We start from the raw sequence: 53,187 nt of genomic DNA, 5'->3' as shown, positions 1-53,187 counted from the left end.
AGGACCAGCTCGGTGGCGGCGAGTTTGCTGACGCCGTACAGTCCGCCGGGTCTCGGGACGGCGTCCTCCCCCCCCCCCCCCCCCTCCCGCCTCCCCCCCCCCCCCCCCCCCCCCCCCCCCCCCCCCCCCCCCCGGGGCCGGGTACGAGGGACCCCGCCCGCAGGACCAGAACCTGCTGGCCTGGACCGGCGACCCGGGCGACGCGGGCCACGTCACCGCCCAGTCGGCGGCCGGCGTCGGCGGACGCGTCACCCTGGTCCGGGTCGTCCTGCGGCAGGAGACCACCTGGTCGAACATCTGGCTGGGGCTGGCCGGCCTCGACCCCAACGCCCAGCTCTCCAACTGCTACTTGGGCGTGTACGACGCCGCCGGGACCCTGCGCGGGGCCACCCCGGACATCTCCCCCCAGCTGATGACCGACCCCGTCGCCAAGCCGCTCGCCCTCGCCAAGCCGTTCACCGCAGCCCCCGGGACATACTTCATCGCCCTCCTGCTCAACGGCAACTGGGCCACCAACGCCCTCACCCTGAAGTCCACCGGCGCCGGCATCTCGGTCAACGCGGGCCTCACGCCCCCCAACCTGCGCTACAGCACCATCCTGACCGGCCAGAACTCCCTGCCGGCCACCGTGAACCTCGCCGAGCAGTCCACCAGCACCATCAACACCGGCTGGGCCAGCCAGTGGTACGGGATCTCCTGAGCCCGCGCACCCGCCGCCCGGCCGGGGCCGGGCGGCGGGCCGGGTTCAGGCCGCCACGGCCTCGGCGCGCGCCTCGCGGGCGGGCGGGGCGAGGCGGCCAGTGCGGTCGAGGGCGTACAGGGCGGCCGTGCACCCGAGGCCCAGTACGAACAGCGCCAGCCAGGGCAGCGCCGACATCCCGGCGGAGCGGGCCGCGTCCAGCGCCGCCCCCGTGAGCAGGTTCCCGACGGCGATGCCGACCCCGCACACCGTGTTGTACAGCCCGTAGTGCGTGGCGACCAGGCGGTCCCCGCAGAGGCGGACGATGGTGTCCATCTCGAACGGGTACGCGATCATCGTCCCGGCGGCCAGCAGCAGCGCCGCCAGCACCGGCGGCACCGCCGCCAGCAGCCGCGTCCCCAGCTGTGACTGGGGTACGGGCAGCGCCGTGGCGGCCAGCAGGGGCAGGAAGGCCGCCCCCATGGCCAGCAGCCCCCAGGCCAGCGCCCGGCCCGGCTCCAGACGGGCCTTGCACCAAGCGGTGACGCGGGTCTGGAAGAGGATCGTGCTCAGCCCGGACACCGCGAAGAGCAGCGCCACCGCGGCCGTGCCGAAGCCGCCCTCGCCGCCGACGCGCCGGACCTCCAGCGGCAGCGCCATGTAGACCTGGAAGGTCATCACGTAGGAGCCGATCATCGCCACGGAGAACAGCAGGAACGGCCGGTTGGCGAGGATCCCGCGCCACTGGACGAGCACCCCCTCCCGGGGGCCCTCGGCGCGTTCGGCGGCGTCGTTGCCCCGGCGGGCGGGCAGGGCCCGGACCTGCACGATGCTCAGCACCGCGAAGATCCCGGCCGCCACCAGGCAGGTGACGCGGAAGTCGACGCCCGTCAGCACCATGCCCACCAGCGGGCCCAGCAGGATGCCGGCCTGGTAGAAGACGTTGAACAGGGCGAAGGCCTCCACCCGGCGCTCGCCCGCGTCGGCCGCGAGGTAGGCCCGGGTGGCCGGGTTGAACAGGGCCCCGGCCAGCCCGGTGGCCGCCGAGGCGGCGATCAGCGCCGGCACGGAGTCGACCAGCCCGAGGGTCGCGAACCCGGCGATGCGCAGCGCGAGCCCGGTGATGATCATCGGCTTGTAGCCCAGGCGGTCGGCGAGGGTGCCGCCGATCAGGAACATGCCCTGCTGGCTGAAGTTGCGCACGCCGAGGATCAGTCCGACCGTCCAGCCGGCCAGCCCGAGCGGGCCGGCCAGGTGCGTGGCGAGGTAGGGCATGAGCATGTAGAAGCCGAGGTTGATGGTGAACTGGTTCACCATCAGCAGCTGGACGCTGCGCTCGTAGGTACGGACCTGCGCGAGGGTGCCCTTCATCAGGCGGGAACCTCCGACGCGTGCAGGGTCAGCGGGTCCACCACGCTCGCGCAGCGGGTCCAGCGGGTGACCTCCTTCTCGTCCAGGCGGCCGATCGTCTCGGGCTCCGCGGCCGGAGGGGAGTCCAGCAGCCCGTGCGCGGCGCAGTAGTCGTCGTCGTACACGGTGCCGAGGTAGCGCTGCGGCCCGTCGGGGAAGACCGCGGCGATCCGGGTGTCCTCGGGCAGGGTGCGGGCCAGCCAGCCGGCCACCAGGGCGACCGCGCCGACGCTCCAGCCGCCGGCGGCGTAGTGGGACGCGGCGAGCTGGCGGCAGGTCCACACGGCCTCGCCCGGGGCGACCCAGTGCACCTCGGAGAACTGCTCGTAGGCGACGTTGCGCGGGTAGATGCTCGAACCGAGGCCGCGCATCAGGCGGGTCCGCGCGGGCTGGCCGAAGATGGTGGAGCCGACGGTGTCCACGCCCACCAGCTTCAGCTCGGGGTAGAGCTGGCGCAGGACGCGGGAGACGCCCGCCGAGTGCCCTCCGGTGCCGACGCTGCACACCAGGACGTCGATGTGGTGCAGCTCGGTGGCCAGTTCGAGGGCCAGCGGGGTGTAGGCGGTGGTGTTGTCCGGGTTGTTGTACTGGTCCGGGCACCAGGAACCGGGGTGCTGGGCCAGCAGCTGGGTGACGCGGTCGCGGCGGGCCTGCTGCCAGCCGCCGGTGGGGTGCGGTTCGGAGACGACGTTGACCTGTGCCCCGTACGCCGTCAGCAGGCGGGTCATCGACGATTCCAGGCCGGGGTCGGTGACCAGCGTGACGGGGTGCCCGTGGACCATGCCGGCCAGGGCGAGGCCGAGGCCGAGGGTGCCGCTGGTGGACTCGATGATCCGGGCGCCCGGCTTCAGCTCGCCGCGGGCGCGGGCCCGTTCGACCATGTGCAGGCCGGGACGGTCCTTGATGCCGCCGGGGTTGAAGCCCTCGAGCTTCGCCCAGAAGCCGCGTCCCGCCGGGGCCAGGGGCTCCGACACGCGCAGCAGGGGGGTGTTGCCGACCAGCCCGGAGAGGCCGGAGCGGGCGGGGGGAGTGACGTCGGTGGCCGAAGAATGCATTGTTCCGCTCTCATTCGATGGTGCTTCGGTGGTCGCGCTCGTGGGAAATGCCGAGCCTGGGCAGGGCAGGGTCCGCCCGTTGGGCATACGTCAGCCGTTGCGAACGGGCTTACGGGAGCGGACTAGAGCCGCCATCGACAGACGATGGTCAGAGTGGAACGTCCTGAGCGGGCGACGGCCGGTCCGGCGGAGCCCGCACCCGCCGCCCGGGCCGCCGTCGGGGCGGCGCCCGCACCCGCCGAGGGCCGTGCGGGAGCGGCGGACAGGGGGGTCGGCCCCTGGCTGCTGGGGGCCGGGTCGGAGGTGGCGCAGCTGGAACCGTGGCCGGGATGCGGGTGTGCGTGGCCCAGGGGCTCTGCAGGGCCTGTCGGCCCGGGCTCCAGCGCGGCTCCGGCGGCTGACGAGCCGTAGGAGACGCCGGTGTGCCCGTGCGAGGAGCAGGCGAGGGCCGCGAGGAGCAGCGCGCTGAGCATGCCGACGACCAGCATGCGATACCAGGGCGAACCGGGGCGAAAGGGGTGTGGTCGGGGAGGGTGGGGGCAGGTGGGCAAGGTGTTCCTCCGTGCGGCGGGCACCCCTCGGCCCGTGCGGGCGGGGGTGGCGGGGATCGCGGGACGGGCCCGGAAGGATCCCGGGCCTACACCTGGAGGACGGTGGAGGTTCCCGGTTGCGCGGAGGCGGCGGTTGCGGCCGGGTTGCAGGCCGGGCCGGAGTGACCGGCGGCGTCCCGGTGGACCGCGGGGACGGGCCGGGCGGCGGTGGCCGCCGGGGGAGTCGCGGTCGCGTCCGCCGGGGAGGCCGCCCGAGGAGGCACGGGGGCGCAGTCGTGGACCGGGTGGGAGGGGGCGTGGTGGTCGGCGGGGGTCGCCGAGGCCGGGGTCGCGGTGCCGGAAGCCGCCGTCCGGGCGGCTGATGCCGTGGTGGTGGCGTGGGCGGCGCCGTGCGAGCCGGCGCCGTGTGCGCAGAGCAGGCCGAGCAGCAGCAGGGTCAGCCCGAGCAGGTGCAGCAGACCCGCGGAGGGGCGGATCCGCGGCGTACGGGGGGACCTGGCTGTGACCACGCCGTGATCTTAGCTTGTCGCCCGCGTGATGTGCGGTCCCGAACCGGACAATCACCGACCGCTTCTTGGCCGGTGCCCGGTATGCCGTGCGGGGACGGGCGGGGGCCGTGCGGGTCAGCCCGCCAGCTCCCGCGCGTCCAGCGGAAGGTGCCACGCGTTGCGGCGGCGCACGGTGTGCAGCTGGGCCTCCAGCGGGTTCGGCGGCACGGCGAGCACGGGGCACGGCGCGTGCGCCATGCAGTGGCGGGCCACCGAGGGCCGCAGGATGCCGAGCAGCCGGCCCCGGCGGCCCGCGCCGACCACCAGCAGGTCGTCCGCGTCCCGGGCGGCGTCGACCAGGACGGCCCGCGGGGTGCCCCGTACGATCTGCCCCGTCAGGGGGACGCCGGGGCCGCCGGGCCCGAAGGCGGCGTCGAGGGCCTCGCGCAGCCGCCCGGCCGCCGCCTCCCGGTGCTCGGGGTAGCGGGCGCAGGCACAGGCGCCGCCGGCGGCCGGACCCCCGCCCGGCGTCTGCCAGGCCAGCACCGCCCACAGTTCGGCCCCGCGCAACCGGGCCTCGTCGGCGGCCCGGTGCAGGGCCGTCAGACTTCCGGGCCCGCCGCTCACGCCCGCAACCACCCGTCGTCTTCCCACCGCCGGCCCCTCCCGCGTCGCCAACCGTCCGGCTTCCATTGAACGCCCGTCGGAGCCGCCCGTACGTCAGCGGTGCGTATGGACCCCGTCGGCCGGCGTCAAGTTCCCGTCAGGAGACGGCTGTCGCCGGGAGCACGGCCCGCAGGCGGGCGCCCCGGTCGGAGGGCTCGGCGGTGAGGGTGCCGCCGTGATGGGCGGTCAGGTCGCGGGCGATCGCCAGGCCCAGGCCGGCCCCGCCGTGGTCGCGGCTGCGGGCGTCGTCGAGCCGGGTGAAACGCTCGAAGATCCGCTCCCGGTCGGCGGGCGGGATGCCGGGGCCGTCGTCGAGCACCTCCAGTACGGCCGTCCGCGCCCCGGCGCCGCCGGCGGTGGTGCGCAGGACGATCTCGACCCGCCGGTCGGCGAACCGCTGGGCGTTGTCGAGCAGGTTGGTGACCACCCGGGTCAGCCACAGCTCGCTGCCCTCCACCTCCACGCCGGCCTCCAGCTCCGTGCGTACGGGCACCCGGTCGCCCAGCCGTGCCGCCACCGCGGACCGCACCACGGCACCCAGGTCCAGCCGGGCCGCCGCGACGGGCCGGGCGGCGTCGATCCGGGCCAGCAGGAGCAGGTCCGAGGCCAGGTGCTGGAGCCGCTCGGTGTCCTCCAGCGCCCCGCCGATCAGCTCCGGCCACAGCTCCGGGTCCCGGACGGCCAGGGCCACCTCAAGCTGGGTCCGCAGCACGGTGAGCGGGCTGCGCAGTTCGTGCGAGGCGTCGGCGATGAACTGGCGCTGGCGGTGCCCGGAGGACTCCAGCCGGTCCAGCGTGGCGTTCATCGTCTCGGCCAGGCGGGCCACCTCGTCGCGGGTGGGGGGTACCGGGACCCGGCGGTGCAGGTCCCGGTCGGTGATCTCGGCGACCTCCGCGCGGATCGCCTCGACGGGCCGCAGGGCGCGGCCGGTCACCCGCCACGTGACCAGGGCCACCGTGGCGAGGAGCAGCGGCCCGCCGGCCGCGAGCGCGGCGGTGGTGGTGTCGTCGGCCGCGTCCACGTCGCGCAGGGAGGTGCCGACGTACACGGTGACCAGGCCCTGCGGGGTGTCCGTGGTGACCTGTACGACCCTCAGCCGGTGTTCGCCGCCGAGCGGCCGGACCCGCCAGGTGTGGAAGGCGGTTCCGGGCCCCGACGGCCCCCCGGGGCCGAGCGCGGGCGCGCCGGCCAGGTTCGGGGTCGCTCGCAGCACCCGGCCGCGGGCGTTGACCACCTGGACGAAGTCGGCGCCGGGCAGCGGCGCGCGCATCCGGTCCAGGCCGCCGGCGGCGGCGAGCCGGGCGATGGTCACGGCCTGCCGCTCGGCGTCGCGCTCGGCGTTGCGCAGCAGGTTGGCCTTCAGCAGCCCGAGCAGGGCGAACGAGGCCAGGGCGAGGGCCGCCGCGACGACGACGACGGCGCCGGCCGTGGCCCGCCCGCGGACGGTGGCGGGCCCGATCCGCCGCAGCAGGCGGCGCACGGGTCCGCGTACGCGGCCGATCAGGCGGCGCACCGCGCCGGGCTCCGCCGGGGTCTCGGCCCGCGTCCCGGCCGGCGTCCGCGCCCGGGTCTCAGCCACCGTCGGCCGCCAGCCGGTATCCGGCACCGCGCACGGTCTCCAGGGCGGACCGGCCGAACGGCGCGTCGATCTTCCGGCGCACCGCGCTGACGTGCACCTCGACCACGTTCGGATCGCCGTCGAAGGCGCTGTCCCACACCTGTTCCAGAATCTCCCGCTTGGGCACCACCTCGCCGGCGCGCCGGGCCAGGCACTCCAGCACCGCGAACTCCCGGGCGGTCAGCCGTATCTGCGTGCCGCCCCGGGAGCACAGGTGCCGCGCCGGGTCGACCAGCAGGTCGCCGAACTCCATGGTCCGCGGGCCCCGGCGGCCCGTACGCCGGCCCAGGGCGCGGAGCCGGGCGACGAGGACGAGGTAGGAGAAGGGCTTGGAGAGGAAGTCGTCGGCGCCGGTGTCCAGGGCCTCGGCCTCGTCGTACTCGCCGTCCTTCGCCGTGAGCATCAGGATCCCGGACTCGTTGCCCGCGGCGCGCAGCCGGGCGCAGACCCGGTAGCCGTTGAGGCCGGGCAGCATGATGTCGAGCACGATCAGGTCGTAGTCGTGCTCGCAGGCCATCCACAGGCCCTGCGGCCCGTCGTGGGCCACGTCCACCGAGAAGCCCTCCGACCGGAGCCCCCGCTGGAGGGCGAGCGCCAGCCGTCGTTCGTCCTCCACCACCAGTACGCGCATGCCGCCCAGGGTCTCAGGTCGGCTGCGGGCTTTGCTGAAGGGGTCTTCAGGCGGCTTCAGGTGGGCTTCAGCATTGCCCCGGCATGCTCGGCAACGAGCCGGGTGTGGTGCCCGGTTGTGCCTGAGGAGTCCCGGTATGTCTGAGTCTTTCCCGCAGCCCGAACAGCCCGAACAGCCCGAAGCGCAGGCGAAGCCCGCGCGCAAGGGGCTGGGCGGCGTGGTCCCCCGGGGCACGGGCGCGCGCTGGGCGGTGGCCGTCGGCGCGGCCGCGGTGATCGTGGGCGGCGGGGCGACGGCAGTGGCCGTGGCCGGCCACCACCACGGCCACGCGGACCGCGCCCGCCACCTCGTCCGGCCGGAACCGGGCCGCGCGCACGCCCCCGAGGGCGGGCACAAGGCCGAGCCGAAGGTACGGGACGGCGCCGGCCCCGCACGCGGCGGCTTCGCCCGGCACGCCCCGGCGCCCGCGCCGCTGCCCGCCCTGCCCATCGGCCAGGCGGCGGAGAAGGCGGCCGCGGCGGTGGAGGGCGGCAAGGTCGAGGCCCTGCGCGCGGTCGCCCAGCAGGGCGGCGGCAGCGCCTGGCGCGCGGTGGTCCTCGGCCCGGACGGCGTCCGCCACGCGGTGACGGTATCCGGCTCCGACGGCACCGTCACCGCGAACACCCCGCTGAACGGCCGCCCGGGAGCGTCCGCGCAGTAGCGCCGCCCCGCCGGGAGGGCGGGCCCGCGGCGCCCGGTGCGTGCTCTCGGCGTGCCGGGTGCCGTCCGGGCGGCGGGCCCGGCGCCGGGCGCCGGGCACGGGATCCCGTGCGCCCCCCGGGCACCGCGTGCGCTCCCGGTCCGCGGGTGCCGGGCGGGGGCGGGCGGGGGTTTGCTGGTCGGATGGCTGACGGCCCCTGCGAGGTACTGCTCATCGGCGGCCGGTCCGGCGTCGGGAAGACCACGGTCGGCCGGGAGGTCTCGGTGCGGCTGCGCGCCGCCCGGGTCGCGCACTGCCTGGTCGGGGGCGACGACCTGGACCACGCGCACCCCGCCCCGCCCGGCGGCCCCGACCGCTCCCGGCTGACCGAGGCCGGCCTGGCCGCGCTCCGGCGCGACTACACCGCGCCCGGCCAGCGTCGCAGGCTGATCCACACCAACACCGTCTCCGTCCTGGAGCCCGGCCTGATCACCCGCGCGATGGGCGGCACGCCCCGCGACATCGGGGTCCTCCTCACCGCCGCCGACGCCACCGCCCGGCGGCGCCTGGCCGTCCGCGAGACCGGCAGCGGGCTGGAGGCCCACGTGGCCCGGGACGAGCTGATGTCCCGGCGTCCGGAGGCCGCCGCGCCGCCCTGGGTGGTGCGCGTCCCCACCGACGGCCGCTCAGTCACGGCATCGCCCTCGACGTCGTCGCCGTGACCGGCTGGGCCGGAGAGGATGGGGCATGACCGTCTTCCGATGCGCCGACTGCGGTACGGCCGTCACCGCCGACGTCGACGAGGTGCCCCTCCCGGAGGAGGGCCCGCTGCCCTACGAGGCCGACGGCGAGTGCCCGCCGCGGATCCCGCCGGGCCGTTTCTCGTACGACCCGCAGCCGTCCGCCTTCTCCTCGGTGCCCCACCCCACGCTGAAGTCGCACCTCGCCCGGGGAGGCCCGGCCGGCAGCATCGTCATCGGCCCCGGCGACGCCCGGGGCATGACCCCCACCACCGATGCGGGGACCCGCGGCGGCTGCTGCGGCCCCGACGGCACGGGCGGGGCCAACATGCTGTGCGCCGGCTGCTCGGCCGCGATCGCGATCGAGAGCGCCGACTGCTGGACCCCCCGGCAGATCGTCCTCGACCCGCGCCGGGTTGCCGCGGACCGGGCGGCGCCGTGATGTCCGCTCCGCCGAGTGCGCGCAGAATGAAGGGGAGCGGCGAGCCCCCCGCCCCCGCGCGGGCGGGTACGGGGACTCGGCGCGCCCCGGGCAGAGGAGGCTTCCGGTGGCGTCGGAGCACGCGGGGGGCTCGGGGGCTGCCGGTCCGATCCGGTCGGAGCCGGGGTCCCTGCTGGAACACGTGCCGGTGGCCGTCTTCGGCATGGACGGGGACGGCCGGATCCGCTTCTGGGGGCCCGGTGCACAGGGACTCTTCGGGCACGAGGCCGCCGAGGTGCTGTCCCGGCCCGCCGCCGCCCTCTTCCCGGAACCCCCCGAAGGCACCCCCGGCTCCGCCGCGCGGCTGACGGAACGGGCCCGGACCCTCGGGTACTGGCGGGTCCGGCTGCCGGCCCTGCACCGGGACGGCTCGGTCTTCGACTGCGGGTTCCGGGTCTTCCCGGTGGCCGGCAGCGCCGACGACCCGGTGATCATGGGGCTGGCCAGCAGGGGGGACGAGCTCGACCGGGTGAAGACCAACCTCGCCTTCCTCGACGCCCTCTTCGAGAGCTGCCCCATCGGCCTGGTCATGCTCGACCAGGACCTGCGCTACGTCCACCTCAACCAGGCCCTGGCCGACATGGACGGCCTTCCGGTCGCCGCCCACCTCGGCCGCGCCACCGACGAGATCATGCTCACCTCCGACGACGGCGAGTTCCAGCGCATGCTGCGCGCCGTCGCCGACGAGGGCCGCCCCCTCGTCGGCGCCCTGGTGGGGCTGCGCACTCCCGGCCGCCCCGACCGCGACCAGGTGCGGTCGGTCAGCCTGTTCCCGCTCAGCCGGGCCGGGGAGACCCGCCCCGGGGTGGGCGGCCTGCTGGTGGACGTCACCGACCGGGAGCTGGCCCTGCTGGAGGCCACCGCGGCCCGCCGGCGCCTGGCCCTGCTGGACCGGGCCGCGGCCCGCGTCGGCACCACGCTGGACGTGGACACCACCGCCCGGGAACTGGTCGAGGTGGCCGTACCGGACTTCTGCGACGGCTGCGTGGTCGAGCTGGTGGAGTGGATGCACCCCGCCGAGGCCTTCGACCCGCGGCTGCCCCTGTTCACCCGCCGCATCGCGTCCGGCACCGTGCTGCCGCCGCCCGCGCCCGAGCTGGTGGCCGGTCTGGACCGGTTGTCGTACCCGCCGGGCTCCGGCATCCACCGCATGTTCGCCGCCGGACGGCCGCTCTGCGTCCGGGTCGACGAGGAGTTCGCGGCCGGGGCCACCGACCGGCCCGGCCGCGCCCGGCTGCTCCTGGAGAGCGGCCTGGCCCGCATCGTCATCGCCCCGCTCATCGCCCGGGGCACCGTGCAGGGCATCGCCATGTTCGGGCGCTCGTCCGCCCGTCCCGACTTCACCGAACAGGACCTGAGCCTCGCCGGGGAACTCGCCTCCCGCGCCGCCCTGTGCCTGGACAACGCCCGCCTCTACAGCCGGGTCCAGGACATCGCCCTCACCCTCCAGCGGGCCCTGCTGCCGAGCGCCCTGGCCCGCAGCGAACACGTGACCATCGCCCACCGCTACCTGCCGGGCAGCCGGGCCACCGAGGTCGGCGGAGACTGGTACGACGTGATCGACCTGCCAGGGGGCCGGGTCGCCCTCGTCGTCGGCGACGTCATGGGCCACGGGGTGCCCGCCGCCGCCTCGATGGGCAGGCTGCGCATCACCGCCAAGGCGCTGGCCCGCCACGGCCCGGAGCCCGAGCTGCTCCTCGGCGAACTCGACGCGTGTGCCCGGGAGTCCGGCATCGAGCTGGCCACCTGCGTCTACGTGGAGTACGACCCGCACACCGGCCGGGCCCGCATCGCGAACGCCGGCCACCCCCCGCCCCTCGTGCGCCGCCCCGACGGCACCGTCGAGACCCTCGGCGGCGGCCTCGGAGTCCCGCTCGGGGTCGGCGGGGTCCCCTTTCGCTCGGCCGGCGCCCACCTGCCCGACGGGGCCGTCCTCGCCCTCTACACCGACGGGCTCGTCGAGGCGCGCGGCCAGGACATCGAAGCGGGCCTGGACGCCCTGCGGGACCGGCTCGCGTCGGTCGAAGGCCCGTTGGAGGAGGAGGTGGACCGCGTCCTGTCGGCCCTGGTCCCCGACGCGGCCACCGACGACACGGTCCTGCTCCTGGCCCGGATCCGGCACGCGGGGTGACGGGGGCGGGGACGGGATGGGACGGGGGCCGGTGCGGGGCTCAGTCCATGCGCAGGGCCGCCGCGAAGTCCATCTTGTCCTCCAGCCGGGCCAGGTCCCGCCCGGTCAGCGACTCGATCCGGTTGATCCGGTACCGCAGCGAGTTCACGTGCAGGTGCAGGGCCTCCCCGCAGCGGGCCCAGGAGCCGTCGTGCTCCAGGAACGACCGGAGCGTCGGGACCAGTTCGGATTGGTGGCGCCGGTCGTACGCGTGCAGCGGCGCCAGCAGCCGGCGGCTGAAGGCCCGCCTGACCTCCGCGGGGAGCAGCGGCAGCAGTGACATGACGTGCGCCGCCATGTCCCCGGTCCCGCACACGGCGACCGCCTCCGCGTCGGGGCCGGCGGCCACCCGGCGGGCGTTGCGGGCCTCCGCCAGGGTGTGCCGCAGGTCGTCCGGCTCCGCCACCGGGTCGCCGATCCCGAGGCTCAGCCGCTCCCCGCCGCGCAGCCCGCGCGGCAGCGCGCCGCACGCGGCCCCCCGGACCGCCTCCGGGGCCAGCTCCGCGCCCCCGGCGACCCGTACGAAGGCCACGGCCCCGCGCCCGTCGAGCGCGGCGGCGACCCCGATCCGCCGGGCGGCGCCGGGCCCCAGGCACGCCGGGTGCAGCAGCACCTCCTCCAGCAGGTCCCGCACCGGCGACGGCCCGTCGCCGCCCGGTACGCCGTCCAGCCGGGCCGCGACGGCCTGCCAGCGGGTCCCGCCGCCGGCCGCCTCCGCCGCGAGCCGCCCGGCGGCGTCCCGGACCTGCTCCCGCGCCTCCGCCCCCGCCCCGCCGGAGTCCAGCAGCCCGAGCAGCCTCCCGGCGGCCCGCCGGCGCGCGGTGCGGTCGGCGTCACGGCCGCCGCGCTCCACGGCGATCAGCCCGGCCAGCCGTTCCACCAGGCCGATGCGCTCGTCGTGCCAGTCCCCGCTGTCGGCCTCCACGGCGACGGCCCAGTCGGTCAGCGCGGGCCCGGCGCCCGGCGCGGACCGCACCGGGAACAGCGAGTAGGGCATCCCGTGGGCCGTCGTACGGTGCGGAGCGCGCCGGCCGGAGCGCTCGGCGGCCAGGAACCGCCCGGCCAGGGCCGTCGCCGTCCGCTCCGGCAGCGGTGGCCGGGCGCCCGCGATCAGCCGTCCGGTGGGGGACAGCACATGGGCGCGCAGGTCCAGTTCGGACAGCAGCAGTTCGAGCAGCGCCCCCGACCCGGCGCCGCTGCCCGGCCGGGACGCCATCAGCCGCCGGTGCCGGTCCACCAGCGCGGCGAGGTTCCCGACCCGGGCCCCGCTGCGGCCGCGCGCCACGAACTCGGCGACGGGGCCGAAGGGGACGTCCACGCCCACCGCGAACAGCGGCAGCCCGTGCCGGTCGCAGGCCCGCACCAGCTCGTCCGGTACGTTCCCGAACTCCGCCTCGCCCGCCCCGAGCGCGACGGCGCCCGCCTCCGTGATGATCCGTACGAAGGCGTCGGCGCGCCCGAGGTCCGGCCGCAGCCACACCAGCCCCGACAGCACCAGGTCCCCCGGGGAGACGAACCGCCCCGGATCCGGCAGGTCGATGGTCACGGCGGCGAGCACGGGCCGCCGCAGCCCCTCCTCGCCGCCGCCGAGGTACCGGAAGGGCGCCGGGCCGCCGGAGAGGATCACATCACGCAACTGCATGGCCACAGCCTGCCATGCGCGATCGGAGCCCCAACTGCCGCCCGGAGCAACCAAATGCGCCCTACAGCTACTCCAGCAGCCGGGCCGCCGTCTCGCGCATCTCCACCTTGCGGATCTTGCCGGTGACCGTCATCGGGAACTCGTCCACGACGTGGACGTAGCGCGGGATCTTGAAGTGGGCCAGGCGGCCCGAGCAGTACGCGCGGACCGCTTCCGCCGTCAGCGGCTCGGCCCCCGCGCGCATCCGCACCCAGGCCATCAGCTCCTCCCCGTACTTGGCGTCCGGGACGCCGATCACCTGGACGTCCAGGACGTCGGGGTGGCCGTGCAGGAACTCCTCGATCTCGCGCGGGTAGAGGTTCTCGCCGCCCCGGATCACCATGTCCTTGATCCGGCCCGTGATGCTCAGGTAGCCGTCCGCGTCCATGACCGCCAGGTCGCCGGTGTGCATCCAGCCCTCCCGGTCCACGGCCTCGGCGGTCTTCTCCGGCTCGCCCCAGTAGCCGAGCATCACCGAGTAGCCCCGGGTGCACAGCTCGCCCGGGGTGCCGCGCGGGACGGTGGCGCCGGTCTCCGGGGCGACGACCTTGACCTCCAGGTGCGGCCCGACCCGGCCCACGGTGGAGACCCGGCGCTCCACGGAGTCGTCCACCCGGGTCTGCGTGGACACCGGGGAGGTCTCCGTCATGCCGTAGCAGATGGAGACCTCGGTCATCCCCATCCGCTCGATCACCTCGTTCATCACCTCCACCGGGCAGGGCGAGCCCGCCATGATCCCGGTCCGCAGGCTCGACAGGTCGTACCCGTCGAAGCCGGGAGCGGCCAGTTCGGCGATGAACATGGTCGGCACCCCGTACAGGGAGGTGCACGCCTCCGCCTCCACCGCCGCCAGGGTGGCCGCCGGGTCGAAGGCCGGTGCCGGGATCACCATCGCCGCGCCGTGGCTGGTGCACGCGAGGGCGCCCATGACCATGCCGAAGCAGTGGTAGAAGGGCACCGGTACGCACACCCGGTCCCGTTCGGTGTAGCCGCACAGCTCCCCGACGAAGAAGCCGTTGTTGAGGATGTTGCGGTGGGAGAGGGTGGCCCCCTTGGGGAAGCCGGTGGTCCCCGAGGTGTACTGGATGTTGACCGGGTCCCCCGGGTCCAGGGCCGCGGCCGCCCGCGCCAGGTCCGCCGGATCGCCCTGGGCGCCGCGCTCCAGCAGCGCGTCCCACAGCGGGCCGCCCAGCAGCACGGTGAACTCCAGGTCCGCGCAGCGCGGCCGGACCTCCTCGATCATCCCCGCGTAGTCCGAGCCCTTGAACTCCTCCGCCGCGACCAGCAGCCGGATCCCGGACTGGTTCAGCACGTACTCCAGCTCGTGCGAGCGGTACGCAGGGTTGACGGTGACCAGGACCGCCCCGATCTTCGCGGTGGCGTACTGGACCAGGGTCCACTCGGCGCGGTTGGGGGCCCAGATGCCGACCCGGTCGCCCTCGGCGATGCCGAGGTCCAGCAGGCCGAGGGCGAGGACGTCCACGTCGGCCGCCAGCTCCGTGTACGTCCACCGCCGCCCGGCGGCCACGTCGACGAGGGCGTCCCGGTCCGGGAAGCGGCGCACGGTGCGGTCGAGGTTGTCCCCGATCGTCTCGTCCAGCAGCGGGACCCCGGAGTTTCCTGACGCGTGACTGGGCGCGACCGACACGTGTACCTCCACGACTCTGTGGCCCGGCGGGGCCGGCGTGCGGCCATGATCCTCTTCAGCCCGCCGCCGGGCCACCCCCTGGAGCACCTCATTCTTTCGAGCAGGTGTTCGAGGGCGGGGGTAGGCTGGCCCCATGCACGCACTCCAGGGCTCCCTCTTCGACCAGACCGACGAGATCCGGCTCGGACCGCTCTCACCGGTACGGAGGACCGTGCTCGGAGCCGGCGCCTGGGCCGACCACCTCCCCGGGTGGCTCACCGGGGCCGACGCCCTCTTCGAACGGCTCGCCGCCGAGGTGCCCTGGCGCGCCGAACGTCGGCAGATGTACGACCGGGAGGTGGAGGTGCCCCGGCTGCTGGCCCACTACCGCGAGGGCGAGCCGCTCCCGCACCCCGTGCTCACCGAGGCCCGCGACGCCCTCGGCCGGCACTACGCCGCCGAACTCGGCGAGCCCTTCGCGACCGCCGGGCTCTGTCTCTACCGCGACGGCCGCGACAGCGTCGCCTGGCACGGCGACCGCACCGGCCGCTCCGCCACCGAGGACACCATGGTCGCGATCCTCTCCGTGGGAGACCCCCGCGACCTCGTCCTGCGCCCCCGCGACGGCGGCCCCACCCTGCTGCGGCTGCCGCTGGGCCACGGCGACCTCGTGGTCATGGGCGGCTCCTGCCAGCGCACCATGGAACACGCCGTCCCCAAGACGGCGCGGGCCGTCGGCCCCCGGATCAGCGTCCAGTTCCGCACCCGCGGCGTAATGTGAGGCCATGCGCAGCGGGAGCCGTCTGAGGGCCTGGTGCTCCGCCCTCCCGCCCGCCGCGGGCGGAGCCGTCATGGCCTCCGGGATCCTTTCCATCGGCCTGGAGCTCACCGGCCGCACCCGGCTCTCCCTCGCCGCGCTGGTCGTCGCGGGCGCGCTGTGGCTCGTACTGGCCGGCGACTTCGCCGCCCGGCTCATCGGCGACCGGGGCCGCTTCCGGGCCGAGGCGGACACCCCGGCCGCCCTCACCGCCGTCGCCGCGACCACCGTGCTCGGCGCCCGCCTCGCCCAGCTCGGCCGGCAGCGCGAGGCCGCCGCCCTGCTGGCGCTGGCCGCCGTGCTGTGGCCCGGGCTCCTCGTCTCCGTCATACGCCACTGGCGCCGCCGCATGCCCGGCGCCGCCTTCCTCGTCTGCGTCGCCACCCAGGGCCTCGCCGTCCTCGCGGCCGCCCTGGCCGCCGCCCGGGGCCTCCACTGGCTCGCCTGGGCCGCCCTGGCCTGCTTCTGCCTGGGCCTGCTGCTGTACGGCCTCGCCCTGACCCGGTTCGACTTCCACGAGGTCGTCAGCGGGGCGGGCGACCACTGGGTCGCGGGCGGGGCCCTGTCCATCACGGCCCTCGCCGGAGCGAAACTCACCGCCCTGCCCCTGTGGACCGGGCCGGGACACACGGCCCTGCGCACCGCCACCCTGACGGCCCTCGGCATCTCCCTGGCCTGGTACGCGGTCCTCCTCGCCGCCGAACTCCGCAGCCCCCGCCCCCGCTACGACATCCGCCGCTGGTCCACCGTCTTCCCCCTCGGCATGACCGCCACCGCGTGCCTCACCGCCGCCCCCGCGGCCGGCGTCCCGTGGCTGCGCCCCCTCGGCGAGGTCCTGCTGTGGATCGCGGCCGCCGCCTGGGTCCTCACCTTCCTCGCCTTCACCTTCAGCTGCTGCCGGCCCGCCCGGCGGCGTTTCCCCCCGGGGAGGGGCGGGGCGGCTCGATAGGTCCCGCCATGGCCCGCACGTTCCAGGCGACCGTCGCCACCGAGGAGGACACCACCGCCCACCGCGGCACGCTCGTCCGACCGCCCGCGCACTAGGCTGCGCACGTGAACGTCATCCTCTACGGCGGAACCGGCATGATCGGGCGCGGCGTGCTGCGCGAGTGCCTGCGCGACGACTCCGTGACGAGCGTCCTGTCCGTCGGCCGCACCCCGCTCGGCGTCAGCCACCCCAAACTCCGCGAGCACGTCCGGCCCGACCCCGCCGACCTGTCGGAGCTCGCCGGCGAGCTGTCCGGGTACGACGCCTGCTTCTTCTGCCTCGGCGTCTCCTCCGTCGGCATGAAGGAGGAGGCCTACCGCGCCGTCACCTACGACCTGACGCTCGCCGTCGCCCGCCCGCTGGCCTCCGCCAACCCGGCGCTCGCCTTCGCCTTCGTCTCCGGCGTGGGCACCGACAGCACCGAGCGGGGCCGCTCCATGTGGGCCCGGGTCAAGGGCAGGACGGAGAACGACCTGCTCGGACTCCCCTTCCGCGCCTACATGTTCCGGCCCGGCATCATCCAGCCCGTAGCCGGCGTGCCCTCCAAGACCCGGCTCTACCGGACGGCGTACGCGCTCACCGCGCCGCTCTTCCCGCTCCTGCGCCGGATCGCGCCGAACCTGACCACCACCACCGAGGCCATCGGCCGGGCGATGATCACCGTCGCCACCCCCGGATCCGAGGTCGCCACCCGGATCCTGCACACCCGGGACATCAACCGCCTCGGCCGCTGACCAGTAATAATCGACTACCGGCCGGTCCCTCCCGCACGTGAGAATGGGGCATCTCGAACCGGGAGGAACCCATGAGCCAGGACCACCTGACTCTGCACGGCCTGCTGCCCGCGCAGGAGCTGGCGCAGGCGATCGACGCCGGGCACGTGACCCGCAAGCAGCACCCCGAACTGCCCCTGTCCATCTACACGTACACGCGCACCGCCCAGTACGAGCAGATATGGAACAGGGTCACCACGCGCTGCCGCGGTCTCGTCGCCGACGACGAGACCGGAGCGGTCGTGGCCCTGCCGCTGCCGAAGTTCTTCAACGTCGGCGAGCACGCCTCCGGCCGCCCCTACGCGCCCGCCCTGCCCGACGAGACGTTCGAGGTGTACGACAAGGTCGACGGCAGCCTCGCCGTGGTCTTCCACTACGCCGGCCACTGGCGGGTCGCCTCCAAGGGCTCCTTCATCAGCGCCCAGGCCACCTGGGCGCAGCGCCGCCTCGACTCCCGCGACACCACGGCCCTCGTGCCCGGTACGACCTACCTCGCGGAGATCCTGTACCCGCAGAACCGCATCGTGGTGGACTACGGCGACCGCCGGGACCTCGTCCTGCTCGCCGCCTTCGGCCGGGACGGCACCGAGGTGCCGCTCGCCGAGGCCGCCGGCCACTGGCAGGGCATCGGCTCCGTCGTCAAGGTCTGGCCCGCCGTGCCGCTCGACGAGCTCCTCGCACTGGCCGAGTCCAACACCCTGCCCGGCGGCGGGCCCGCGACCGGCACGGACGCCGAGGGCTTCGTGCTGCGCTTCGCCTCCGGCGTGCGCGCGAAGGCCAAGCTCTCGGAGTACGTACGCCTGCACAAGCTGCTGACCGGCGTCACCGAGCGGGACGTCTGGCGCAGCCACGGGATCCAGCGCTTCTCCGGGACGTCCGTCAAGCGCCTGGCCCAGGGGCTGGGCCTCTCGGTCGCCGAGCTCGGGGGCGTCCGCTCCAAGGGCGGCCGCCCGCTGGACGAGTTGCTGGAGCAGGTCCCCGACGAGTTCGACACCTGGGTGCGCGAGGTGATCGCGGGCCTGGAGGCGGCGTTCGCCCGCCGCGAGCAGGCCATCGACGAGGCCTTCGACACCCTGGCGCACCTGGCCGGTGACCGGGCGGCCTTCGCCCGCGGTGCGCGGGAGATCTCCGACGGACAGGTCCGCTCGGCCGTGTTCCTGCGGCTGGACGGCCGCAGCACAGAGCTCGTCAGCTGGCGGGCCGTACGGCCGGAGACGGCCGACCCCTACACCACCGACGAGGAGAACTGAACGTGTCCGAAGAGCCCGGACTCCCCGTGGTCCACGTCATGACGGGGTTGCCGGCCTCGGGCAAGACGACCGCCGCCCGCGCCCTCCAGGCCGAGGCCGGCGGCCGCATGCGACGGGTCAACCTCGACGACCTGCGGGCCATGCTCGACGTGCCCGACCCCGAGCGGGGCCGCTCGTACCGGCACGAGCAGACCGTGCTCGCCGTCCAGGACGCGGCGGTCCGCGCGGCCGTCGAGGACGGGTTCGACGTGGTCGTCGACAACACCCACCTGACGTCCAACATCCCCAAGCGGCTCAAGGCGGCGGTCGCCGGCCGCGCCACCTTCGTCGTGCACGACTTCACCGACGTGCCAGTCGAGGAGTGCCTGCGCCGTGACGCCGCGCGGGAGCGGCCGGTCGGCGAGGAGATCATCCGGATACTCGCCGACAAGCACGCCAAGGCGAGGAAGGGCGGCTGGCGGCTCACCGCGGAGTGGCTGAACGACCAGCCGCCCGTCCGTCCCTACGTCGCCGACCCGGAGCTCCCGTCCGCCGTGATGTGCGACATCGACGGCACGCTCGCCCTCACCGGCGACCGGGGCCCGTACGACTTCTCGCGCTGCGAGACCGACCTGCTGAACGAGCCCGTACGGCACGCCCTCGACGCCTTCCGGCGCGCCGACGGGGACACGATCGTGCTGCTGTCCGGGCGCGGCGAGGAGCACCGGGAGCAGACGGAGTCCTGGTTGCGGCGCCACGAGGTGCCGTACGACGAGCTGTGGATGCGGGCGGCGGGCGACCACCGCCGCGACGACGTGGTCAAGGCCGAGCTCTTCGACGCGCACGTGCGCGACCGCTACGCCGTCCGGGTGTCGCTCGACGACCGGGACCGGGTGGTCGCCGTCTGGCGCCGGATGGGGCTGGCGACCTGGCAGGTCAACTACGGGGACTTCTGACAGGCCGCCGGGCGTACGGGAGGCGGGGCCGTGAGGACCCGTCCCGTACGCCCGGGGGAGCGACCCGTGAGGGTCAGGAGCGGCACCACTTCACCGGGGTGACGTCCTTGACGTAGCGGGCCGAGACCCACGCGCGCTTGTACTCGTACTCGCGGACCTGGGCGCCCTTCTCGCCGTCGGTGCCGTTCATGCCGTCGACATCGTCGACGGGCTTCCTGTCCTTCTTGTGCTCCAGCCGGTACCAGAGGCTGTTCCCGTCGACCTTCTCACCGCGCTTCTTGCACACGATCGACAGCTTCTGGTGCGGGTGCACCTTGTACAGGACCTTCGAGTGGGTGGTGGGCTTGCTGCGGACCTTCAGCGGGCCGTGCGAGACGACCTTGCCGAGGGCGTACTTGGGCTTGGGGTAAGTGACGGGCCCGTCGTCTCCCGGCCGGCCGTGCCCGTCCTCGGACTGTTCGTCGGAGTCGTCGTACTCGGACCCGTCCTCGTACTCGGACCCGTCGTCGTACTCGCTGTACTCGTCGTACCCGGAGTCCCCGTCGCGGGCCTGCGCCGCGCCGGGTCCGTCGTCCACCGGACCGCCGTCCGCGACGGCGACGCCCGCGCCGAGCAGGCCGAGCACCATGCTGCCGGCGGCAAGAGCGAGGATGGTCCTGGTGGGCTTCAGCATGAGCCGCTCCTCCACGAAGGCTTCCGCCCGGCCGCGGGACGCGACTGGGGGCGGCAGCCCGGTGGCTGCCACGGACGACTATGACGAGGGGGCGGGCGGAGCCCCGGCCGACGCACCGCCGATTAGCCCGATATGCGCAATATCTGCAAGGCGGCTCCGGTCGCGCCCGGACGGCCGGCGGATGCGTGCGGCCACCGTCGGCAGCACAGTGGGCCCATGGGTATCGAAGACTACGGCGGAGGCCCCGGCGCCCAGCAGACCGGCGTCCTGGTCGTGACCACCAACGACGTCCCCGGCTACCGCGTCGAGCAGGTCATCGGGGAGGTGTTCGGGCTCACCGTGCGCTCCCGGCACCTCGGCAGCCAGATCGGAGCCGGCCTGAAATCCATGATCGGCGGCGAGCTGAAGGGGCTCACCAAGACCCTCGTGCAGACCCGCAACCAGGCCATGGAGCGGCTGATCGAGCAGGCCATGGCGCGCGGCGCCAACGCGGTCCTGATGATGCGCTTCGACGTGACCGACGCCGCCGACGTCGGGACCGAGGTCTGCGCCTACGGGACGGCCGTGGTGCTGGTGCCGGCCGGGACCTGATCCGTAAGCCCAGGACGGCGCGCTAGTGGGTCGTCCACCACGTTGCGGCAGCGCCGCTCGCTGTGCTGATGAGCCCGATGAGCCACGCGGGAACGCGCTGGACGGTGAGGTGCAGCCCGCCGAATCGAAGTTCCAGGGCGGGGCGGGTCTTGTCGGCACGCATGGATCCCCCTTGGAGAGTTTCTGCAACTCGGCCTCGGACGTGTCGAGTTGACTCTTTCAGGGGATGCGCCATACCCGCAGAAGCACCAGCAAGGAAGGCCTTGCTTGCCGGGCGTCGTCACCCATGTACAGCACCCGAGAGGCAGGCAGCCGGCAGCGAGGCGACCATGACCCCATGGCCCCCCGCATCACGATCCACCGCCCCGACGCAGAAGGCGGCGGGCGCGTACACGTGGACGGAACGATCTCGGGTCGGGCGAGCCACGGGCCCGCGCACCCTCAAGGGGAGGACCGGACACGCTGTGGTCAGGCTTCGGGGGATCCGCCCCCGCCGCGCAGCCCCAGCGCCAGCCCGGCCACCACCACCGCCAGGCCCAGCCACACCGCCGGGCGGGGAGTACCGCCGCCCGACAGCGCCCCGGCGCCGGCCGCCGCGAGCGGGGCGACACCGGTCAGCAGCCCCGCCCGGCCGGAGCCCACGGCCGCCACCGTGCGGTACCAGAGCAGGAAGGCCACCGCCGTCACCAGCACGGCGAGGTACCCGACGGCGCCCCACTGGCGGGCGGTCAGCTCCGCCAGCGCGGACGGGCGCTCCGTGCACACCGACAGCACCGCCAGCATCACCGCCCCCATCCACACCGCGTGCAAGGACACCCCCCACGCGCCGTGCCGCCCCAGCACCGGCACCGCGAGCAGGGTGAACGCCGCCTCGCAGGCCAGCGCCAGCACCGCCCAGCCCACCCCGGCGGCATCGGTGCGCCCGGTCCCCTCGACCAGCACCGCCCCCGCGACCACCACGGGCGCCGCCAGCAGCACCCGGCGGCTGGGCCGCCGCCCCTCCAGCAGCGGGCCGACCAGCCCGAGCAGGACCGGTACGGAGGCCACGGCGACGGCGATGACGGCCGGTTCGGCGTGCGCGACGCCCCGGACCACGGCCACGTTGAACAGCACCAGCCCGCCGGCCGCGATCCCGGCCAGCCACAGCCACTCCCGCCCCCGGGGCCGGGACAGCGGCACCCGGGCGGCCCGGGCGAGGAGGAGCAGGATCACGGCGGCGGCCGCGTAGCGGACCGCCTGGGCGGCGAACAGCGGGGCGTCGACCAGGGAGCGGGAGACGGTGACGCTGCTGCCGACCAGCGCCATACCGGTGATCCCGGGGACCAGGTCCCGCAGGCCGGCGGAGCGCGCGGGGGAGACGGACGCGGTGGACGGGGCGGAAACGGAGGTGCTCATGCCGTCCAGCCTGGAGGCACAATGGTCCCGTGAGCAGGTCCAAAGAAGGCGCTGCCGAGGGGTCCAGAACCGGGTCGGACTTCCTCCAGCTCGACATCGGCCAGGCCCCGCCCGGCAACCGCACCGAGTGGCTCGCCGGCCGGCTGCGCGCCGCCATCGCCGACGGCACCCTGCCCGTCGGCAGCCGGCTCCCCGCCAGCCGGGTGCTCGCCGCCGAACTGCGCGTCTCCCGCGGCCTGGTCACCGAGGCCTACCAGCGGCTCGCCGAGACCGGCCAGGTGGCGGGCCGGGGCCGGGCCGGCACCGTCGTCGTTGCCGCACCTGCGCCCCCGGCGGCCGGGCCCGCGCCCGCCGTGCCGCGCGGCGGGCTGGTGGACGCGCTGCGCGCCGTGCCCTGCCGGATCGACCTCTCGCCCGGGGTGCCCGACCTCACCGCCTTCCCGCGCGCCGCCTGGCTCCAGGCCGAGCGCCGGGTCCTCGCCGCCCTCACCCCGGCCGACTTCGGCTACGGCAACCCGCAGGGCGCGCCGGCCCTCCGGGAGGCGGTCGCCGGCTGGCTGGCCCGGAACCGGGGGATCCGCACCGATCCCGCCGAGGTCGTCGTGGTCGCCGGGGTCGCACAGGCCCTCCGGCTGCTCGCGCAGGTGCTGCCCGCGGCCGGTGTGCGCCGGGTGGCGGTGGAGGACCCCGGCTCGCTGGGGGCGCGGCAACAGCTGGAACACGGCGGGCTGGACGTCGTCGGCGTACCCGTGGACGGGGACGGGCTGGACGTGGCCGCGCTGCGGGCGAGCGGGGCGCGGGCGGTGCTCATGACCCCGGCGCACCAGTTCCCGACCGGGGTCGTCCTCGACGGGGAGCGCCGCCGCGAACTGCTGGCCTGGGCCGCCGCCGGGGGACTGGTCCTGGAGGACGACTACGACGCCGAGCACCGCTACGACCGCGCCCCCGTCCCCGCGCTGCGGGCCCTGGCGCCCGAGGGGGTCTGCTATGCCGGGAGCGTGTCCAAACTGCTCGCGCCGGCCCTGCGGCTGGGCTGGCTGCTGGTCCCGCGCCGCCTGCGGGAACCGGTCGTCGAGGCCAAGCGCCACGCCGACCTCGGCAGCCCGGTCCTCGCACAGCTCGTCCTCGCCCGGCTGATGGACTCGGGCGAACTGGAGCGCCACCTGCGCTTCGTCCGGCGCCGCCACCGCCGCCGCCGGGACGCGATGCTGCGGGCCGTCGCCGAGCACCTGCCCGGAGCCCGGGTGCACGGTGCCGCGGCGGGGCTGCACCTGACCGTCACCTTCGACGGCGCGTCCTTCGACGACACCGCCGTGGCCGGGGCGGCCCTGGCCCTCGGGGTCAAGACGCACCCCCTGTCCTGGCACCGGCTGCGACCCGGGCCGCCGGGCCTGATCCTGGGCTACGCGGCCGGACCGGTGAGCGAGATCGAGGAGGGCGTGGCAGTCCTGGGCAGGGCGCTGCGGGAATCCGTACAAGATCATCGGCATTGACAACCGCCGCGCCCGTTGCGTCTAATGGCGGGCGGTGTCGCGTGACTCCGGCCAAAGAGCAGTGGGCCGGCCGGTGATCGGGCGAACACCCTTCACTCAGGGACACGCCATGAGTCAGCACTCCGCGCCCCGCAGTTGACGTAGAGCAGCCGCACCTCCGGCTCCCGCGTCGCGGCCCGGCCGTCGAGCCGCAGCCGCCCCCCCGTTTCCGCGACTCCGTACGCACGCGAGTCCGTACGTCCGCTCCCGCATGCCCCGCCCCGGCGACTCCCGCTCCACAGCGGCCCGTCGGGGGACCGGCGGCGTGCCGGACCGGCCTGCCCAGAGAGAGAACACACACGTGCCCACACCCGCCCAGGACTTCAACCGTTCCGTCATCGAGGAGTTCCGCGCCGGCCACGGCAAGGTCGGCGGCTACTTCGAGGGCGAGGACCTGCTCCTGCTCACCACCACCGGCGCCCGGTCGGGAGCCGAGCACACCACCCCGCTCGGCTTCGTCCGCCACGAGGGCGTCCTGCTCGTCGTCGGCTCCAACCTCGGCGCCCCCGCCCATCCCGCCTGGTACCACAACCTCCTGGCCCACCCGCAGGTACGGGTGGAGCTCGGCTCCGACACCTTCGAGGCCCTCGCCGTACCCGCGGAAGGGGCCCGGCGCGAGGAGCTCTTCGAAGCCGTCGTGCGGACCGCCCCCGGATACGCCGACTACCAGGCCCGCACCACCCGCCCGCTCCCCGTCGTCCGGCTGGAGCCCGCGGAGCCCGACGGCTGGCAGCCCGGCGAGGTCCGCACCCTCGCCGGGAAGCTGCTGGAGGTCCACACCTGGCTGCGGGCCCAGCTGCGCCACGTCGGCGCCGAGACGGAGGCCCACTTCGCCGCCCGCGCCGCCCACACCGGACCGGGCCGGCCGCCGGCGCCCGGGCTCGGGCTCCAGATCCGCCAGCGCTGCCTCGCGTTCTGCCAGGGCCTGGAGTTCCACCACACCAGCGAGGACGCCCACCTGTTCCCCGGGACCCTGGCCCACCACCCGCACCTGGCGCCCGTCTTCGAGCGGCTGCGGGAGGAACACCGCACGGTCGCCCGGATCCAGGGCGAACTGGTGGCCCTGCTGGGCGGGGTGGCCATCGCCGAACCCGAGCGGTTCCGTGCCGAACTGGCGCGGATGACGGCGGAGCTGAACGCCCACCTCGACCACGAGGAGGAGGTGCTGCTGCCGCTGCTGGAGGAGGTCCCCTGGCCGCCGCCGCGGCCGTGAGCCGGGGCGGGGAGGGAACGCGCGAAAAGTTTTCTCGAAACGGCGGCAACCGATCGGGCACTCGCACGTCGTGCGGGGGTGAAGGGCGAAGTTCCCGCCCCGGACCCGACCGTGGAGAGCCACTGTGAAGAACCTGAAGCGCGTTGTTCCCGTCACCGCCCGCCGGGCGGCCGTCGCCGCTGCCGCCGCCGGGGCGGTCCTCGCCCTCGCCGGGCCGGTCGCCGCCGCGCAGGGGGCCTCCGCCTCGGCGTCGCCGGCCCCCGCCGGGAACGCGCAGCCGAGCGCGGTTCCGGCCCCGCCGGCCGGCAGCGGCAAGCCCACCCCGGTCCCCTCGGTGCCGGCCGGCAAGCCCACCCCGGCCCCCTCGCAGCCGGCGGGCGGCAGCGCCAAGCCGAGCCCCGTCCCGACCCTGCCCGAGGGGGCCACGCCCAGCGCGGCCCCCACGGTCCCGGCCGGTGTCGGCCAGCCCTCCGCCGTGCCCTCCGCGGCGCCCGGCTCCGGTGACGGGTCCGAGCTGGCGCATACTGGCTCCTCGGCGACCACCGTCGCCCTCGGAGCCGGAGCGGCCGCGCTCGTCGCCGCCGGCGGCGGCGCCCTGTTCGCCGTGCGGCGCCGCGCCGGCAACTGAGGACACCCGTGCTCGAACTCGCACCACCCGCCAGCCCCCTCACACCCGGCTTCGCCCGGGCGTGGCGGGGCTTGTGGTGGTGGCTCTCGCGCCGCGGGCGCTCCGCCCCGCCGGCCGCCGGGCCCGGCGGCCACCCGGCCGGCGCACACGCGTACACGTACGCGTCCTCGTACGACGACGCGTACGGCACCGGCGGGCCCGGCGGCCACGGCGCGGTGGATGCCCCGCGCCCGCCGACCGTCAGCGAGCTGTACCACGCCCACCGGCTGGGCATGGTCCGCCTCGCCGTGCTCCTCGTCGACGACCTGGGCACCGCCGAGGACGTGGTGCAGGACGCCTTCACCGCCCTCTACCGCCGGTACGGGGAGCAGATCTCGGAGGTGGACAACGCGCTGGGCTACCTGCGCACCTCCGTCGTGAACACCGCGCGGTCCGTGCTGCGCCGCCGCCGCACCGCCCGTGCCTGGATCCCGCCGGCCACCGCCGACGTCCCCTCCGCCGAGACGTCCGTGGTCCTGGGGGAGGCGCACCGCGAGGTGCTGGCGGCCCTGGGCAAACTGACCGTGCGCCGCCGCCAGGTGCTGGTGCTGCGGTACTGGGCGGACATGAGCGAGGCGGAGATCGCCGAGACCCTGGGCATCAGCCGGGGCGCGGTGAAGTCGAACGCCAGCCGCGCCCTGGACGCGCTGGAAAGGATTCTGGAGGGAAGGGTATGACCGGTCCTACGGGTAACGCGCCCGACGGCGAACGCCCCGTGGAGCGCCGGCTGCGCCAGGCCCTGGAAGCCCGGGCCGAGGAGGTGACGGTCGTCTCGCTGCGGCCCGCCGATCCGCCAGGCCCGCACCTGCGGCGGCTGTCCCCGCGCACGCTGTGGCTGCGGCGCGGGGCGTGGACCCTCGCGGGTGTGTCCGGCCTGGCGGCGGCGGCCCTGGCCGGGTACCTCGTGCTCGGCGGGCCCGATCAGCGGCCGGTCCGCCCCGAGCCGCCCGCCGCGCCGCCGGAGCTCAGCCCGACCGGGCCCTCGGGCACGCCCCGGCCGAGCGTGTCGCCGTCGGCCTCGGTGCCGCCGGAAGTGCCGTCCGTACCCTCGGGTACGGGTACCGGGGCGGGTACGCCCACGCCGCAGCCCGCGACGTCGTCGGCCCCGGTGCGCCCGCCGCGGTCCGAGCCCCCGGCGACCGTGCCCGCCGGCGGCTCGGGGGGCTCGGCCACGCCGGTCCCGGCGGGCGGGGCCGGAGTTCCGCAGAGCACGCCGAGCCCCTCGAAGTCGAAGGGCTGACGGGCGCTACCGGCGGGTGTTCTCCACCGCCGCCACCAGCGGGGCCAGCTCGGGGTTGAGCGCGGCCTCGTCCAGGGCCTCGCGCAGGGCGGCGGCGTTCGTCGGGCGGGCCTGGTCCAGGAGGGCCAGGCCCGCTTCGCTGACGTCGGTGTAGATGCCCCGGCGGTCGGTGTCGCAGATGTAGCGGCTCAGCAGCCCGCGGTCCTCCAGCCTGCTGACCAGCCGGGTCGTCGCGCTCTGGCTGAGCACCACCGAGTCCGCGACCTGGTGCATCCGCAGGTGCCCGCCCGGGCCGCCGTGCTGGCGGCTGAGCACGTCCAGCAGCGAGTACTCGCGCACGCTCAGCCCGTGTCCGGCCTGGAGGGCCCGCTCGATGTGCGCCTCGATCCGGCCGTGGAGGAGGGAGAGGGCGCACCAGCCCTGGGCGAGGCCGGTCAGTGCGCTGTCCGTGGTCGTCATGTGGCTCCTCCGTCGTGGGTGTGGGTGTGGGCGTGGGACGGCGCGCGCGTGGTCGTGCCGCCGCGTGCATACCGCCAAGGATAGGCCACGCGCGCAATAGCCCGCGCTTGCAAATATCCCGCGTCTGCAATTAATGTGGACGAGCGTAATCGGCGAGCGCAAAAACGTTCGCCCGGCGCCCCCACCCCACCTCCCGCACCCTGAAGGGCAGCTTCGTCATGCCTCTCGCGCTCCTCGCCCTCGCCATCGGAGCCTTCGGGATCGGCACCACCGAGTTCGTGATCATGGGCCTCCTCCCCGAGGTCGCGGCCGGCTACGGCGTCTCGATCCCCACCGCCGGCCTCTTGGTCACCGGCTACGCCCTCGGCGTGGTCCTCGGCGCCCCGGTGATGACCGTCCTCGGCACCCGCGTCCCCCGCAAGCGCATGCTGATGCTGCTCATGGGCCTCTTCATCGCAGGCAACGTGCTCTCCGCGCTCGCCCCCGCCTTCGGCGTGATGCTGGCCGGACGCGTCGTCGCCTCCCTCGCCCACGGCGCCTTCTTCGGCATCGGCTCGGTGGTCGCCGCCGGGCTCGTGGCGCCCGAGAAGAAGGCCGGCGCCATCGCCATGATGTTCACCGGTCTGACCGTGGCCAACGTGGTCGGCGTACCGCTCGGCACCCTCGTCGGCCAGCACCTCGGCTGGCGCGTCACCTTCCTGGCCGTCGCCGCCCTCGGCGTGCTCGGCCTGATCGGCATCGCCCGGCTGGTCCCCGACCTGCCCCGCCCCGAGGGCGTACGGGTGCGCCACGAGGTGGCCGCCTTCCGCAACGTCCAGGTGCTGCTCGCCATGGCGATGACCGTCCTCGGCTTCGGCGGGGTCTTCGCCGCCATCACCTACATCACCCCGATGCTGACCGACGTCGCCGGCTTCGCCGACACCTCCGTCACCTGGCTGCTCGTCCTGTTCGGGCTCGGCATGGTCACGGGCAACCTCGCCGGGGGCCGCTACGCGGACCGGGCGCTCATGCCGATGCTGTACGTGTCCCTGGGCGCGCTGGCCGTCGTACTGGCCCTCTTCACCCTCACCGCCCACGACAAGGCGGGCGCCGCCGTCACCGTCTTCCTCATCGGCGCCCTCGGCTTCGCGACCGTGCCGCCGCTGCAGAAGCGGGTCCTGGACCAGGCCGCCGGCGCCCCCACGCTGGCCTCCGCCGTCAACATCGGCGCCTTCAACCTCGGCAACGCCCTCGCCGCCTGGCTCGGCGGGCTCGTCATCACCGCCGGGCTCGGCTGGACCGCCCCGAACTGGGTCGGCGCCGCCCTCGCCGCCTCCGCCCTCGTCCTCGCCCTCGTCTCCGGCGCACTGGAGCGCCGTACGGTCCGCCGCGCGGCGGGCGCGAGCCGGGTCGTGGCGGCCGGAACCCCCGCCGCCCCGCCCGCCGCCGTCCACCACTGACCCCCCACCCGCACCACCCGCACCACCACACCGCAACAGGAGCACCACATGTCCCGCACCACCGCCACCCGCGTCCTCCTCTCCCCGCTGACCACCGAGGACGCCGAGCTGCTCGTCACCGCGGCCCGCACCGCCGCCGAGGCGGCCGGGGTCGCGGTCAGCGTCACCGTCCTGGACGCGGGCGGCCACCCGCTGGCCTTCCGCCGCGACGACCGGGCGGTCCTGATCTCCGGCGAGACCAGCACCCGCAAGGCCTTCACCGCCCTCCAGCTGAACGCCCCCACGGCCGACCTGACCGAGGCCGTGCTGCCCGGCGGGCCCTTCCACAGCCTGCCCACCGCACTCGACCGGCCGCTGCTCTTCATCGCGGGCGGCCTCCCCGTCCACCGCGGCGGCCACCTGATCGGAGCCGTCGGCGTCGGCGGCGGTGCCCCCGAGCAGGACCACCGCTTCGGGGCGGCCGCCCTGGAGGCCCTGGACCGGGCCGACTCCGCCGCGTAGGGAACGCCCCCGGTCGCGCGACCGCGTCCCCCGTGCCAGGTTGGTACGGGGGACAGGGGTTCACGATGAGGCAGACGACCGGGCGGTTCCGCGGAGGTCGGGCCATCGCGACGGCAGCGGCCGCCACGCTGGTCGCCTTCGCCGTACCCGCCTGTTCCGCCGGAGCCGAGGGCGCCCGCGCCACTCCCGGCGCCGCCTCCCCGGCCCCCGTCCCGACCGCCGACACCCCGTCCCCGGCGCCGACCGGGCCGCCCGCGTCCGCGTACCCCCTCTCCACCGCCCCGCGCACCGTGCCGTCCGTACGCGAGCACGTGCCCGCCCGGGGCCCCGGCTGGAAGCCCGCCCCCGGCGCCCGCGTCCTCGTCGCACCCGCCGACAGCGCGGCCCTGGCCGACGAGGGGAAGCTGCTCGCCGGCGAACTGCGCCTCGGGTACGCCGAGTCGGACCAGCCGGGGCCCGGCGACGTCCAGCTCGCCCTCGCCGCCAAGGGCTCCGGCCCGGCGGAGTCGTACACCCTCACCGTCCAGGGCGGCAGGGTCAGGATCACCGGCCCCGACGAGGCGGGCGTCTTCTACGGCACCCGCACCCTCAAACAGGAGATACGCGGGGCCGGCGCGGCCCCCGAGGGCACGGTGAAGGACGCCCCGGCCAAGGCCCAGCGCGGACTCAACCTCGACATCGCCCGCAAGCACTTCGCCCCGGAGTGGATAGAGGGCCGGCTGCGCGAGATGGCCGACCTCAAACTCAACCAGCTCGGCCTGCACTTCTCCGACGACCAGGCCTTCCGGATCCAGTCCGACACCCACCCCGAGATCGTCTCGACCCCCCACCTGACCAAGGCCGAGGTACGCCGGATCAACGCCCTCGCCGCCCGGCTGCACATCGCGGTGGTCCCCGAGATCGACTCGCCCGGACACCTCGGCGCCGTGCTCCGCGTCCACCCCGAGCTGCAACTGCGCGACGCGGCGGGCCGGGCCGTCAAGGGCGCCGTGGACATATCCAACCCGGCGTCGGCCGAACTCGTGGACGACCTGCTGCGCGAGTACCTGCCGCTGTTCCCCGCGGGCGCCTGGCACCTGGGCGCGGACGAGTACCAGGCCCTGGTGGTGCGCGACCCCCAGGCCTCCTTCCCCGCCCTCGCGAGCGCCGCGCGGGCCCGCTACGGGCCCACCGCCCGGGTGCAGGACCTGGCGACGGGCTGGCTGAACGACCGGGCCGCCGTGGTCCGGCCGTCGGGCAAGGCCCTCAAGGCCTGGAACGACGGCTTCTTCAGGGGCGGGGCCGCCAAGGCCGCCCAGGACATCCAGGCCGAGTACTGGACGGGCAAGGAGATCGGCGCCCGGCCGCCGCTGGAGTACCTGGACACCGGCCGCAAGGTGGTCAACCTCAACGACGAGTACCTGTACTACGTGCTCGGCGAGCCCAACCAGTTCACCTACCCCACCGGCAAGCGGATCTACGAGCAGTGGACCCCGCTCGTGCTGCGCGGCACCACCCCCGTCCCGGCGCGCTACGACCCGCAGGTCCTCGGCGCCCGCCTCGCCGTCTGGTGCGACCTGGCCGCCTCGCAGACCCCGGACCAGGTGGCCGCGGGCATCCGGCTGCCGCTGGCCGCCCTGTCCCAGAAGCTCTGGGACCCGCGCCCGCCGCAGGCCGCCTGGACCGACTTCCAGTCCCTCGCCGGCAGGCTCGCCGCCGAGCGGTGACCTGCGTCCCTACGTCAAGCAGCCCTTCGGGGAGGGGATGCCGGACCGCGTTGCTACCGTGCCGCCATGGGTGAATTCGTACTGGTGGCAGGCGCCTGGCTCGGCGCCTGGGCGTGGGACGAGGTGGCCGGGGAGCTCCGTGGGGCGGGTCACGGGGCGCACGCCGTGACGCTGTCCGGCCTCGCCGAGAAGCGCGGCGTCCCGGCCGGGCAGCAGACCCACGTGCAGGACGTCGTCGACGAGGTCCTCGGCCGGGACCTGCGCGATGTCGTCCTGGTCGGGCACAGCTACGCGGGCATCCCCGTCGGCCAGGCCGCCGAGCGGATCGGCGGCCGGCTCGCCCGCGTGGTCTTCGTGGACTCGAACGTCCCCGCGGACGGGGAGTCCTTCGTCTCCGCGTGGTGGCAGGGCCCGGAGCGGCTCGAGGCCGAGCTCGCCGCGAACGGCGGCGCCTGGGCGCCGCTCACCGCGCCCGACTGCGCGGGCCAGGACCTCACCGACGAGCAGATCGCCCGGTTCCTCGCGGGCGCCACCCCGCACCCCGGCGCCTCCCTCGCCGAGCCGGCCGTACTCGCCGGCCCGCTCGGCGCGCTGCCGGCCACGTACGTCAAGTGCCTGCTCGACGGAGCCGAGCCGAACCCCGACGTGGCCCGGCTCCTGGAGGGCGGCCGGTGGGAGCTGCGCACCCTGGACACCGGCCACTGGCCGATGTTCTCCCGGCCGCGCGAACTGGCGCGGCTCCTCCTGGAGTCCGCCGGGGTGTGAAGCGGATGGCTACCAGATGGAGTTGACCCACTCCGGGTGGTCGATGAAGGGGTTGCGGTTGTGCTGGTAGGTGTCGTAGATCACCTGGTTGCGGCGCTGCTCGAAGGCGTCCGGCGGGTCCATCTGGTTCCACTGCTTCAGCAGGCTGATCCGCCCGAAGAGCGGGGCGGTCCCGTTGTTGACCTTGTCGTTCATCTCCAGGTCCGCGAAGCCGTCCCCGCCGTCGTAGCGCACCGCCATGTACAGCAGCATCCGTGCGACGTCGCCCTTGACCGCGTCCCGGGGCTCGAAGGAGTCGGCGTCGGTGAAGCTGCCCGGGGCCTCCGACACGGGGCTGCCGCCCTTGTCGAAGTCCTTGTTGCCGCGGGTGCTGTTGACGGTGACGTCCTCGGGGCGCAGGTGGTGCAGGTCGGTGCCCGGGCCGGTGGCGGTGCCGAAGTCGCCGTGGCTCTTGGCCCAGACGTGCTCCCGGTTCCAGTCGTTGACCCCGCCGCCGTTGGTGGACTTGGACTGGGAGCGGCCCGAGTAGACCAGGATGACGTTGTTGGGGTTCGCGGGGTCCTGGTCCGTCACCTTCAGCGCGTTCCACACGCCGTCGTAGGTGACCTTGGACTGGGTCTTGATGATGTCGTGCAGCGCGGTCTTCAGCGCGGCGCCGGTCTTGCCCTCGGCGGCCGCGTAGTACGCGTCGACGGTGGACGGGTAGGCCTGGGGAGCGGCCTGCGCGGTGTCGGCGGTGGTGCGGGTCTGGCCGGCGGTGGCGCTGGCCGGTATGAGGAACAGCGCGGCCGCGGCGAGTCCGGCGGCCCAGGGGGCAGTACGGGAGATTCTCATGACGTGGGGGATACCTCTCCACAAACACCGTCCCCGCCATGGCAGTTGGCGGGGTGTCTGGTGGCAGAGCGAGGATCCTATTGTCATGTGCCCTACAAGTAAAAACCATGTGTCGGCGACGTGGACCTTGGTGTTTGTCCGCCGTGCGCCCCGGGCACGGTAGCGGGTGCCCCGGCCGCCCCGACGCGGCCGCCGACAGCTCTCACCGGAGTGGCCCATGGCAGTGAAGGTCCTCATCGTGACCGGCGACGCGGCCGAGTCCCTGGAAGTGCTCTACCCCTACCAGCGCCTGCGGGAGGAGGGGTACGAGGTCCACATCGCGGCGCCCGCGGTCAAGAAGCTGCGGTTCGTGGTGCACGACTTCGAGGAGGGCTTCGACACCTACACCGAGAAGCCCGGCTACACCTGGCCCGCCGACATCGCCTTCGCGGACGTGGATCCCGGTGAGTACGCGGCCGTCGTCGTGCCGGGCGGGCGGGCGCCGGAGTACCTGCGCAACGACCCGGAGGTGCGGCGGATCCTGGCCGCCTTCGCCGGGGACGACAAGCCGATCGCGCAGATCTGCCACGGCCCGCTGATCACCGCCGCGAGCGGCGGCCTGGGCGGGCGGCAGGTCACGGCGTACCCGGCGCTGGAGCCCGACATGTCGGCGGCCGGGGCCCGGTTCCGGGACTCCGAGGCCGTGGTCGACGGCACCCTCGTCTCGGCCAGGGCGTGGCCCGACCACCCCGCCTGGATGCGGGAGTTCCTCACCGTGCTGCGCGGCAAGGCGCCACTGGCCTGAGGGGGCGTCGCCGGCGCGGAGCCCCCGCGCGCCTTCCCGGCCGTGGCGGCCGAACGGGTCAGCACGGTGGGGCCCGCTGCGGTGAAGATGTCCCGCCATCTGGCCGGGATCGCCGTGGCCCCGCCGCCCGGCCGCGGGCCGCGGCGATATGACCACCATGTGATCAGACATTTCCTGCGGGGTGCCCCCGCGCTCCCCCTCGCCCTCATCGCACTCGCCGGCCCCGCCTCCGCCCCCGCGTCGGCCTCCGTCTCCCCTCCCGTCTCGCCCGCCGCCGCCGGCGCGCGGTCGGGAGCGGTCCGGATGCCGGAGCCGCCGGAGGCGGCGGTCGCGAGGGAGGAGCTCCAGAAGCTCACCGTCGAGCCGCCCCACTCGATGGCCGGCTACAGCCGGGACAAGTTCCCGCACTGGGCCACACAGTTCGGGAAGTGCGACAGCCGGGAGGTCGTGCTGGCCCGTGACGGCGTCGCCGTCGAGCAGGACGACCAGTGCCGGGCGATCTCGGGCACCTGGACGAGCGAGTACGACAACAAGTCCTTCACCGCCGCCGGCCAGCTCGACATCGACCACATGGTTCCGTTGGCCAACGGCTGGCGCTCCGGAGCCGACACGTGGACCACCGCCAAGCGCAGGCAGTTCGCGAACGACCTGGAGCACTCCCAGCTCATCGCGGTCTCCGCGGCTTCGAACCGGTCGAAGGGCGACCAGTCGCCCGAGACCTGGGTGCCGACGAACCACCTGTACTGGTGCACGTACAGCCGGGCCTGGACCCACGTCAAGTCGCTCTACGGGCTGTCGGTCACCGAGGGCGAGAAGTCCGCCCTGGAGAACATGCTCGGCACCTGCGCCTCGTGAAGCGGGCCCGCTCCGGCCCCGGCCGGCCGGGAACCGGGGGGGGGGCCGGACGGGGCCCCCGCCCCGGGGCTCGTCAGTGGCCGGTCGTGACCTGGGGCGCCGGCTCGTACTTGTAGTTGGCCGGGCCGAAGTGCTTCTTCACGGCCGCTTCCCAGGAGCCGTCCGAGACCATCTTGGTGATCGCCGTGTTGATCTTCCGCTGAAGGTCGTTGTCGCCCTTCTTGAGGCCGATGCCGTAGTTCTCGTTGCTCAGGTTCAGCCCGAGCAGCTTGAACTTGCCCGCGTTGCCCTTCCGTGCCGCGTACCCGGCGAGGATGGAGTTGTCGGTGGTCATCGCGTCGACCAGGTTGTCCTGGAGGGCGACGAGGCACTCCGAGTAGCCGCCGAGCTCCAGGACGCTCGCCTTCGGCGCCAGGTTCTTGCGGATGTTCTCGGCGGAGGTGGAGCCGCTCACCGAGCACAGCCGCTTGGTGTTCAGGTCCTCCGCCTTGGTGATCGAGTTGTCGTCGGCGCGGACCATCAGGTCCTGGTGGGCGACGAAGTAGGGACCGGCGAACTCGACCTTCTCGCGGCGCTTGTCGTTGATCGTGTAGCTCGCGGCGACGAACTTGACCTCGTTGTACTGGATCAGCAGTTCCCGGTCCGAGCTGTAGACCTGCTTGAACTCGATCTCGTTCGCCTTGTAGCCGAGCTCCTTGGCGATGTACGTGGCCACGTCGACGTCGAAACCGGTGAAGGTGCCGTCGCTCTCGCGCATCCCGATGCCGGGCTGGTCGAACTTGATGCCGATGGAGATGGGCTCCTTCGGGGCTTCACCACCACAGCCGGAGGCGGTGGCGGCGAGGGCGATCACCGTGGCGACCGCACCGGCCTTGGGAACCTTCATGCTGAACTCTTTTCCTCGGGAACGCGGAATCCCGGGGGACGTCGCGGGAACGGGGGCAGGCGTGCGGAACCGCGGGGGCGCGGGGGCACGTGTATGAGGAAGCTAGGAAGGTGACGGCCGCACCGTCACTACATCTGAGGAAAACTTGAGCATAACGATCCGGTTCAGCCGTGGATCTTCCGGCGGTTCCGGTGAGTGGCGGGAGAAGGGGGCTGTCCGGAGTGGCGAACGAGGAGATGGGCGCGGCGAGGGTCGAGGGCAACACGCTCTTGCTGAGCGAAGGGGTGCGTATCCGGTTCATCCGGACATTGCGCCTGCCTGAGTCGGGTACGCACGCCCTCCCGCCGGGGCTGGGGGAGTTCCCGCTGCGGCGGGTGGAGGATTACCCGGACACCGTGCCGCCGGAATGGCTCGCCAAGGGCGGCGTGATGCTGCCGGTGTACCTGCGCGAGGCCATGTGGCTCAGCTTCGGCGGCTCGGGGGAGCCCGCCGCGCTCCAGATCGGCGTGGGCAAGGTGTGCGCCGTCTCCGGCAGGCGGTGGACCGGCCGGCTGGAGCGCAGGCCGCAGAACTACGTGGTGCTGCCCCGCCAGCCCTGGCTCGACGGGATCAACTCCGGCGACGGGACGGTGCGCCAGTTCGTCGCCGTACCGCTCGGCCTCAGGGTCACGGTCGAGGGGCAGGTCACCGGCGAGGAGGTCACCGGCGGGGTGCAGCTCCAGGCGTTCCCGCTCGGCCCCGGGGCCCTCGCGGCCTGGCGGGAGGAGGAGCGGCTGCGACGCGAGAGCGCCGTCGCCGAACACCTCTACGGCGGAGGCGGCTACGGTGCGGCCCCGCCCGCGCCGTCCGCGCCGGGGGCGCCTCCCATGCCGATGGCCGCCCCCGCGCCGGGCGCCGCACCCGCGCGCCCCGCCGCGCGCCGGGCCCCCGCCCCGGCCATGGGGCTCGGGGTGGGCGGCGCGATGCGCCAGGAGGTCTACGAGGACGACCGGGGGCTCTCCGCCTGGGCCGACCGGCCGGCCGCGCGGGTCTTCGTCCACCTGGTCACGCCGCCCGAGTGGCGCCGCATCACGGGCGAGGACGCGCCGCCCTCGCCCGTGGACCGTGCCGCCTACACGCAGGCCGGCCTGCCCTGGTACGACTACTACGACGAGACCGGCACCGACCTCCCGGCGGCCGGCCCCCTCGGCGAGGTCAAGCCCGTCGGTGACTGGCTCGGCGACGACCACACGCCCTGGACGCCCCCGGCGCCCGGCCAGGTCCTGCCGCTCGGCAACGCTCCGCGCCCGGGCAAGCCGGTCCAGGACGGGGACTGGTAGCCCCGGCGCCGGGCAATCCAAACTGGTGATCGATTTCCGGCCGTGGGGCCGCTATGATCACCTGCGGCAAGGCCGTAGCGCAGAGGTCGTCGCGCCCAAGCATCGAGCTGGAGGACGTCGGTTCGAATCCGACCGGTCTTGCCGTTTCTCTTCCGTCATGTCGGAACGGCGGCAGCACGGCGCGAAGGCGTGCCGGCATGCCGCGGCTCCGCGAAGTCGCAGGGTCGCCGGGCGCCGGCGACGGAACCGGTGGAATGCTGATGACACGGCCGACGCCCGTACGGTGCCCCGCAATCGAGCACCCGGACCTGCCCCTCGCCGACCCGGCGGACCTCGGCCCGCTGCTCGCCCGCCTCGCCCAGGACCACTGCGTCGAGACCGACGAGACCTTCCCCCTCGGCACCCTGCGCGCCGACGGCCGCGTCGACCTCTGCAAGCAGGGCCTCGGCCCCGCCGGCACGGCCCGGCTGCTGCCCGTCGCCCTGACCTCCCCGCACGCCGCGCACCTGCTCCTCGGCACCAACTCCCTGACCGACGAAGGCGCCCGCACCCTCGCGACCGCCCTCGCCGGCGCCCACGGCCGCCACGGAGTGCACACCCTCTACCTCGGCTGCAACCGCATCGGCCCCGACGGCGTGCTCGCCCTCGCCGGAGCCCTCGCCGACGACTCCGCCGTCCGCGCCCTCTGGCTCAAGCGCAACCCCCTCCACGCGGACGGCGCCCGCACGATCGCCGCACTGCTGCGCCGCAACACCGCGCTGCGCACCCTCGACCTCGTCAACACCGGCATCGGCGCCGAGGGCGTACGCCTCCTCCTGGACGCCCTGCGCACCCGCGAGGCACCCCTGGAGCGGGTCTTCCTCGGCGGCAACGGCCTCACCGCCGAAGCCGCGCCGCTGCTCGCCGCCCTCATCCGCGAGGCCGGAGTCCGCGAACTGTACGTACCGGCCAACCACCTCGGCGACGAGGGCGTAGCCGTCATCGCCGCCGCGGCCGCCGACGCCGGCCCCGAGCGCCCCGTCCGGCTCGGCCTCGGCGGCAACGGCATCGGCGTCGCCGGAGCACGCGCCCTCGCCGACGCCCTCGGCGGCATCGAGGCCCTGGACCTCGGCCGGACCATGTCCGAGCGCAGCCTGGGCTCCGCCGGCAACGAGACCGGCGACGAAGGCGCGTACGCCCTGGCCGCCGCCCTGCCCGGCAGCCCGCTGCGCCGCCTGGAACTGCGCCACACCGGCATCACCGGGCGCGGCGCCAAGAGCCTGCTCGCCGCCCTGCCCGAGGACGCCCCGCTGGAGCACGTCGGCCTGGGCCCCGGCACCCCCCGCCGCCTCAAGCGCTCCTTCGCCGAGCGGCTGCGCCCCGCCCGGGCCTCCCACCCGGACCTGCGGGCCATCGGGAGCGTGTACCGGTGAGCGAGAACGCCCGCACCGCGCCGCCCGGCGGGATCCCGCCCGAGGACGCGGCGGCCTGGCAGCGGATCCGCCGCTACGCCGTGCCCGCCGGAATGATCGAGCGGGCCACCGCCCACCGCCTGGCCGGGGACTGGCGCGCGGCCTGCGCCGCCGCCGGCACGGAGACCACCGTCGACCTGACCGCGCTCGCCGCGGAGCACGGGAGCGCCGTCGCCGAAGCGGCGGCAGAGGACCTGCGCCACTTCGCCCCCGACCTGCTGCGCTGGCACCTTCCCCGGGTCCTGGGCGGCCGCACGGTCATCGCCCCGAACCGCCGCGTCGTGCTGGCCCGTTACGGCTCCGGCCCGGACGCGCCCCTCCTGTACGTCACCACCCGCGCCATGGTGGACGGCCCGCAGCGGCTGCGGCTGCACTGCGCGCCCGTCGACCCCCGGGCGCGGCGCCACTCCTACGCCGACTGGGTCGTCGAGGACTGGACCCGCGCCCGCTGGTTCTGGGACGCGCGGCACACCGCCGAGCTGCGCTCCTGCGTCGGCCCGGCCGACCGGATCCCCTTCTTCCGCACCGACGGCACCCCGATGGGCGAGGACGAGGTGCCCACCGCCGACCCCGGCCCCGCCGACCCCGCCGGGCGGGCGGAGTGGGCCGCCGTGCTCCAGTGGCGCGGGGAGACCGTCGAGGCGTTCGCCGCCGCCGGGATCGAACTGGACCTGAGCCTCCCGCCGAACGCCTACCGCTGGAGCGACGCCGCAGCCGCGCTGAAGGCCGCCGTGCTGGACCCGGCCCTGCTCGCCGCCGGGGTCCGCCGCCTCGCCGCGGCGGGCGCGGGCGACCGGTTCGAGTTCGCCCCGCACTGGCGCTGCCTGCTGCTGGTGGAACTCGCCGGCCCGGACGGCGGCCTGCGGGCGCGGCTCGTGGACTCGACCGAGGTGCGCGACGTACCCCGGCTGCCCGACTACGCCTGGCGGCCGCTGCCCGACCCGTACCTCGTACGCACCGGCCGGACCGCCCCGCGCGAGCTGCACCCGCTCGTCACCGCCGCCCTCTTCCCGGAAGCCGGACCGGCCGTGGGGCCGCCCGCCCCGGCCGCGCCGCGGACCGCCCGGGTGCGCTGCGTGGGCGAGTGGCACGAGGTGCGTTCCCGGGACGGCGTACTCGAACTCCCGCACAGTGCCGAGGAGCAGCAGCGGGAGCGCGCCCTGCGGGCCTTCGGCGGCGACGTCGCCGGCTGCTTCGCCGTCCGCGAGGCCTGGGCCTCCGGCGAGGGCCGGCTGCCGCGCGCCCTGCGCGCCGAGCGGCGGGAGCTGTTCGAACGCGTCCAGCACGGCGACACCCCCGGGGTGCTCGCGCTGCTCGACGCGGGCCTGGACCCCCGGGTGCGCAACGGCAGGGGGCAGGGGCTGCTGCACCTGCTGCCCTTCGTACGGCACGAGGAACTGCTGTCCAGGCTGCTGGAGGCCGGACTCGGCCTGGAGGAGGAGGACGACTCCGAGCGCACCCCGCTCCAGTGCGCCGTCCAGAACGGCGGGACCGCGTCCCTGGTCCGGGCGCTCCTCGCGGCCGGCGCCCGTACCGACGTGACCGACGACATGGAGCTGTCGCTGGGCCAGGTGGTGACCCGTTACAAGCGCACCGACCTGACCTTCCTGAAGGAACTCGTGGAGGAGCGCCACCCCGGCATCAACTTCGACGCGTACGACGAGTTCATGGCCGAGCGCGCCGAATGGGGCGACTTCGACGACGACGACTACGACGAGGACGGCTACGCGGAAGCAGGCGACGCAGGCGTGTCCGACGGCGGGGTGCGGGAATGAGCGCCGCACCCCCGCCCGCGCTGGCCGCCGCCGACGAGCTGGCCGCCCGCCTCGGCGCCACCCGCACCGAGCCCGCCGCCAGCCACCAGCTGGAGGCCCTCGCCCTCGCGGTGACGGCCAACCAGCCCGTACTGCTGTGGGGCGAGCCCGGCATCGGCAAGTCCGCCGGCATGGAACGGCTCGCCGCCTCCCTCGGGGTCGCCCTGGAGACCGTCGTCGCCAGCGTCCACGAGCCCTCCGACTTCGCCGGCCTGCCGGTCGTCGGCGACGACCCGGCCACCACCGGCGTGCCGATGGCCCCGCCGGACTGGGCGGTGCGCCTGGCCCGCACCGGACACGGGCTGCTCTTCTTCGACGAACTGTCCTCCGCCCCGCCCGCCGTACAGGCCGCCCTGCTGCGCGTGGTCCTCGAACGCCGGGTCGGCAGCCTGGAACTGCCCGCCTCCGTACGCATCGTCGCGGCGGCCAACCCGCCCGCCAGCGCGGCCGACGGCTGGCACCTCAGCGCGCCCCTCGCCAACCGCTTCGTCCACCTCGACTGGACGCACGACCCGCGCACCGTGGCCCGCGGCATGGCCGGGACCTGGCCCGAGACCGCCCTCCCCGTGGTCGACCCGGCCCGCTCCGCCGGCGCGGTCGCCCGCGCCCGGGGCGCGGTGTCCGGCTTCCTCACGGCCCGGCCCGGCCTGGTCCACCACATGCCGAACGACGCCGAGGGCCGGGGCCGGGCCTGGCCCTCTCCGCGCACCTGGGAGATGGCGCTGCGCCTGCTGGCCACCGGGTACGCGGCCGGCGCGGGCCGGGAGGCGCTGTCCGCCGCCCTCACCGGGGCCGTCGGCGACGGGGCGGGCCTGGAGCTGCTGACCTACCTGGAGCACCTGGACCTGCCCGACCCCGAACGGGTGCTGGCCGACCCCGGTGCCTTCGCACTGCCCGCGCGCGGAGACCGCCAGCTGGCCTTCCTCATCGCGGTCGTCGCCGCAGTGCAGGCGGACCCCACCCGCTCCCGCTGGGAGGCAGGCTGGGAGGTCCTCGCCAAGGCCGTCGACGCGGGCGTGCCCGACGTGGCCGCGCGGGCCGCCGCCGACCTCGCGGCGATGCGCGACCTGTCCTGGCCGGTCCCCGAGGGGATCGACGCCTTCGTGGAACTGCTCCAGCTGGCCGGGGCCCTGCCCGGCACCCGCTGACGGGCGGGGCCGCGCCGGTGGACGTCCCGCTCGACCGGGCCAAGCTGCTCGCCGCCCGCTACGCGGCCGCCGAGGCCCGGCCCTACCTCGCCTCCGCCCTGTACGCGCTGACCGTCGTCCCCTCCCCGGGCCCGTCCGGGGTCCGGACGATGGGCGTCGACCGGCACTGGCGCTGCTACGTGTCGCCGGAGTTCGTCGAGCGCACCCCCGTCCCCGAACTGTCGGGGGTGTGGATCCACGAGGTGGCCCACCTGCTGCGCGACCACCACGGCCGCGCGGACCGGCTGCCGGCCGCCGACCAGCGCGATCCGGTCCGGATCAACACCGCCCAGGACTGCGAGATCAACGACGACCTCCTCGCCGACGGGCTGGAGCTGCCGGTCGGCCGCATGGAGCCGCGGCTGTTCGGCCTGCCCGGGGGCGGGATGTTCGAGGGCTACCTGCCGGGCATCCCGCCCACGCCCCCGCACGGGGTGGACTGCGGCTCGGGTGCGCACGGCAGGCCGGCGCCCTGGGAGCTCGGCGGTGGCGCCGTCGACGGCGACGGCACGGCCCGGATCGGCCCGGTGGAGGCGGAGGCCCTGCGCCGCCAGACCGCCCAGGCCGTACGCGCCCACCGCCGTTCCCGGGGCCGGGGGAGCGTGCCCGCCGGATGGGAGCGCTGGGCGGAAGAAGTGCTGGAGCCGACCGTCGACTGGCGCCGCGCCCTGTCGGGGGCGGTGCGGGAGGCCGCCGCCTGGGCCGGCGGGGCGGTGGACTACACGTACCGGCGTCCCTCGCGCCGCACGCCCGCGCTGGGCGGCCGGGTGGTGCTGCCGAGCCTGCGCCGGCCGCTGCCCAGGGTGGCGATCGTCATCGACACCTCGGGGTCCATGGGAGACGCGGAACTCGCCGCCGCCCTCGCCGAGGTCACCGGGGTGCTGCGCGAGGTGGGCGTGGGCGGCAACCGGGTCACCGTGCTCGCCTGCGACGCCGACGTGCAGGCCGTGAGCCGGGTGGCCAGTGCCCGGGAGGTGACCCTGGCCGGGGGCGGTGGCACCGACATGCGGGTGGGCATCGCGGCCGCGCTGGCCCGGCCGGACCGGCCGTCGGTCGTGGTCGTGCTGACCGACGGCCTCACCCCCTGGCCCGAGGAGTCCCCGTCCTGCCGGCTGATCGCCGCGCTGATCGGGGCGGGGGCGCGGCAGCCGCCGGGCTGGGTGGAGACCGTACGCGTGGACCCGGCCGACCTGGCCTGCTGAGGGACGGCGGCCCGCTCACCGGCGGGGCCCGGAACTGGCCGGTTGTGTACGGTCGTTCGTACGGTGATCACCGATGCGTGGCAGCATGGCGCCGGACATCACGGCCAAAGCGGCCACGCGGAGGGGGAGTTCGGTGAGCGGAGTACGCAAGAGCCTGGCCAAGGTGGAGATAGCGCTGCGCTGGGACCCCAGCCCCGCGGGCACGCCCGCGAACGACCTGGACATCGTCGCCGCCGTGTACGGCGCCTCGGACCCGCACGGGGAGCCCGTCTACCTCGTCCACTTCGGCAGCCGCGCCCCCGACGGCACCATCACCCTGGCCCGGGACAGCCGCACCGGGCAGGGCTTCGGCTTCGACGAGGTGATGACCCTCGAACTGGACCGGCTGGCGCCCGAGCTGGCCCGGGTGGTGGTCGGCGTGGTGATCCAGGACGCCGGGCCCGCCGCGGGGCCGGACCGCAAGACCTTCGCCGCCGTCGGCGGCACGGGGCTGCGCATCCGCGAGGGGTACACCGACCTCGCCGCCACCGACTTCGCGGAGCTCGCCGGGGCCACGGCGGCCACCGTCGCCGAGTTCACGCGGGACGCCTCGGGCGGCTGGGCGCTGGACGCGCGCACGCGCGGCTTCGACGCGGACCCGCAGGAGTACGCCCGGGTCATGGGCGCCTCGGGCGGCTGAGCCGCTCGGCGCCGGGGGATCCGTACCGGACCGGGCGGCGGTCACCCTGCTCGGGAGTGGCCGCCGCCCCGTCCGGGTGGCGCGCTGCCGCCGTCCCCACGAGGCAGCGCGAGTGGGTCGCCGTCCGGTCATCGTGAACGGCGGCCCACCGGTTCAGGGGGTCAGGGGACCCGGGGGCGGATGCCCAGCGCGGGCAGCAGCGCCGCGTCCACGAACCTGACCAGGTAGTCGGAGTCCGCGTACCGCCCCTCCAGCACGGGCCGGATCCGCAGGACGCCCATCAGCTGCGCCGGCAGGAACTCCACGGCCGGATGGTCCGCGGTGAGCTCGCCGCGGGCCACGGCCCGCTGGACGATCGCGTCGAAGGCCTCCAGCTCGGGTTCCACCAGGGCCTCGCGCAGCGCGGCCTGGAGTTCCTCGTCGCTGAGCACGGCCACCCCGAGCGCCTGGGTGAGCCGGGTGTCGCGGCCCGAGGTGCCCGCCGCGATCCGGGCGGCCTCGCGGAGGTCCCCGGCCAGGGTCCCGGTGTCCACGTCCGCCAGGGTCCGCTCGCCGCGGCGGGCGCGGCTCGCGCGCAGGGCGGCGACGACGAGCTGGGGCTTCGTCTTCCACTGCCGGTAGAGCGTGGACTTCCCGCAGCAGGCCCGGGCGGCCACGCCCTCCATGGTCAGGGCCTCGTAGCCGTGCTCGCGCAGCTGGTCGAGGACGACGTCGTAGAACTCCTGCTCGCGCTCCGGGCTGATCTTGGAGCGGCGCGCGGTGACCTGCGGCGTCGACGTCATGGGAAGGGGTTCTCCTCGCGGGATCCAGTGGTGGGTCCGTGCTCCGAGTGTACGGCCATCCGAGCTTATCGGGACACCAGCGTATCGATACGCCCATGTATCGATACACTGGCGTGTCGATAGGAACCGAAAGAAGTGAGACCGGGGGATGACCTCCCACACCACACCGGACCGGCCACCAGCCGGGAAGAGCGACGCGCGCCGCCGGCTCATACGCGAGCTGCTGCTCGTCGCGGGCCTGTTCGCCGTCTACAAGGCGGGCCGGATGCTCTCGACGGGCCGCACCGACGAGGCCTTCCGCAACGCCGGCCGGGTGTGGGACGCCGAACGCGCCCTGCACCTGCCCGGAGAGGGCGCGGTCCAGCGGCTGCTGCTCCACTCGGACGCCCTCGTCCACACCGCCAACACCTACTACGCGGCCGTGCACTTCCCGGCGACCGCCCTGTTCCTGGTCTGGCTGTACCTGCGCCGCCCCGGGCACTACCTGTGGACCCGCCGGGTGCTCGCCGTCCTCACCGGCGCCGCCCTCGTCCTGCACCTCTCCTTCCCGCTCGCGCCGCCCCGGATGCTGGACGCCGCGCGCCTGGTGGACACCGCGCAGGTGTACGGGCCGAGCGTCTACGGCGCCGCCCCGGAAGCCGACACCATGGCCAACCAGTTCGCCGCGATGCCCTCGCTGCACTTCGGCTGGGCGCTGATGCTGGCCCTCGGGATGATCGCCGCGACCCGGTCCCGGTGGCGCGCCCTGTGGCTGCTGCACCCGCTGGTGACCCTGCTCGTCGTCGTGGGCACCGCCAACCACTACTGGGTCGACGCCGTCGTGGCCACCCTGCTGCTGGGCGCGGCCCTGCTGCTGGTCCCGCGCCCGGCCGCCGGCGACGCAGCCGCACCGGCGGTACGCGGCCTGCCGCGCCCGCGCCCGGTCGCGGAGCCGGTCCGCGCCGGGGCAGCCGCCCCCTCGCCGGGCGCGGCGCCGGCCGCAGGGGGATCCGCGCCCCCGGCGGTGCCCGCGACCGCCCCGGACCCCGCCGCCCCCGTGCCCGTCCCCGCAGGGGGCGAGCGGTGAACGCCACCGTCCTCGCCGTCGCCCTCTGCCTCGCCTCCGCCGCCACCTACGCGGCCGCCGCCGTCGCCCAGGAGCGCCTCGCCCGCCGGGCCGTCGCCCGCACCGCCCGGGCCCTGCTCGGCAACGGCGGCTGGTGGTGGTCGGCCGGGCTGAACGCCGCCGCCGCGCTGCTGCACGCCGCCGCGCTCCGGTACGGCCCGCTGACCCTGGTCCAGCCGCTGGGCGCGCTCACCCTGGTGGCCGCCGTCCCGCTGGGGGCGCGCGGCGCCGGGCGGCGGGTCGCCGCCACCGAGTGGCGGGGCACCCTGGCCACCGTCGCCGGGCTCGGGCTGCTGCTGCTCCCCGCCTCCGGCCCGGCCCCCGACGACACCCTCACCCTGGCCGAGGCGCTCGCCGTGTCAGGAGCCACCGTCGCCGCGATCCTCCTGCTCACCGCCCGCAAGGACCCCGGCCCGGGGCTGCGCCACGCCACCGCCTCCGGGCTGGCCTCCGCCGTCGCCTCCGCCCTGACCCAGACCGTGGCCGTGGCGGGCGGCCGGGGCGGGGCCCTGCTCAGCGGGCGGGTGATCACCGTCGCCCTGCTCGTGGTGGTCTTCGCCGTCGGCGGGATGCTGCTCTCGCAGCGGGCCTACCGGGGCGGCCTGGGCGCTCCGCTCGCGGTGGTCAACCTGGCCAACCCGCTCGCCGCGGCCGCGATCGGCATGATCCTGCTCGGCGAACGCCTCCAGGGCGGCGCCCTCGGGATCCTGCTCGCCGCCGCCGGAGCACTCGCGGCCACCCGCGGGGTCCTCCTGCTCACCCGTACCGCGCCCGCCGCGCAGCCCGCCGAAATCCGCCCCGTGCAGGCCGGCCATGTGACAGCATGATCGGCATGGCCGACCGCTCGTACCTCTCCCTCTGGTCCAGGAACTCCGTGCTGTCCATCGGCTCGGTCGGGTCGGTGCTCTCCATCGGCTCGGCGGGCAGCTTCCTCTCCGTCGGCTCCATCGGGTCCGCGCTCTCGGTCGGCTCGGCCGCCTCCTGGCTGAGCGCGGGCTCCGCCTTCTCGGCCCGCTCCACCCTCTCCCTCTTCGCCCACCGCTCCCGGGGCGGCGTCGCGGTGGTCGGCGCCGTCGCGGGAGCGGCCGCGGCCGCCGCGCTCTGGCGCGCCCGCCACCGCTGAGCACCGCCGCGCCCCCGCCCGCGTCCTCACAGGCGGCCGGCTCTCCGCCAACTTCCCCGACCGCCCGGTCCAGGCCCGGTTCCGCGACCTCGCCACCCGGGCCTCCGCCGTCCCGGGCTCCCCCGACCCGCACATCGGCCACCGCATCCTCTTGGGCGACTCCCGCCGCTGAACGCCTGGCCTACGCTGGGCCCCGCGCGACGTACGAGATGCGAGGAGCCCGAACCACATGAGCGTCACCCCCGTCCCCACCGCCGACCTGTACGACGAGCACGGCGAGGGCCTCGGCATCTGCGCCACCCCGTTCCGCCGGATCGGCGGCCGGCACCTGTACGCCGGACCCGTGCGCACCGTCCGCTGCCACGAGGACAACGCCCTGCTGCGCGAACTCCTCCACACCCCCGGCGATGGCGCCGTCCTCGTCGTCGACGGCGGCGGGTCCCTGCGCACCGCCCTGGTCGGCGACCTCATCGCCGGCGCGGCCCACGCCTCCGGCTGGGCCGGGCTGATCGTCAACGGCGCGGTCCGCGACAGCGTCGCCCTCGGCGCCCTGGACCTCGGCGTCCAGGCACTCGGCACCTGCCCGCGCAAGAGCGGCAAGACCGGCGAGGGCGCCGTCGACGAGCCCGTCACCATCGGCGGGGCCACCTTCCGCCCGGGCGACACCGTGTACGTGGACGACGACGGCGTCGTCGTACTGCCCGCCGGGCACTGACACCGTCGGTTTCGCGCCACCTCCCGGCCACGGCCCTGGCGGTGACGGGCCGCCAGGGGTTTCACTGCGGGCCCATGAGACGACACAGGATCATGGGCCTGCTCGGCGCGCTCACCCTCGCCGCCGGGGCCCTGGCCGGACCCGCGGCCGCCGCCGGATCCCCCGCGGGCGCACCCCCGGCCACCGCCGCCGGACCCGTCCCGCCCGCAGAGTTCGGCACCGACTGGCACGACCCCCTCACCGCCGCCCCGCCCGTCCAGCGGCCCGCGACCCGGTCCTGCCGGGTGACCCTGGCCGAGGCACAGTTCCGCGACTTCACCCCCTACCGGGGCACGTACACCCCGCCCGCCGGCTGCGGCGGCTCCGACTGGGCCAAAGCCGTCCTGCGCCTCGACGGCAAGGTCAAGGGCCGCCAGTACGACCGGCTCGGCAACCTCACCCTCGGCGGCGTCGAGATCCTGCGCACCTCCACCCCCGAACCCTCGCCCGACGGCATCGAGTGGTCCGTCGAGAAGGACGTCACCCGCTACCGCGACGTCCTCAGCCGGCCGCAGCCCGTCGAGATGCTGATCGGCAACGTCGTCAACGACACCTACACCGGCGTCATCGACGTGAAGGTGACCCTGACCCTCTACGCCGCCGACCGCCGGCATCCGGCCCCCGACACCCCCGACCGGGTCCTGCCGCTCACCGGCTCCGACCGCGGAGGGGCTGCCGTCACCACCCCGCGCAACACCGAGCGGCTCCTCGCCGAGGTGTACGCCACCGGCTCCGGCGGCGGCTGCGAGGAGTACTGGTACCTGACCGTCCCCGACGCCGCGCCCTACTCCTGCAAGGCCGCCGACGGCCCCTACCGCGAGGTCCGGATCTCCGTCGACGGCCGGCTCGCCGGGCTGGCCGCGCCCTTCCCGACCGTGTGGACCGGCGGCTGGTCCAACCCCTTCCTCTGGTACGTCACTCCCGGCCCCCGCGCCTTCGACGTCCAGCCGGTCGTGTACGACCTCACCCCCTACGCCGCCCTGCTCAACGACGGCCGCGAGCACCGCGTCGAGGTATCCGTAACCGGCGTCCCGGCCGGCCAGGCCGGCTGGAGCACCCCCGCCAGCCTGCTGATCTGGCAGGACCACGGCCGCCAGGTCGTCACCGGGGCCCTGACCCGCCACGAGGAGGGCGCCCCCGCGGGCTCCTCCCGCTGGACCCCCGCCGCCCCGGGCGGCGAACACCGCCTGGACACCGACGGCGCCCACCGCCTGACCGTCGCCGGGTACCTCGACACCTCCCACGGCCGGGTCACCACCACCGTCACCCGGGCCGTGTCCCACACCTCCGCGCACCGCTGGACCGACGGCGAGAACCGGGACGCCCTCACCGCCGCCTGGACCGACGAGGAGAACGTCACCCGCGGCGCCGCCACCACCCGCACGGCCCGCACGTACACGATGGACGGCGAGACCACCCTCGGCGCCGGGGACCGGCTGCGCACCGTCCTGTCCCTCGGCGACCGGGCCGACACCGTCACCCTGCGCGGCGGCCGCGAGACCGGCCGCACCCGCCTCGACGACCGGTACACGGGCGACGCCTCGTACACGGCGAACGTCCCCCGCGACCAGCGGCACGCCGTGGGCACCTCCACCGAGCGCTACCGCCTGTACGGGACGGATGTCGGCGGCGGCTGTTACGACCGTACGGTGTCCACCGCGCAGGGCACCCTGACGGAGGACCGCCTCCGCTGCTGACGGTGGCGGGGCCTACGATGACCGCCCATGGAGAACAGTGAGGCCGGCAGACGGCTGATCGACGGCCGTTTCGAACTCATCGGCCCCCTGGGCGCCGGAGGCATGGGCACGGTGTGGCGCGCCCGCGACATCGCACTGCACCGCGAGGTCGCCCTCAAGGAGGTGCGCCCGCCGGACCCCGCCACCGCCGCCGCGCAGCCGGACCTCGCCGTCCAGCTGCGCGAGCGGGCCATCCGCGAGGCGCGGGCCCTGGCCCGCCTCGCCCACCCCAACGTGGTGACGATCCACCACATCGTGGAGCCCGCGCCGGGCACCGAAGGCCACCCGTGGATCGTGATGGAGCTGCTCAAGGGCGGCTCCCTGCACGACCGGCTCGCCGCCGGACCGATGCCGCTGCCCGAGGTGGTGCGGCTCGGGCTCGACATCCTCTCCGCGCTGCGCGCCGCGCACGCGGAGGGCGTGCTCCACCGGGACGTGAAGCCGGCCAACGTCCTGCTGCGGCCCGACGGGGCGGGCGTACTGACCGACTTCGGCATCGCCGCCCTGCACGGGGCGACCGCCCTCACCTCCACCGGAGTGCTGATCGGCTCGCCCGAGTACATCGCCCCCGAACGGTGCCGGGGCGAGGAGGGCCTGGCGGCCTCCGACCTGTGGTCGCTCGGCATGATGCTGTACGTGGCCGCCGAGGGGACGCACCCGCTGCGCCGGGCCACCAGCCTGGCCACCGTGGTCGCCGTCCTGGACGAGCCGATCCCGGCGCCCGTGCGCTCCGGCCCGCTGGGGCCCGTACTGGAACGGCTGCTCGTACGCGATCCCGCCGCGCGGCCCGACGGCGCGGAGCTGGAAGCACTGCTCCGTGGCGCGAGCACCGCTCTCGGCGCAGGCGCAGGCGCAGGCGCCGCCGCCCCGGCCCCGGTCCCGGGACCCTACGGCCCGCCTCCCACGGTCTCCGGCACCCGGCCCTTCACCCCCGGCGGCGGCTCCCCGTACGGGCCCACCACCCCGGTCCCGGCCGTCGCCCCGGCCCCCGCCCGGGGGCGCGGCCGCGCCGCGCTCATCGGCGGAGTCCTCGCGCTGGCCCTCGCCGGCGGCGTGGCCGGGCTCGTCCAGGCCCTGCCCGACGGCAAGTCCGGCGACCCGGACGCGAAGGGCTCCACGGCCTCCGCCCCGGCCACCACCGTCGCCCAGGCGCCCGCCACCCCGAAGGCCGCCACCCCCAAGGCGCAGGGCAGCCCCGCCGCCGCGGCCAGGGGCAGCCTGCTCACGCCCGAAAAGGTCCGCACCGTCATCGAGGCGTTCAAGCAGCAGACCGGCACCACCACCTTCGTGGAGATGACCGTCTACGAGGGGTACGTACTGGCCTCCATCCCCACCGCCCCCGGGGCGGACACCTTTGACCGGTACGAGTACCGCGACGGCCAGGTCAAGCACGACGGCCCCGGCGGCACCGTCAAGCAGGACGAGCCGCTCATCGACATGGCGGGCGTGAAGTGGGACGCCCTGCCCGGCCTCCTGGAGCGGGCGCAGCAGGAACTCGGCGTCACCAAGCCGACCTCCCGCTACCTCATCGTCGAGCCCTGGCTCTTCGACGCGACCCCCTCCATGCGCCCCTACCTCACCGACGAGTACGGGCGCGGCGGCTACGTGTACGCCGACACCCAGGGCAACGTGAAGAAGGTGTACCGCTCCTGACATCGTGTAGCCGTACGCGCGCACCCGCACGCGCACCCGCACGCAGCCGCGTACGGCAGACACGGTCCAAGGAGTACGGCCCACCATGCCCAGCTGGCGCAGCACACTCACCCAGGCCGGGATATCCGACCCCCGGCTGCGGGCCGACCACACCCACGCCGCCCGCCGGGTGCTGCGCCGCGAACCGGCCCCGTACCTCACGCTGCGCCTGCTCGCCGCACCACCCCTGGTGCCCTGGCTCTCGGCGGGCCTGGCCTTCATGAACCTGGTCGACGACGTGGCCGAGACCGGCACCCCGAGCGCGCGGGCCGCCGGACTCGCCGCGCTGGCCGGCCGCGTCGAGTCGGCCATGGCGACCGGCGACAGCCCCGACCCGCTGCTGCGGGCCTACGCACACGCCGTCCGCAGCAGGGGCCTGCCAGGTCACTGGATCACCCGCTTCCTCGACGGCGCGGCCACCGCCGAGGCCGGCTTCGACGGCTTCGCCGCCGAGGAGGACTTCCAGGCCTACCTCGACGCCTACGCCTGGCCCGGGATCATGGTCTTCACCGGACTCCAGTACCAGGGCGGACCCGACACCGCCCAGGCCGCCGGCTGGCGCGCGTTCGTGGACGCCGCCCAGCGGGTCGACTTCCTCGCCGACCTGGCGGGCGACCTCGCCGAGGGGCGGCTCTGCATCCCGCGCTCCCGCCTCGCCGGGCACTCCGTCACCCGCGCCGACCTCGAACAGGCCCGCGACACCCCGGCGGTACGCGCCCTCCTCGCCGCCGAGTGCGCCCGGGCGCGCACCGCCCTGGCCGCGGCCGAGGGCGTCCTCGACCTCACCGAGCCGGGCCTGCGCCCGGTGGTCGCCGCCATGACGGAGCTGATGGGACACCAGCTGGCAGCGGTGGAGAAGGCCGGCCCCGGCGCCCTGCGCAAGGACGTCGGCTACGGACTGACCGCCCCCGTGGGCACCCTGGTCCGCGCGCTCCGGCGCCGGTGACATTCGTACTGCCGAGGAACCTGTCGGCGGCCATCGGGAAGACCGGCACCCGCAACCGCATGGAGGCCGTCCGCGCGGCCCGCCGCCAGGGCTGGCTCTGACGGCCCGCCCGGGGTCCGCTAGTACGGGCCGTTGACGTTGTCGATCGAGCCGTAGCGGGCGGCGGCGTAGTTGCAGGCCGCCGTGATGTTCGCGACCGGGTCGTACGAGTCCAGGGACGTGCCGGGCACGTGGTAGGCGCGGAAGGTCGGGTCGATGACCTGGAGCAGGCCCTTGGAGGGGATGCCGTTCTGGGCGTTGATGTCCCAGTTGTTGATGGCCAGGGGGTTGCCCGAGGACTCCCGCATCACATTGCGGTGGATTCCGTTGTAGCTGCCCGGAATTCCGTGCTTGGCCATGACGTCCAGCGACTGCCGGATCCAGCCGTCGAGGTTGTTCGCGTAGGCGGGGGCGGCCGGTTTGGCGGCGGGCTTCGCCGCTGCCGCCCGCGCCGCCGCGCCGATGCTCAGCTTCAGGCCGGGGCGGATCACCGAGGGGTCGGAGCCGATGGCGCCCCGGTTGGCCTCGTAGAGCGCCTGCCAGCCGCCGCTCACGGAATGCTGGGAGGCGATCTTCGAAAGGGTGTCGCCGCCGATCACCGAATAGGTCAGGGCTGCCGCGGCCTTTTCCACGGACGCCTTTTCCGCGGCCGACTTCTCCACCGCCGGCTTCTCGGCGGTGGCCTTCTCCACGGCCGCCTTGACGAGCGACGCCGGGGCCGGCTGCGTGCCGGCCGCCCCGGCCGTGGTGGCGCTGATCAGGGGGAGGGCGAGGGCCGCTCCACCCGTGCCGGCGACCGCCAGCTTCCGGGCGATCCAGTGCTGCTTCGGCCGACGGTGCTTTCCCTGTCGGGGCATGGCGCTGTTCCTCACGTGGGGGTACGGGAGAGCCCCGGCGGCAGCCGGATTCGGCAGTCGGCCGCGGGGAGTGAGGTGACCGTAGGCGAGCGCGCGGCGCGGGAACAAGACACGAATTCCACCGCTAGATCGACTTCTCGGGCGCTGTCCGGTAAATGACCATGAAATGGGGATCACGAAAAGGCCGATTTCCTTTCCAGGGAAAGGGAAGCGGCCGTTCCGGTTGAATTGATGTTGTTCGGGTTCGCGTGACTCACATCACGGGTCCGGCGTGTTTGGAGCCGCCTCGCGCAATACGGTCAATTGGCGGCCTGATGCTGCCGATTCGGGCGACCTACGCGAGGGGCGGCGAATGATGGTGAAACGGGCATTCCGGCCATCCGGGTGCCCGCTCCGGGATCCTCAGAGGGAGGCCAGCGCCTCCAGGGTGGCGTCCACGGCCCGCCCGGACGCGGGCAGCAGGGGCAGGCGTACGTCCGGGGTGGGGATCCGGCCCTGCGCGTGCAGCACACCCTTGACCACCACCGGGTTCGGCTCCGCGAAGGCCGCCGCCGAGACCCGCGCCAGCCCGTGCCCCAGCCCCCGGGCGCGCCCGGCATCGCCGGCCCGCCAGGCCGCCGCGAGCTCCACGAACCGCTCCGTGGCCAGATGGGCCGAGGCGAGCACCGCGCCCGAGGCGCCGAGCGCCAGCATCGGGGACGCGTACGCGTCGTCCCCGGCCAGGACCGAGAACCCGTCCGGCAGTCGGCCCAGCAGCGCCACCGTCTCCGCGTCGATCCCGCCCGCCGCGTACTTCACCCCGGCCACCCCGGCCAGCGAGCCCAGCGCCCGCAGCGCGTCCGCGTCCAGCGGCTGCCCCGTCCGGTACGGGATGTGATAGACGATCAGCGGCAGCGGGCTCACCTCCGCCAGCCGTGTGAAATGCGCCAGCACGCCCGCCGCCGAGGGCCGTACGAACGACGGTACGGTCACCAGCGCCGCCCGGGCCTCGGGCCACCTCACCAGCCGGGCCAGCGCCGCCTCGCTCGCCCGGGTCCCGCTCGCCCCGGCCCCCACCGTGAGCGGCACGCCCCGCTCCCCGCAGACCCGGGCGCAGATCCCGGTGACCAGGTCGCGTTCCGCCCCGTCGAGCGCGGCGGTCTCCCCGGTCGTGCCGAGGGCCACGATCCCGGCGGCCCCCGCGTCGAGCACCTCGTGGGCGAGGGCCTCCAGCGCCTCGGCGGCGACCTCCCCGCCGCGCGTGAAGGGGGTGACGAGCGGGACGTGGATCCCTTCGAAGGCGAGACGGGTGTTATCAGAGATTTGTCCGGCCTGTGCCGTTTCCTGTCGCATACAGAAGAGCTTCGCCCGGACCGAGCGCCGAATCCAGTTCGCATTCCTTATCCGATCCGTAAGCTGAGCCGATGCTCGACGTCCGCCGCCTGCGCCTCCTGCGGGAACTCGCCCGCCGGGGCACCATCGCCGCCGTGGCCGAGGCCCTGGCCTTCAGCCCCTCCGCCGTCTCCCAGCAGCTCGCCGTCCTCGAACGCGAGGCCGGCCTGCCCCTGCTGGAACGCACCGGCCGCCGCGTCCGGCTCACCCCGGCCGCCCAGAACCTCGTACGCCACGCCGAGGCCGTCCTCGAACGGCTGGAGCAGGCCGACGCCGACCTCGCGGAGGCCCGCAGCGGCCTCGCCGGCGTCCTGCGCGTCGGCTCCTTCCCCACCGCGACCCGGGCCATCG

Annotated in this window: 52 protein-coding genes, 1 tRNA gene and 1 pseudogene (1 of these 54 only partly in view); 37 read left to right on the top strand and 17 right to left on the bottom strand. The window is 75.1% G+C overall.

The features are described from left to right. Positions 1-349: 349 nt before the first annotated feature. Positions 350-700, top strand: a complete 351-nt coding sequence (locus ACZ7IF_RS01970; RefSeq protein ID WP_470961467.1) for a hypothetical protein — start codon at positions 350-352, stop codon at positions 698-700. A 45-nt stretch (positions 701-745) separates the two neighbouring features. Here the strand turns inward: ACZ7IF_RS01970 and ACZ7IF_RS01965 are convergent, their stop codons facing one another. The 7 genes from ACZ7IF_RS01965 to ACZ7IF_RS01935 all read right to left on the bottom strand — a co-directional run bounded on the left by ACZ7IF_RS01965 (position 746) and on the right by ACZ7IF_RS01935 (position 7,098). Further along, positions 746-2,050, bottom strand: coding sequence for an MFS transporter (locus tag ACZ7IF_RS01965; protein ID WP_470961464.1), 1,305 nt, complete (start codon positions 2,048-2,050; stop codon positions 746-748). Beyond that, positions 2,050-3,144: a PLP-dependent cysteine synthase family protein gene (locus tag ACZ7IF_RS01960; RefSeq protein WP_470961462.1), complete on the bottom strand. Its 1,095-nt coding sequence runs from the start codon at positions 3,142-3,144 to the stop codon at positions 2,050-2,052. Before ACZ7IF_RS01960 ends, ACZ7IF_RS01965 begins: the two co-directional genes overlap by 1 nt. Positions 3,145-3,266: 122 nt before the next feature. Next, complete coding sequence (locus ACZ7IF_RS01955) at positions 3,267-3,632, bottom strand: hypothetical protein (RefSeq protein WP_470961459.1); 366 nt, start codon at positions 3,630-3,632, stop codon at positions 3,267-3,269. Between the two features lie 149 nt (positions 3,633-3,781). Continuing rightward, positions 3,782-4,204: a hypothetical protein gene (locus ACZ7IF_RS01950; RefSeq protein ID WP_470961456.1), complete on the bottom strand. Its 423-nt coding sequence runs from the start codon at positions 4,202-4,204 to the stop codon at positions 3,782-3,784. A 114-nt stretch (positions 4,205-4,318) separates the two neighbouring features. Then, positions 4,319-4,876, bottom strand: a complete 558-nt coding sequence (locus ACZ7IF_RS01945; RefSeq protein WP_470961453.1) for a universal stress protein — start codon at positions 4,874-4,876, stop codon at positions 4,319-4,321. 70 nt (positions 4,877-4,946) lie between these two features. Next, positions 4,947-6,428: a sensor histidine kinase gene (locus tag ACZ7IF_RS01940; RefSeq protein ID WP_470961450.1), complete on the bottom strand. Its 1,482-nt coding sequence runs from the start codon at positions 6,426-6,428 to the stop codon at positions 4,947-4,949. After that, complete coding sequence (locus tag ACZ7IF_RS01935) at positions 6,421-7,098, bottom strand: response regulator transcription factor (RefSeq protein WP_125823421.1); 678 nt, start codon at positions 7,096-7,098, stop codon at positions 6,421-6,423. Before ACZ7IF_RS01935 ends, ACZ7IF_RS01940 begins: the two co-directional genes overlap by 8 nt. Positions 7,099-7,234: 136 nt before the next feature. On the opposite strand from ACZ7IF_RS01935, the gene ACZ7IF_RS01930 reads away from it, so the two are divergent. From ACZ7IF_RS01930 to ACZ7IF_RS01915, 4 genes and pseudogenes are all read left to right on the top strand, one after another. Continuing rightward, a complete protein-coding gene (locus ACZ7IF_RS01930) occupies positions 7,235-7,798 on the top strand; it encodes a hypothetical protein (protein ID WP_470961447.1) in 564 nt (187 codons plus the stop codon). A 182-nt stretch (positions 7,799-7,980) separates the two neighbouring features. Further along, positions 7,981-8,528 (top strand): annotated as a pseudogene (locus ACZ7IF_RS01925) (P-loop nucleotide/nucleoside kinase family protein). Continuing rightward, positions 8,525-8,959, top strand: coding sequence for a hypothetical protein (locus ACZ7IF_RS01920; RefSeq protein ID WP_470961444.1), 435 nt, complete (start codon positions 8,525-8,527; stop codon positions 8,957-8,959). The pseudogene ACZ7IF_RS01925 and the gene ACZ7IF_RS01920 overlap by 4 nt, the downstream one beginning before the upstream one ends. A gap of 106 nt (positions 8,960-9,065) precedes the next feature. Next, positions 9,066-11,129 (top strand): SpoIIE family protein phosphatase, encoded by a 2,064-nt coding sequence (locus ACZ7IF_RS01915; RefSeq protein ID WP_470961442.1) that lies wholly within the window; start codon positions 9,066-9,068, stop codon positions 11,127-11,129. Positions 11,130-11,169: 40 nt separating this feature from the next. Here ACZ7IF_RS01915 and ACZ7IF_RS01910 read toward each other — a convergent pair whose 3' ends face one another. Further along, complete coding sequence (locus tag ACZ7IF_RS01910) at positions 11,170-12,810, bottom strand: PucR family transcriptional regulator (protein WP_470961439.1); 1,641 nt, start codon at positions 12,808-12,810, stop codon at positions 11,170-11,172. Between the two features lie 67 nt (positions 12,811-12,877). Beyond that, the gene (locus tag ACZ7IF_RS01905; protein ID WP_470961436.1) at positions 12,878-14,509 is read right to left on the bottom strand and encodes an AMP-binding protein; all 1,632 of its coding nucleotides are present in this window, start codon (positions 14,507-14,509) and stop codon (positions 12,878-12,880) included. A 121-nt stretch (positions 14,510-14,630) separates the two neighbouring features. On the opposite strand from ACZ7IF_RS01905, the gene ACZ7IF_RS01900 reads away from it, so the two are divergent. The 5 genes from ACZ7IF_RS01900 to ACZ7IF_RS01880 all read left to right on the top strand — a co-directional run bounded on the left by ACZ7IF_RS01900 (position 14,631) and on the right by ACZ7IF_RS01880 (position 19,239). Beyond that, on the top strand, positions 14,631-15,257 hold the full coding sequence (locus ACZ7IF_RS01900; protein ID WP_427710665.1) for an alpha-ketoglutarate-dependent dioxygenase AlkB: 627 nt from the start codon (positions 14,631-14,633) through the stop codon (positions 15,255-15,257). 4 nt (positions 15,258-15,261) lie between these two features. Beyond that, entirely contained in the window at positions 15,262-16,242 is a 981-nt protein-coding gene (locus ACZ7IF_RS01895) for a tellurite resistance/C4-dicarboxylate transporter family protein (RefSeq protein ID WP_470961433.1), read from the top strand. A 104-nt stretch (positions 16,243-16,346) separates the two neighbouring features. Continuing rightward, entirely contained in the window at positions 16,347-17,015 is a 669-nt protein-coding gene (locus ACZ7IF_RS01890; RefSeq protein WP_470961430.1) for a Rossmann-fold NAD(P)-binding domain-containing protein, read from the top strand. 71 nt (positions 17,016-17,086) lie between these two features. Beyond that, on the top strand, positions 17,087-18,304 hold the full coding sequence (locus tag ACZ7IF_RS01885) for an RNA ligase (protein WP_470961427.1): 1,218 nt from the start codon (positions 17,087-17,089) through the stop codon (positions 18,302-18,304). A gap of 2 nt (positions 18,305-18,306) precedes the next feature. After that, positions 18,307-19,239, top strand: a complete 933-nt coding sequence (locus ACZ7IF_RS01880; protein WP_470961425.1) for a phosphatase domain-containing protein — start codon at positions 18,307-18,309, stop codon at positions 19,237-19,239. 73 nt (positions 19,240-19,312) lie between these two features. Here the strand turns inward: ACZ7IF_RS01880 and ACZ7IF_RS01875 are convergent, their stop codons facing one another. After that, the gene (locus tag ACZ7IF_RS01875; RefSeq protein ID WP_470961422.1) at positions 19,313-19,912 is read right to left on the bottom strand and encodes a hypothetical protein; all 600 of its coding nucleotides are present in this window, start codon (positions 19,910-19,912) and stop codon (positions 19,313-19,315) included. A 216-nt stretch (positions 19,913-20,128) separates the two neighbouring features. Between ACZ7IF_RS01875 and ACZ7IF_RS01870 the strand changes: the two genes are divergently transcribed. Continuing rightward, positions 20,129-20,503 carry a YbjQ family protein gene (locus ACZ7IF_RS01870; RefSeq protein ID WP_470961420.1) on the top strand — a complete coding sequence of 125 codons (375 nt, stop codon included), beginning with the start codon at positions 20,129-20,131 and terminating at the stop codon, positions 20,501-20,503. Positions 20,504-20,971: 468 nt separating this feature from the next. On the opposite strand, the gene ACZ7IF_RS01865 is transcribed toward ACZ7IF_RS01870, so the two are convergent. Then, positions 20,972-21,898: an EamA family transporter gene (locus tag ACZ7IF_RS01865; RefSeq protein ID WP_470961417.1), complete on the bottom strand. Its 927-nt coding sequence runs from the start codon at positions 21,896-21,898 to the stop codon at positions 20,972-20,974. 29 nt (positions 21,899-21,927) lie between these two features. Between ACZ7IF_RS01865 and pdxR the strand changes: the two genes are divergently transcribed. The 5 genes from pdxR to ACZ7IF_RS01840 all read left to right on the top strand — a co-directional run bounded on the left by pdxR (position 21,928) and on the right by ACZ7IF_RS01840 (position 26,550). Further along, complete coding sequence (gene pdxR / locus ACZ7IF_RS01860; RefSeq protein ID WP_470961414.1) at positions 21,928-23,391, top strand: MocR-like pyridoxine biosynthesis transcription factor PdxR; 1,464 nt, start codon at positions 21,928-21,930, stop codon at positions 23,389-23,391. A gap of 340 nt (positions 23,392-23,731) precedes the next feature. Further along, positions 23,732-24,643, top strand: a complete 912-nt coding sequence (locus ACZ7IF_RS01855; protein ID WP_470961411.1) for a nitroreductase/quinone reductase family protein — start codon at positions 23,732-23,734, stop codon at positions 24,641-24,643. Between the two features lie 124 nt (positions 24,644-24,767). After that, entirely contained in the window at positions 24,768-25,271 is a 504-nt protein-coding gene (locus ACZ7IF_RS01850; RefSeq protein ID WP_470961408.1) for an LAETG motif-containing sortase-dependent surface protein, read from the top strand. 8 nt (positions 25,272-25,279) lie between these two features. Continuing rightward, entirely contained in the window at positions 25,280-25,987 is a 708-nt protein-coding gene (locus tag ACZ7IF_RS01845) for an RNA polymerase sigma factor (RefSeq protein ID WP_470961405.1), read from the top strand. Beyond that, entirely contained in the window at positions 25,984-26,550 is a 567-nt protein-coding gene (locus ACZ7IF_RS01840; protein ID WP_470961402.1) for a hypothetical protein, read from the top strand. Before ACZ7IF_RS01845 ends, ACZ7IF_RS01840 begins: the two co-directional genes overlap by 4 nt. Positions 26,551-26,556: 6 nt before the next feature. On the opposite strand, the gene ACZ7IF_RS01835 is transcribed toward ACZ7IF_RS01840, so the two are convergent. After that, positions 26,557-27,009 (bottom strand): MarR family winged helix-turn-helix transcriptional regulator, encoded by a 453-nt coding sequence (locus tag ACZ7IF_RS01835; RefSeq protein WP_470961399.1) that lies wholly within the window; start codon positions 27,007-27,009, stop codon positions 26,557-26,559. 218 nt (positions 27,010-27,227) lie between these two features. On the opposite strand from ACZ7IF_RS01835, the gene ACZ7IF_RS01830 reads away from it, so the two are divergent. From ACZ7IF_RS01830 to ACZ7IF_RS01815, 4 genes are all read left to right on the top strand, one after another. Next, positions 27,228-28,448 (top strand): MFS transporter, encoded by a 1,221-nt coding sequence (locus ACZ7IF_RS01830; protein WP_470961396.1) that lies wholly within the window; start codon positions 27,228-27,230, stop codon positions 28,446-28,448. Between the two features lie 48 nt (positions 28,449-28,496). Continuing rightward, complete coding sequence (locus ACZ7IF_RS01825) at positions 28,497-28,949, top strand: GlcG/HbpS family heme-binding protein (RefSeq protein WP_470961393.1); 453 nt, start codon at positions 28,497-28,499, stop codon at positions 28,947-28,949. Between the two features lie 65 nt (positions 28,950-29,014). Further along, positions 29,015-30,655: a beta-N-acetylhexosaminidase gene (locus ACZ7IF_RS01820; protein WP_470961390.1), complete on the top strand. Its 1,641-nt coding sequence runs from the start codon at positions 29,015-29,017 to the stop codon at positions 30,653-30,655. A 66-nt stretch (positions 30,656-30,721) separates the two neighbouring features. After that, positions 30,722-31,420 (top strand): alpha/beta fold hydrolase, encoded by a 699-nt coding sequence (locus ACZ7IF_RS01815; RefSeq protein ID WP_470961387.1) that lies wholly within the window; start codon positions 30,722-30,724, stop codon positions 31,418-31,420. Positions 31,421-31,429: 9 nt separating this feature from the next. On the opposite strand, the gene ACZ7IF_RS01810 is transcribed toward ACZ7IF_RS01815, so the two are convergent. After that, positions 31,430-32,254 (bottom strand): endonuclease I family protein, encoded by an 825-nt coding sequence (locus tag ACZ7IF_RS01810; RefSeq protein WP_470961384.1) that lies wholly within the window; start codon positions 32,252-32,254, stop codon positions 31,430-31,432. Between the two features lie 217 nt (positions 32,255-32,471). Here ACZ7IF_RS01810 and ACZ7IF_RS01805 point away from each other — a divergent pair, with 217 nt between their 5' ends. Continuing rightward, positions 32,472-33,038, top strand: coding sequence for a DJ-1/PfpI family protein (locus tag ACZ7IF_RS01805; RefSeq protein ID WP_470961381.1), 567 nt, complete (start codon positions 32,472-32,474; stop codon positions 33,036-33,038). A gap of 159 nt (positions 33,039-33,197) precedes the next feature. Then, positions 33,198-33,893 carry a GmrSD restriction endonuclease domain-containing protein gene (locus ACZ7IF_RS01800; RefSeq protein ID WP_470961378.1) on the top strand — a complete coding sequence of 232 codons (696 nt, stop codon included), beginning with the start codon at positions 33,198-33,200 and terminating at the stop codon, positions 33,891-33,893. Between the two features lie 73 nt (positions 33,894-33,966). Here ACZ7IF_RS01800 and ACZ7IF_RS01795 read toward each other — a convergent pair whose 3' ends face one another. Next, the gene (locus ACZ7IF_RS01795; RefSeq protein WP_470961375.1) at positions 33,967-34,779 is read right to left on the bottom strand and encodes a glutamate ABC transporter substrate-binding protein; all 813 of its coding nucleotides are present in this window, start codon (positions 34,777-34,779) and stop codon (positions 33,967-33,969) included. 236 nt (positions 34,780-35,015) lie between these two features. On the opposite strand from ACZ7IF_RS01795, the gene ACZ7IF_RS01790 reads away from it, so the two are divergent. From ACZ7IF_RS01790 to ACZ7IF_RS01760, 7 genes are all read left to right on the top strand, one after another. Next, positions 35,016-36,098: a hypothetical protein gene (locus ACZ7IF_RS01790; protein WP_470962285.1), complete on the top strand. Its 1,083-nt coding sequence runs from the start codon at positions 35,016-35,018 to the stop codon at positions 36,096-36,098. 68 nt (positions 36,099-36,166) lie between these two features. Beyond that, positions 36,167-36,239 (top strand) — tRNA-Arg (locus ACZ7IF_RS01785). A gap of 119 nt (positions 36,240-36,358) precedes the next feature. Further along, the gene (locus ACZ7IF_RS01780; RefSeq protein WP_470961372.1) at positions 36,359-37,510 is read left to right on the top strand and encodes a leucine-rich repeat domain-containing protein; all 1,152 of its coding nucleotides are present in this window, start codon (positions 36,359-36,361) and stop codon (positions 37,508-37,510) included. Then, entirely contained in the window at positions 37,507-39,324 is a 1,818-nt protein-coding gene (locus tag ACZ7IF_RS01775) for an ankyrin repeat domain-containing protein (protein WP_470961369.1), read from the top strand. The genes ACZ7IF_RS01780 and ACZ7IF_RS01775 overlap by 4 nt, the downstream gene beginning before the upstream one ends. After that, complete coding sequence (locus ACZ7IF_RS01770) at positions 39,321-40,511, top strand: sigma 54-interacting transcriptional regulator (RefSeq protein ID WP_470961366.1); 1,191 nt, start codon at positions 39,321-39,323, stop codon at positions 40,509-40,511. Before ACZ7IF_RS01775 ends, ACZ7IF_RS01770 begins: the two co-directional genes overlap by 4 nt. Positions 40,512-40,528: 17 nt before the next feature. Beyond that, positions 40,529-41,752 (top strand): vWA domain-containing protein, encoded by a 1,224-nt coding sequence (locus ACZ7IF_RS01765; RefSeq protein ID WP_470961363.1) that lies wholly within the window; start codon positions 40,529-40,531, stop codon positions 41,750-41,752. Between the two features lie 133 nt (positions 41,753-41,885). Then, the gene (locus ACZ7IF_RS01760; RefSeq protein WP_470961360.1) at positions 41,886-42,431 is read left to right on the top strand and encodes a TerD family protein; all 546 of its coding nucleotides are present in this window, start codon (positions 41,886-41,888) and stop codon (positions 42,429-42,431) included. Positions 42,432-42,592: 161 nt separating this feature from the next. Here ACZ7IF_RS01760 and ACZ7IF_RS01755 read toward each other — a convergent pair whose 3' ends face one another. Continuing rightward, entirely contained in the window at positions 42,593-43,213 is a 621-nt protein-coding gene (locus tag ACZ7IF_RS01755) for a TetR/AcrR family transcriptional regulator (RefSeq protein WP_470961357.1), read from the bottom strand. Positions 43,214-43,361: 148 nt separating this feature from the next. On the opposite strand from ACZ7IF_RS01755, the gene ACZ7IF_RS01750 reads away from it, so the two are divergent. From ACZ7IF_RS01750 to ACZ7IF_RS01720, 7 genes are all read left to right on the top strand, one after another. After that, a complete protein-coding gene (locus ACZ7IF_RS01750) occupies positions 43,362-44,279 on the top strand; it encodes a phosphatase PAP2 family protein (RefSeq protein ID WP_470961354.1) in 918 nt (305 codons plus the stop codon). Then, a complete protein-coding gene (locus tag ACZ7IF_RS01745) occupies positions 44,276-45,145 on the top strand; it encodes a hypothetical protein (protein ID WP_470961351.1) in 870 nt (289 codons plus the stop codon). The genes ACZ7IF_RS01750 and ACZ7IF_RS01745 overlap by 4 nt, the downstream gene beginning before the upstream one ends. A 5-nt stretch (positions 45,146-45,150) precedes the next feature. Continuing rightward, positions 45,151-45,441: a hypothetical protein gene (locus ACZ7IF_RS01740; protein ID WP_470961348.1), complete on the top strand. Its 291-nt coding sequence runs from the start codon at positions 45,151-45,153 to the stop codon at positions 45,439-45,441. A gap of 229 nt (positions 45,442-45,670) precedes the next feature. Next, entirely contained in the window at positions 45,671-46,156 is a 486-nt protein-coding gene (rraA, locus tag ACZ7IF_RS01735) for a ribonuclease E activity regulator RraA (RefSeq protein ID WP_470961346.1), read from the top strand. Positions 46,157-46,230: 74 nt separating this feature from the next. Further along, complete coding sequence (locus ACZ7IF_RS01730) at positions 46,231-47,892, top strand: peptide-N4-asparagine amidase (protein WP_470961343.1); 1,662 nt, start codon at positions 46,231-46,233, stop codon at positions 47,890-47,892. Between the two features lie 27 nt (positions 47,893-47,919). Beyond that, positions 47,920-49,584, top strand: a complete 1,665-nt coding sequence (locus ACZ7IF_RS01725) for a serine/threonine-protein kinase (RefSeq protein WP_470961341.1) — start codon at positions 47,920-47,922, stop codon at positions 49,582-49,584. A gap of 85 nt (positions 49,585-49,669) precedes the next feature. Next, positions 49,670-50,569, top strand: coding sequence for a squalene/phytoene synthase family protein (locus ACZ7IF_RS01720; protein WP_470961339.1), 900 nt, complete (start codon positions 49,670-49,672; stop codon positions 50,567-50,569). Between the two features lie 119 nt (positions 50,570-50,688). Here ACZ7IF_RS01720 and ACZ7IF_RS01715 read toward each other — a convergent pair whose 3' ends face one another. Both ACZ7IF_RS01715 and ACZ7IF_RS01710 read right to left on the bottom strand, forming a co-directional pair. Next, complete coding sequence (locus ACZ7IF_RS01715; RefSeq protein ID WP_470961337.1) at positions 50,689-51,465, bottom strand: transglycosylase SLT domain-containing protein; 777 nt, start codon at positions 51,463-51,465, stop codon at positions 50,689-50,691. Positions 51,466-51,867: 402 nt separating this feature from the next. Then, the gene (locus tag ACZ7IF_RS01710) at positions 51,868-52,797 is read right to left on the bottom strand and encodes a dihydrodipicolinate synthase family protein (RefSeq protein WP_470961335.1); all 930 of its coding nucleotides are present in this window, start codon (positions 52,795-52,797) and stop codon (positions 51,868-51,870) included. A 71-nt stretch (positions 52,798-52,868) separates the two neighbouring features. Here ACZ7IF_RS01710 and ACZ7IF_RS01705 point away from each other — a divergent pair, with 71 nt between their 5' ends. Beyond that, positions 52,869-53,187 carry the 5' end (the start) of a LysR family transcriptional regulator gene (locus tag ACZ7IF_RS01705; RefSeq protein WP_470961333.1) on the top strand. Its footprint extends 641 nt past the window's final position, so only the first 319 of its 960 coding nucleotides appear in the window; it begins with the start codon at positions 52,869-52,871; its stop codon lies off the right edge, out of view.

It is taken from the genome of Streptomyces sp. NPDC037421 (assembly GCF_055602105.1).
This window is presented reverse-complemented; position numbering and strand designations above follow the sequence as displayed.

Excerpts from the sequence above, each read along its gene's own strand:
- ACZ7IF_RS01965 (WP_470961464.1), bottom strand. The coding sequence starts at position 2,050 with ATGAAGGGCACCCTCGCGCAGGTCCGTACCTACGAGCGCAGCGTCCAG.
- ACZ7IF_RS01960 (WP_470961462.1), bottom strand. The coding sequence starts at position 3,144 with ATGCATTCTTCGGCCACCGACGTCACTCCCCCCGCCCGCTCCGGCCTC.
- ACZ7IF_RS01955 (WP_470961459.1), bottom strand. The coding sequence starts at position 3,632 with ATGCTGGTCGTCGGCATGCTCAGCGCGCTGCTCCTCGCGGCCCTCGCC.
- ACZ7IF_RS01945 (WP_470961453.1), bottom strand. The coding sequence starts at position 4,876 with ATGGAAGCCGGACGGTTGGCGACGCGGGAGGGGCCGGCGGTGGGAAGA.
- ACZ7IF_RS01935 (WP_125823421.1), bottom strand. The coding sequence starts at position 7,098 with ATGCGCGTACTGGTGGTGGAGGACGAACGACGGCTGGCGCTCGCCCTC.
- ACZ7IF_RS01930 (WP_470961447.1), top strand. The coding sequence starts at position 7,235 with ATGTCTGAGTCTTTCCCGCAGCCCGAACAGCCCGAACAGCCCGAAGCG.
- ACZ7IF_RS01920 (WP_470961444.1), top strand. The coding sequence starts at position 8,525 with ATGACCGTCTTCCGATGCGCCGACTGCGGTACGGCCGTCACCGCCGAC.
- ACZ7IF_RS01910 (WP_470961439.1), bottom strand. The coding sequence starts at position 12,810 with ATGCAGTTGCGTGATGTGATCCTCTCCGGCGGCCCGGCGCCCTTCCGG.
- ACZ7IF_RS01900 (WP_427710665.1), top strand. The coding sequence starts at position 14,631 with ATGCACGCACTCCAGGGCTCCCTCTTCGACCAGACCGACGAGATCCGG.
- ACZ7IF_RS01895 (WP_470961433.1), top strand. The coding sequence starts at position 15,262 with ATGCGCAGCGGGAGCCGTCTGAGGGCCTGGTGCTCCGCCCTCCCGCCC.
- ACZ7IF_RS01885 (WP_470961427.1), top strand. The coding sequence starts at position 17,087 with ATGAGCCAGGACCACCTGACTCTGCACGGCCTGCTGCCCGCGCAGGAG.
- ACZ7IF_RS01875 (WP_470961422.1), bottom strand. The coding sequence starts at position 19,912 with ATGCTGAAGCCCACCAGGACCATCCTCGCTCTTGCCGCCGGCAGCATG.
- ACZ7IF_RS01870 (WP_470961420.1), top strand. The coding sequence starts at position 20,129 with ATGGGTATCGAAGACTACGGCGGAGGCCCCGGCGCCCAGCAGACCGGC.
- ACZ7IF_RS01865 (WP_470961417.1), bottom strand. The coding sequence starts at position 21,898 with ATGAGCACCTCCGTTTCCGCCCCGTCCACCGCGTCCGTCTCCCCCGCG.
- ACZ7IF_RS01840 (WP_470961402.1), top strand. The coding sequence starts at position 25,984 with ATGACCGGTCCTACGGGTAACGCGCCCGACGGCGAACGCCCCGTGGAG.
- ACZ7IF_RS01835 (WP_470961399.1), bottom strand. The coding sequence starts at position 27,009 with ATGACGACCACGGACAGCGCACTGACCGGCCTCGCCCAGGGCTGGTGC.
- ACZ7IF_RS01830 (WP_470961396.1), top strand. The coding sequence starts at position 27,228 with ATGCCTCTCGCGCTCCTCGCCCTCGCCATCGGAGCCTTCGGGATCGGC.
- ACZ7IF_RS01825 (WP_470961393.1), top strand. The coding sequence starts at position 28,497 with ATGTCCCGCACCACCGCCACCCGCGTCCTCCTCTCCCCGCTGACCACC.
- ACZ7IF_RS01820 (WP_470961390.1), top strand. The coding sequence starts at position 29,015 with ATGAGGCAGACGACCGGGCGGTTCCGCGGAGGTCGGGCCATCGCGACG.
- ACZ7IF_RS01815 (WP_470961387.1), top strand. The coding sequence starts at position 30,722 with ATGGGTGAATTCGTACTGGTGGCAGGCGCCTGGCTCGGCGCCTGGGCG.
- ACZ7IF_RS01810 (WP_470961384.1), bottom strand. The coding sequence starts at position 32,254 with ATGAGAATCTCCCGTACTGCCCCCTGGGCCGCCGGACTCGCCGCGGCC.
- ACZ7IF_RS01805 (WP_470961381.1), top strand. The coding sequence starts at position 32,472 with ATGGCAGTGAAGGTCCTCATCGTGACCGGCGACGCGGCCGAGTCCCTG.
- ACZ7IF_RS01795 (WP_470961375.1), bottom strand. The coding sequence starts at position 34,779 with ATGAAGGTTCCCAAGGCCGGTGCGGTCGCCACGGTGATCGCCCTCGCC.
- ACZ7IF_RS01790 (WP_470962285.1), top strand. The coding sequence starts at position 35,016 with ATGGGCGCGGCGAGGGTCGAGGGCAACACGCTCTTGCTGAGCGAAGGG.
- ACZ7IF_RS01780 (WP_470961372.1), top strand. The coding sequence starts at position 36,359 with ATGACACGGCCGACGCCCGTACGGTGCCCCGCAATCGAGCACCCGGAC.
- ACZ7IF_RS01770 (WP_470961366.1), top strand. The coding sequence starts at position 39,321 with ATGAGCGCCGCACCCCCGCCCGCGCTGGCCGCCGCCGACGAGCTGGCC.
- ACZ7IF_RS01755 (WP_470961357.1), bottom strand. The coding sequence starts at position 43,213 with ATGACGTCGACGCCGCAGGTCACCGCGCGCCGCTCCAAGATCAGCCCG.
- ACZ7IF_RS01750 (WP_470961354.1), top strand. The coding sequence starts at position 43,362 with ATGACCTCCCACACCACACCGGACCGGCCACCAGCCGGGAAGAGCGAC.
- ACZ7IF_RS01740 (WP_470961348.1), top strand. The coding sequence starts at position 45,151 with ATGGCCGACCGCTCGTACCTCTCCCTCTGGTCCAGGAACTCCGTGCTG.
- rraA (WP_470961346.1), top strand. The coding sequence starts at position 45,671 with ATGAGCGTCACCCCCGTCCCCACCGCCGACCTGTACGACGAGCACGGC.
- ACZ7IF_RS01730 (WP_470961343.1), top strand. The coding sequence starts at position 46,231 with ATGAGACGACACAGGATCATGGGCCTGCTCGGCGCGCTCACCCTCGCC.
- ACZ7IF_RS01725 (WP_470961341.1), top strand. The coding sequence starts at position 47,920 with ATGGAGAACAGTGAGGCCGGCAGACGGCTGATCGACGGCCGTTTCGAA.
- ACZ7IF_RS01720 (WP_470961339.1), top strand. The coding sequence starts at position 49,670 with ATGCCCAGCTGGCGCAGCACACTCACCCAGGCCGGGATATCCGACCCC.
- ACZ7IF_RS01715 (WP_470961337.1), bottom strand. The coding sequence starts at position 51,465 with ATGCCCCGACAGGGAAAGCACCGTCGGCCGAAGCAGCACTGGATCGCC.
- ACZ7IF_RS01710 (WP_470961335.1), bottom strand. The coding sequence starts at position 52,797 with ATGCGACAGGAAACGGCACAGGCCGGACAAATCTCTGATAACACCCGT.